The following is a 55716-nucleotide window of genomic DNA, read 5'->3' on the forward strand; positions in this document are numbered from 1 at the left end:
AGATTAAGTTCCCCGGCTGTGGCTAGGTTAAGGGCGCCCGATAAAGCACCATGCATGATGTCCGAAACGGAGAGACCTGCTTTGACAAGTTCTCCTTCGGCTTCTGCTGCTTCAAGTGCAGAGTATTTCGTTTTCGCTCCTTGAACAATGGCTAAACGTTCAAGCGAATCACTGTATTTATGCACATCAGCTGGATCCATAACAGACTTGACGTTTGACATCTCTTGCTCAAAGTCTGCAGCGCTTTTCGTAACTTTACCAACTCCTGCCGCTGCTGCCAATGTTGCAATGCCAAAGGTCATTGATACATCCATACCGGCATGTTCGATGTGCTCATATTTCATCTTCACATCATCGAGCTTGTTGTTTAGACGTCCCCACATTGTAGACTGTGCGTCAATCTTTGTATTGACATGACTTAGAGCATCCTCGGTGCTTTTCATGCTCCCCTGCGCTCTGGCGATAGCACTGGCTAGATTCTGCGTCTCTTCTGCATTTTTCCCGACAGAAGAAACTGAGTCATTATATTTCCGCTGCAATACTTGCACCGTCTCGCTCTGTATGCCCAGCACGTTATTGAGATGTTCCGCCTTTGCACGATATTGATCAGTCTTGCTACCTGCACCAAGTACGCCGGAAGAAAGGTCTTTATATCGCTTGTTTTCTTCATCCAGTTTCTTGTTTTGGGTATCAATGACATCCGAATACTTCATCGTCTGCAAGGTGGCAAGACGTTCTTCATCGGTCATTTTTGATAGACCGGTTTTCAACCCGAGTTGCTTCAGCTGTGCATCCACTGAATTTAACAGTGGTTCAAACTCTCGCAGGTTCTTCTTACTGTCATCAGTCAGCGCTCCGAGCTTCTGCTTTGCCTTCATTACAGATTCCTGCAGCTGCTTCATTGATTGCTCGCTGACTGCACCAGTTTCTTTTAACTCTTTCTGTGCTTTTTCAGCAGCATCATTGAGATCCTTAAATCCGCTCTGATTGCCGGTCTTTTTTAGTTCTGTCTGCAACTTTGTAAGAGTCGCGTTAAAAGATTGGAAAGCAGTATTTGCCTTTCTAGTTGCATCTTGGCTTTCCTGCCCAATCCCCTGCAACGCCTGCCGAATCGTACGGATACCAGCCGTCATATTCCCAAATGTCGCTGTAAAATCAGCGCGGAGCTCTTCAACTGTTGCCATGTGGTTTTCCCCCTCCCTTCTGTTTAGATTTCAATCGTTCGAGCATTTCGAAATTCCATTTCTGTTCGACCTTTGGGCGATCATCGACTTCACGCGGCATTAACGATTGCCGAAATTCTTCTCGTTTGTCAGGATCCGCATAAGGCGATGCCATACATTGCGAAATGAACGCAAAATAACGCTCGTATTCGTGCTCACGGGCGCTTACTTTGTCTTTTTTCATTTCCAGTTCAAGGTACTTAAAAAGCTCCACCATCGGCGTGATCAGGACTTCTGATCGACCGCCAAGCAATGGAGCCAAGCGATATATAATTGCTTCTTTTAAGCTTGTGTCGCTTCTGGTTCGCTTTCTGTTTCCTTCGGCGCTGGAGCCAGCTTGTTGACGAGTGACTTCAATTTGATCTTGCTCTTGGTCAGCGCCAAGGACTTTTTTGCTCGATTCATCAGCTTCTCAATGTCGTTCTCGGTAATGACCGCATCGTAAACGTCCATGATCGTCGTCATGGTCTGCTTGTTTAATGCTTCTGAATTAATTCCACTGACTACACTAAGCAAATTGATCGCCTTTTCAGGCATACGGACGGCAAGAACATCAAACGAGTTAATGATGCCAATGACAAAATCTTGATCGAGGTTCTTACCTGGTATGTCATCACCAGCACCAACATAATTCAGCAGATCAATAAGCCCTTCATTGCCTTTTAATTCTTTCAGGATGTCATTGACGACTTTCATCATGCCAATGTATTGGTCAAGTCTAATTTCCTCTATTTCATGGTTTTCTGTTTTAATATTTCCTGTTTCATCTTTAATTTTTAGTTGAATAATTGTGGCCATGAGTTTTCCTCCATGATATTAAATAATAAAAAGAAAAAGACTCCGAAGAGTCCCCAAAATCAAGGTGCAGCATTCGGATCCGTAGGTCCAATGTAGAAGTAGTTACCATCTTTCGTTGGATCAAAACCATCACGCGGCATCATGGCGAGTGTAATCTGCCGGTTTGTTTGACCTTGGTTCCACTGCTTTGTAAATTGTCCATCTGAAGCCGCCTTGTAAATAACAATGTCCAAAGACTTGTCAGTCGCATCCAAATTTCGCGGATGAATGACAATCTTCTTACCTTTTGCTCGTAAAGATGTACCGATCTTGGAATCAGTCAATCCTACCACTGTGCTTGTCGTAGTATCTGTAATTGGTTCACTTGCCGCTAAAGCAAGATCAAGAATTTTCATGTCTTCCTGTGCAGCGGTGATTTGAACTTGTCCCTGATAGCCTGTTAGCCTGCGATCCAGTGGCGATGATCCGAAATCAATCGCTGTAATATCTGACCATTGTGGTGTCAGCTGAACTTGTCCACCCTCGGCTTGCATATATTCCTGCCCATCAAAAACGATGGCATCTTCTCCTTCACCAACAGTGACTGTTGCTGGTCCAAAAGGAATTTTGGTAGTGTCTGCCATTTATTAAGCCTCCCTTAAAGTTGCCCTGAAATTAATGGACCACTGCATCAGACCGGCATCATCAACACCGACCCGCAGTGGTTCGCTCAGGGCTTGTAATAGATAAAGATAATAGTTGTTTGTGATTGTCTGTCCTTTGATCGTTTTGCTGATTGTAATCTGTCGATCTTGCATCTTGTGCAGGTGGTCGAACACTTGACGTGCCGCATACTCTGCAAATGCCCAATCAGACGACCGGATGAACACCATGTATTCCGGTTGATGGAAATTTGGGTCATAGAGATCCGGAGCACCACCGCTCTCTGAATACACGGTGCCTGTGTTGTCAGCCGCTGAATAATTATCAATCGTCCAGGTCAATCCAGTGATTAAAGGCTTGATTTCGTGCATTAAAAAACTCTGGATCATGATCCATCACCCTCCAGAGTGCGATGCAAAACACGCTCGTTCGTTTCGTGATATTCATTGTCTGTTGCGTTGATCGCGTTCTGTAAATATTTGCGCCCTGGAACTTGTCCGCGCCAGTTCTGCTTGCTTCGCGTGATCTGTCCGCGACCGTCCACATAAAAGTCTGGGAACTTCGCACCGTTGTCGTACTTCGGAAATATGCCTTTTCGGTACGGTTCCTCATGCCGTCGGAGCGCATACTTAGAATTAGAGCCAATTGCCATTTCCACGGAGTCGCCTTTAATTGATGCTTTCTCAGTTGTGATGCTTGATTCAAGATCACCGTTATCATGCGGTGCCAATGCTTTTGCACCTTCCTCGACAAGCAATCCATATTTCCCATACTCTTTTAACAGATTCTTTTTCAGATCCACTTCCATGCGGTCGAATTTAGCGATTAGCTGATCAAGTCCATCCCACTTGATATTAAAGCCATCACTCAACATAAACTGTCCTGAAATAAACTTTTTTTCCGGCAGGATTAAGTGCTTCGTCAAGCGCAATCACTTTCCCCTTTTGCAGTGCAGCACCGATTGGATGGAATTCGGTGCCGTCACCTTCTGCAATCACAACATCAGGCGGAAGGTCAATGCTCAACAGACATTTGTGCAGTTGTCCGTCACGACTTTGGATAAACTTTGTCGATCGTCTGATTCGAGCCTGTTTGATCGGCACATCCACTGTAAGCGGATTCCCGTAATCATCAGTCATTGGCTCGCCATTCTCGTCCAGTTGTGGCCGTTTCAGTGTCAGTACATCATCTGCAAGTTTTGGCATGGGTGGTCTCATATGAGCCGCCCCAATTCCGGCATGCGGCAGTGGATGATCTGTTTTACCTCCGGACTGATCGGATTATATTCCGATGTCTGCCCTTCTCGACCTTCAAACGTCACATCAAAATCTTTGGCACGCATGGCAGTCACCCCTTGCCGTCGGTATTTGCGGAAGTCTTCATCCTCACCCTCGAGCATGTAGAGCGTCTGTACTGCAACGATGCGATCGGTTAGCAAAGATTCACGGTAATGATCCTTGAGCACTTCTGTCGCTTCAAAGATGGCCGCTTCCTTGCCTGGCTGATCCAATGCATCATAGAGATCGGTATAACGTAGCTTTTTTAAATACTGATCCACGGAATTAAAATCCATGGTGATCACCTGCCTTTATCAGGCTTTTGGTTTTTCGGCGTCTACTGGCTGCTCAGGTGTTTGTTCTTCTTCATCCGGTGCTTCGGTACCGGTTAGTTTTGCAACTAACTGATCTTTGCTTAAGCCAGAATAGGCAACGCTGCCGTCCTTTGCAATCACCTGCAGGTCAGCAAGTTTAAACTTGGACAGATCCGCGACCGTAGCCGCTTTGACCTTATCCCCGAGCTTGCCCGCCTGTACTTTTTCCAGTGTAATCGTTTCATCCGGTTTAACAATCTTGCCATGATCGACAAGATAGCCTTTCGCAAAATAAAGTGGCAATTTAATCACTCCTTAATTTTTATTCAGAATCAAACGCCCATCGTAACGATTGCTTGCGGTTTCTGTAGTGCCGGGAATGCTGTTTCACCAACACGAACAGACTCCTGCGGCGGATCGTCCTCGATCTTCGGTTTCACGAACTTACCGGACTGGAAGTTCTTTTCTGCAGTCGGTCCGATCATGGTGCTGCCTAAGTTGTCACCAAGCAGGACAAACTTGTTATCTTCGAGAAGCGGAACTTCGGCGCTGCCATAAAGATTAATCACATCGTCATTGATCTCATAAGGCGGCAGTCCAAGTGAAGAGAACACATTAGCAAGATCTTGCTTGGTCAACAGTCGTTTATCCGTTGGGTTGCCGTATACTTGATACTTGATCTGATCGTTTTTGAGTAACAGCGCTTCGGTTGCGCTGGTTAGGTGCATCACGACTGGCTTTTTGCGCTGATTCTCGCTTTTGAATTGATTAACAGCAGCCGTAATGTCATCCAGCGGTGAAGCTTCCTGAACTTGACTCCATGGCGTTGTTCCAGTGAGCTTGTTTTCTGCCGGAACACCAAAATCCACGTGGATATGAACGTCGTTTTCTGTGTCGTCGTACTGCAGAACGCCATTATAAAGTGCTTGAGCACGTAGGAATTCTTCCACATCGTCTACACCAGCGATCAGATCGTCAGTGTTTTGGTAAACGTAATCCACCGCCTGACGCTTTTCTTCGTCATTGCGTGGTGCGTTGAACTTCAAAATCTGTCGTTCGTCTAAACGGAACATGTGCTGAATCTTTGCAACAGAAGCGTAAGCTTTCTGCAGTTCCTTGGTATCGCGGAGTGGCGCCGAAGCACTGAATCCCGTGATTGATGCAGCCTGTGCGTATTTTCCTGTAATAATGTTGTATGTGAAATCAATGTCACTTGTCGTTCTTTGTGGCAAGAAGCGTCTCAGTAGATAAACTCTTGCCGGTGGTACGTTTTCCACGTAACCAGTGAATTCTGCTTCTTGAAATTCATCAAGATGTAAAGGCATATTCTCTCATCCTCCTAATAATTAAATTAAATATCGAATACAATGCGGCCTTTAGTAGCCGTTTTGAACGCGTCGTTCACGCCGGTGCACTTAGATTCCAGCGGATGACCAGCTGCGAGAATACCGACAATCGGATTCTGTCCAGCGTAAATCTTTACATCGTGCATGGTCAGCCCAGCACCTTTTGCGGTGTCTGGTGTCGGTGTTGCGCCGTCTGGCACCCAACGGTGGTACAGTCCGTCATCTCCGAGAAAAACAGCGGTACCGGCTTTGACATAATCGCCTGCAGTAAAATCTGCGGCTAATAGCGTCCCACCGCCCGTCTTCACTTCCATGCCTTGGGTGTTACGCATAAATTCTTTTTGACCGTAAATAGTGTCAAAACGTGGTTGTAAGTTCATGGTTTATTCCTCCTTCTTATGCCGAGCAAGAGCGCGCGCCTTGCCGGATTCGTATGGATCGTGCTTTGGTTTTTTGTTGCCGCGTTGACGAGAGCCCGGACGATAAGCAGAACGCTTCTTCTTGCGCCTTGGTTGCTCCTCTTCGTCCTCGTCTTCATCACCGTCATCTGCAGCAAAAAGATCCGGGAACTCGTCTTCAAGCGTGTCAAACGCATCTTCGAGATCGTCCGGATCCACTTCACCGTCTTCATTCAATTCGAGCTTGTCCAGGTCAATGAGGCGAGCAACCAGCTTCGGATTCTGACCATGATCGGCAGCGTATTCCTTCACAGATAGCCGTTTTGCCTTTCGATCCAGTTTCAGCTGAAGATTAGCTGTTTTCGCATCATCCTCATCACTGCCTTCGCCCTGCTTGTCGTCCTGTTTTTGTTGCTCTATCGCAAGCAGTTCTTTGGCTTTCTTTAGGTCGACACCTTTCAAACGCTTGTCAAATTTGCTCTTGAACAGCTGGTTGAATTGCTTCTTTAGATTCGGATCATCCTTGATCATCTGCTCAAGCGTTTGTTCCTCGTCCTGGTCCTCATCATCTTCATCGTCACCGTCTTGATCATCCTGATCGTCATCATCGCCGCCTTCATCGTCGTCTCCATCCTCGCTAGCAAAGAACTGGAGATTCAGCTTGTGCGGCAGTTTCTCTGCTTTATGGGAAGCAGGCACCCTCTTTTGAAGTAGCAAAGCAACGATCAGCGAGATCCATAGTTTTAATCTTGTGAACATGTAAATCCTCCTCTGCTCTAGGTTGCAGGCACCATTCTCATGATTGTTCTTTTACGTCTGCAGTCATGGGAAAAAGACAAAATTAATAAGCCTGTTTAACGTCCGTGCTCAGAACGAGATAAGTGCAGATCACTATCCTTTCCGGGATATCCCCTGCATGATGCTGCGGTATTCACTCTGCAATTCTTGGAACTTCACAGTATTCTGCCGCTTCATTCGTCTAAATCCGCCTATTGTCTTGGGTGCGTCCTTGCCCAGCACCATCTGCCACCTAGCAAACTGCTTTTTCTCTTGATTCGCAACTCTGCGAATCTCTTGCTCTTTCTCGTATGCCTTTATCTGAGAAGCGGAGCGAACGTCTTTGTCTGGCTCGAAACCTTTCCATGCGTTCAGCTCGGATTGAATCTCGCTGTCTGAATGAAACTCAACTAAATACGGCGATACAGTATGACGGCAGCTAGTTTGGGTGATAAGGGGGCAGTATCCCAGTTCCTGAAGGGAATCCCTCTATATCACCATTCAAACTCACCACCTTCCCTGCATACGGCGCACACACATGGCATGTAGGACTGTGTTCGTCAACCTTTACCAGTTTCACATCGTTTTCAAGGTACCGATTAACCGCCCCGGTCGTGTTCGCTGTCCGCATCTTCGTCCGCACCACGGCCTGAGAATAGAAGTCTAACGGTAACCGCTTATCATCGCTCGTGATGAACGATGTCAGTCCATTCTCCGCGAACGATTTAGCGACCCGTGCTTGTATAACCTTGCGCGGATCGCCTACGATTAAGCCATTTGCAATATCTTTATTCACAGCTTTCAGAGCACCGTCAATGCTCGCTTTTGCACTCCGCTGAGCTGTTCGAATCGCCGCATTCAGGTCCATCATCGTGTCTTCGACAATGTTCTGCACGGCTTCAAGATGCATTTGTGACTGGAATTCTTTCCGCACCTTGCCGTCTTTCGTCAGTGCGGATGCTTTTTTAAGTTCCACACCGGCATCGATCAGTAGCTTCGTTCCTTGATCCACACCGCCGAAATACTCTCTGAGAATCTGCTCAGGAATCACATCAGCAACCGTAGCTTTCAGCCTGCCCAGTGTCTTCAATATCGCGTTAATGAGATCAAGAGCATTTGCGTCACTCTGCAGATCATCTGCCGAACCCACCTGACTTAAGATGTTCTGGACAACAAATGAGAAGTAATCAATCAGCTTATCAGGAGTCATTTGGCATCACCCCACTGGTTCGTAGGTTTTTTCGAAGATGTCTGGCTTGCATGGGTAATACTCACCATTCACACCTTTGATAATGTAATCTCCAACGTTTGCTTTCATATCGCCTTCTAAAGTTTCAATAACTAGAAAAGGCTTTTTCATATCAATCACATGTTCCCATATTACGGACCGTTCATCTTCGCCAATGTTCATAAAGTCTAATAATTTATCAATGTTATTGAGAGTCATTTGTACAGCTTCAACAACGATTGGCTTCTTTCGATATTTAGCCATCACTCATCATCCTCTTCCCCCTCAATCGGCTTCCCATCCTCATCTCGGTTATCCATGTAGTTACTGAGGTTCGCTCGTCCTTGTGCAAGTGATGTACTGTCATCGCTCTGTTTCTCGGCTTCGATTCGCTGTACTTCCTCTTGTATCCACTCTTCGGATGAATCCGGATTAATCGTTCGTACAAGCGTTTCAAGACTTGAACCGCCGCCTGTGTGAGCGGCCACACCTTGCGTGATCAACTCAGATTTCGTAACAGGGAACATCTCTTTAGTCGCAATCTCTGGCTGTTCTATCTGCACCGCTGAATCGTCTTGATTCGCAAGCCATAAGCAGTTCTCAAACAGCTGCTTCAAGAAGTAAACATACTCATTTCTCAGCCGCTCTGCCTTGCACAGCGAGACGAATAGATCATAATACTTGGCAATGCCTGACTGTGCTTGTGTGGTCTCAGAAAACAAGTCCAAGGCTTTCTCAGAGGTCTGCGTCTCAGCCAACATCTGCCGCTCGAGGTCTTTTACCCAAGCAACGTCGCCGATCTTCGTAATGTCGATTTGAATGACTTCTAATGCTTTCCCGTTTTCATCAAACGTGGTGACTTCAAGGTCTCGATGATCAATCTTCTTCTCGTCTCCGTAGCGGTCGAAGGCATTATTTTGCAAAGCCTGCATAATCTCTTTGCTGACTGCTATCCTCGGCTTACCGTTCCGCTCGTACACAATGGCATTTCGAGTAAGTGACCAGTTAATTTCATCCTGCTTGCCTTCCTGACCTTTGAGGCACGAGACACCGAGCGGATGCATGAACGTCTTGTCATTCGGCCAATACACAATAAATGGACGGTTGCGGCCCGGATAAAAGGTCTCCAACTCGTCCATCTCAAGAAGTTCCATTGCTGTATCATCGTCTACTGGCTCAAGCTGTCCGGCAATTGCTTGTGAGTAGTTTCCAATACCGCTCGAATCAAATCCGCCGGCTGCTTTCTTTTCATCATGTGCGCTTAGTTCGTCGATCTTGTACAGCATGTTCGTGGCTCTCAATCCATCTTCCTCAACACGTTCACGGTAGATATGAAGATAAAAGTCCTCGCCGATCTTTCGCTGATAAGCGAGGTCAGCGCCTAGCCCATCCTCGTGAGGGAAATAGACATCACGCTGCTTGGTTTCGATTCTCAGCCCGCGCTCGTCATTCCACACAACGCCGACCAGTCCACCATCAACCTGTTGCTGTACAATGTTTGACCAATGCTCCATCTGCAAGCCGCTGTTCTTTTCGATCTGCTGAATTAATTCTTGCTGCAGATCATCAATTTGACTGTTCTCAGCATCGTGTGGCGCTTCTAGTTGCTCGTCCGTCTCTTTGTTCGCCGCATCGTTTTGCTCGCTGTCAGAGTGGATTGAGGACGAGATTTTGCCAATCGACCGTGACACAAGCATAGCCGGAATCTCCGGTATCAGTTTCGAGATATTCGCAATGATATACGGTGTCTGTACGTTTTGCGCATAGTGCCGACCGCGCATGATCTGATCGGTGATCTCGCCCTTGTCGATTAGGTTCTTCGCCCTCGGAAATAGATCAGCATGTTTGCCCTCGTATAAATCGCGGTAGAACCACACATGACCATGGAACTGCTCAATGACGCCCTCTGACCACTCTGTCCAGTTGATTGCCGGCATCTGATTACCTCCTTTCGTGCAAAATAAAAACGCTTATTCAGCGTTGGTTTCTCTTTCCGTTTCAACTAAAGCGCGTGCAATCAAATCAATCGCCTGCTCTTGAGCAACGTCAATCAATTCATTTTCTGTATCTGCATTTATTGGAGCAAAATGCAGATGAAGCAATTCATGAACCAATGTTTTCTCCATGTCTTGGGGGAACGCTTTATTCGGTTCATAATCGACAGGATCTAAAATGTGAATCCAAGCGAGCTTGCTTTGAATATTCCAATGACATTCGCCTTGACACTCTTCCAGTTCAAAGTCTCGCGCCCGAACAATGGAAATAGCAATTTGCCAATCCTGCAGTCGCAACTTCTTCTGCCAATAATTCAATTTATCTTGCAACTGATCCGCTGTTAAAATACATTCGCCCATTTAATCAACTCCAAACAAAAACGGCACCACATTAGGCACCGTACTTTTCGATATATTCCTTTTTCAGCTCGTCCATACGCGTTTCGATAGCGCCAGGTACTTTGATGTTCTGCCCCACAATGTTCTTGGTGGAGCGACCGTTTAGCTTCTGGTATTCTTCCTCGAGCGCTTGAATCTTTCCCATATCAAGTGGCCGCTGCTTGTATGCCTTCTGAATCTGAAACAGCAACGACTTCCGCCGCTCCTGCAGCTTCTTAATTTCCTTATCCATCACGTAAGCAACATACTCGCGTTTGCAATGTGGGCAGCGGAAATAGCCGACAATGAACTTATCAATCTTTCTCGTTTTGTGCTTGACCTCAAAATCTTTATGGCACTCATCACAATTGGCTTTCATTCTATCACCATCCTGATCTACTGCTTATGCCTGCTTTCGGTGCAAATAGAACCGTTTGGCAGAAGTATCTGTCCGAATCAAGTGCATGGTCAAATTGCTTCACAGGCTTGTCCTCGCCACGATCAGCCGCTTTTTCATCCCAAACATAGGACGCAAACTCGGTAAAAGTATTCTTACAGCAATCATTGTATAGAATCAAGCAGTTATTGAGTGCCACCGACATATTTTCGATGCCTGGCAGCACGTCGTTCTTAGCTTTAATTACATAATAACCTGCTCGCTTCAATTCTTCTATAAAACTCGTAGCCGATGGATCAATGATCACGCCTCGGATCCGACGATCGCCAACAAACTCTTTGAAGTCTTTCAAATACTCCGCGTTTGTTTTCTGTCTGACTTCCTTGCGACCGTTATAGTAATATTCTTTCACCTTGTACCACACGCCGTTGCAGAATCCCCATAGACCAAACGTCATTGGGTTTTGCATGCCGTAGTCACAAGATACATAGAATTGCGTGTAGCGCCGCTCCTCAGCCGGAACAACGTGCTTCTCACGGTCAAACATATCATAAATGAGACCTTCAGCAAGCACCCACAAGCCGAGAATAAATCGCTTGTAGAACACTCCGGTGTACATGCGCTTATAGCGCTGTTTGACCGCTTCAGACAGCGAATAGTTATCATCCATCGTGAAATGAAGATGAACCATTCTCTTGCCCTTAAGATGATTAAGATATTCAGTCTTGAACCAGTGATAAGGCCCTTCAGGGTTGCAGTTGAACCACAGCTTCGAACCATCCACAGAACAACGTGCAGTCGCTTGATTAACGAATGATTGCGGCATCAGCGCAACTTCGTCGAAGAACATACCGGCAAGCGTAATCCCTTGGATAAGGTCTTGAGAACCTTCGTCCTTGCCGCCGAACACATAGAAATAATTCACGACTCCATGGAATCGAATCTCAAGCATATTGTCCGCTCTATGATCCTTAACCCGATAATGCCGTGATCTCAGCATCCGTTTAAGCGGTGTGATAACGTTTCGCCGGAATGAACCAATTGTCTTACCGGACATGCCTAAGTTCTCTTCTGAGAAGGTATCCATTGCCCACATGACAAAGGAAAGCGACATGACAACCGTCTTACCTGCACGGACAGAACCATCACAAATTATTCCGTCTGAATCTTTAACCGGTGAATCGTCACGCCACCAGGTTAGAACCTGCATCTGCTTTGGAGAGAATGGCTTGAACTTAAACGGCGCCGGCTTTTTCTTGTGGACAAGCATCGTGAACTTTTTAACGCGTGGCTTCGTCTCAATCATCGGAGTCACCACTGCTCTCGTCCTCGCTGTAGTCCCTCCAGACATCAGCCGTTTTGCCGTTCAGCGCTTCTAGGAATCCATCATCCTCGTAGTCATCCTGATCGTCTCCTTTGATTCGTGTGGTTTCGGCTTTTAGCTTATCAATGCCCGCTTGCATCTGTTCAAGTTTCGCGCGGCGAATATCTTGTTCATCCGCTATGGCAACAAACTGCTTAATCAATGCCCGCAGCTCGCCCATTGCTCGACTCTGAGCATTTAAAAAGTTCGCCTGTTTGTCCCAAGCGAACTGTAATTCGTACTCTCGTTCTTCAGTTGTGTCGGAGTCTTTCTTGCGTTTCAATTCTTTAGTGAGATCGTCGTGATTTTCAACAAGCATAATTTTCTGCGCCCGGATAATCGCCGTGTACTGAATCATGATCTGATCCCAAAGTAAGTCAGCCGGATCAGCCGTGTTTATTTCCTGCATGATCTCCACAGATTCAGCCGGTAGGTATTTCGAGAAGAACCCGAACTTGGTTGCGTTCTGATTGCCCACTGGTGGACCGTGACCCTTTGCATTCTGATTGCCAATTGGTGCACCTTTTGTGTGCACCCCTTCTTTTTTGTGTGCACCCTTTTCGCGAATCCACTTGTAACGCTTTTTCCACGACTTGACGGTGTTCAGAGACACGCCGTATTTCGCGGCAATGTCTTTGTACTTCATGCCGTTTTGATAATCATGGTAAGCCTTGTCTTTGTTGTCATCCACTCACGACACCTCACCTCCTGGTTGTGGTTGTTTGTTTTGAAGCAAAAGAAAAAGCACCGCGGTGGGCGCTTCATTTTATTTCTTTAAAATCAAACTTTGTAACATTGTCTAAATTGATTAGCGTCTGTTGTAAATATAAGTATTTGTTCCTCTTATGAGTTGCCGACAGAATAATAAGACGTACAGATTCATCTACTTCCAACGATTCTTTTTCACCGCTCACATAGTGAATCGTCAGAGTGATTGTTTTGGGAAGATTATTTTTATCTTTTTCAAGTTGTTCAAGCAGTGAATCAACTTTATCAAAGAATGATTTTTTGTCCATAGTCATCAACTCACTTATTCGTTTAAGATCACTTTAGCACATATAAGATATGCATTCCAAAACTGATGCGAGAAAACGATTCTGAAGGAACTATTTAAACTGTTTATTGAATTGAGCATAATACCAATCCATTCCACAAAATGGGACAATTTCCCTGAAAATTAGATAAAATTGTTAAATTATAGCAGGATTATGAATAGTACTTATCGAATAGAAAATATAAGAAAGGAGGCGATTACATGTCAAGACGCTATGGCTACCCATTCAACGGCAAGAGATTCATTGGTAACACGAACACAAACGAAGTTCACGATCTTGATAATGAACAATATAGCTGTGAAATCGACAAAATTTCTACGAATCATGTCAAAACATTCAGTCCAGACACATGGAATCAGGCCCACTCTGAAGGATTTGACAACTGTGCTTATTGTATCGGTAACTCTAAATACTGATAACATCTAAATATTCTTTGCAAGGAAGGCCGTGTCTACGATGCCATTCCTTGCATTCTTTTTTATTTTTGCAACCTGTTTTCAGGTCCATCAAATAAGTTCCGTGACAACTGCCATCCCCATAATAATACATTTTGCAATTATATCCTAAACGTTCAGCAACCTTTACACTTCTAATGCTAATTAATACATGCGAATTTCGTTTTCCGTGACCACAGCAACAGCTTAATGTGACTACACCCATATCATTTAGGAATTTAATTTCACTGGCAATGCACGCATCCACCTTTACAATGTGGTGCATTTGGTCAGTGTTAATCACTTTTACCCATTTATAAGTCCCATATAAACAGATGAGATCACCCCATTTATAAATGATATGATTACAGTATTGACTGACATTCATGTTTTCAAAATAAAAAGCAGCCTCTCGGATGCTCTTTGCCTTTAAATATATTAAGTACCGAAGGTACGTCTGCTATGCACTTATTTACGATATAAGGATAACATAAAAAATCCAACTAGAAGTGTCGTCTTGGTGTTGTACTTCGGAAGTCTCTTGATATTTTTTTGAACAGTCCGTTGCTGATTCTGGCATTCACGTGTTTGATCCAATCATAGCTGTAGCCTAACTCGTCAGCGATCTCAACCAATGAATAGCCTTGCAACCGTCGATACGCGACCTTGTATTCAATACCGTTAAATTCACTCATCTTTTTTTCAATCTCACGCTTCGTCTGCTCTTTGGCATTTATGATCTGATTCAGGGGAGTCAGTACATCATCGACCCGGTACATTTCACTCAACGCGCGATCAAGCGGCATCATGGCTTTTGTCGGATGCGTGCCCATTTGCCAATAATAGTCGCGTTCGGTCTCCAACTGGTTAATTCGCAGATATAGGCAGTCAATTTCTTTGCAGAGGTCATTATACAATTCAAGGGGCAGAAGCTTTGTTTTAGGCATCCTTACCGCCCCTTCCTTCGCAGCACACCATGATGACGCTCAAGTACCTGATCAAACTCGCCCATCATTTCGCGCAGCTCATGCTTCGATATGTCCGGTTTCCGTTTTACCCGCTTTTTCGACCGCTGTTTAGGCTTCTTGTTCATCGGATTCACCATCCATCGGAACACGAATTCGACCAGACATAAGCTCGGGAAGTAAGGAATCTCGCAGCTCTTTCAATAGTCTGCTATCTTCATCATTAAGATAATGAATATGAGAAACGAGAGCAGGAATCATTACCGAAAAAATACTTGAAATTGATCCTTTATCAATGTTCTCTATTTTTAAAACTTTATGTTTTGTCAAAGTTAGGTATTCTTCGTGTTTCAGGTTTAAGTCAATACCTAATAATTTCATATTTGCATTGTTTTGATCGATAAGCTCATTGGCTTCATTAAGCATTTCGCGTGTTGTGTCAAGATTAAAATTTCTGGCCATCGTTTCGTTAATGGTCAATTTTATTTTGTTCTTTTCCCTGTTTATCCGACGCAAGTCTTTAACAATGTCCTCAAACGGCCGATGTTCTGGTTGTTCAGCCTTGTACTCGATGTATAACGACGGCGTAAGTCTGAAATCGTTTTCCGATAATTCAGCTTTGGTGACAGGCTTCGAAAAATCCTGTTCCATCGTTTTCGTGTGCACCGCATCAACAAGTTTCTTGATATGGTCTTCCGTCAGTACATTGATTTCTTTTTTATAAATTCTCGCTCGATGGCTTTTGTCTTCGTCGTTCAATCCGCCGCGCTGTTCGCGAATTTCCTTCTCACATGTGTTTCGAGCGTCAATCAATTCAACTTTTTCATTTTTGTCTTGCGTCAGTGTCATAATACAAACAGGAATGCTTGTTGACTCAAACATCCGATCGGGCAAAGTGATTACCGATTCAAGTTTTCCCGAGTGGATAAGATATTCCCGGATCTGCTGTTCCGGACCTGAACTGAGCACACCGCATGGTAAAATCATTGCCGCTCGTCCCTTTTTGTTCAGCATACTGAGGACATGTAGAACAAAGGCATAATTAGCACTGCTTTCCGGCGGAAGCCCGCTTTCTGTGAATCGCGGATCAAGTTCACCGAGCTCTGGATGGTTCCATTTGATGTTGTATGGAGGATTTGATATGCCGGAATCTGCTTTAATCTCTGGTTTGGCAATCTCAGAAACTGACCCATACCGATTACCGGGCTGTACTTGATAAACAGCCGAAACTTCTTCAGAAAGCACATTTCCATTAACAACTACTGCGTAGATATTTCTAACGGACAAGTTAAAAAGCAGCAAAGGAACCACATTTCCATCCAATTCTTCACAGATGAATTTTAGATCGTGGTTTGTATTCCACTTTTGGATTGTGAGCGATCCGGATCCTGCGCAGCAGTCATAAACAATTTTCTCACCTTTATGCGCCGTCAGTTTGGCAAGCAGCTTCGCAAGGCTTACCGGCGTGAAGTCTTGCTTTTTCTCCTCGCGGTCTGCCAGATAGAATTGATAGATTCGCTGCATCCAATCCACAGTTAGATCAGGGCAGAGTTTCAGATATTCTTCATATGCTTTTATCTCTCCGTCCATAACTGCCCGCATGATCCGTTCTGGAAGCTCTGAGAACGTCTTGCAACCAAGTAACGTTAAAAATTTATCCGCTGTCTCTTTCAATTCCATCTTGACCACTCCTTTTTTATTGTCCGAGTCAATAACAAAAAACAAATAAAAAGAGGACACCAATCAAGCGCGTAAACGCTCAATCAGTGCCCTCCGTTCTCCCCGGCCAGGCTATTAATCTGCAATTATTTTGTACGCCGGTCGTCCCGGCTTTGAATGATTAAATCCTATCTCCATTGTACCAAATTCTGGCATAGGATACTTCACTGCTTGTCCATTACTTACAAGATATACAGCATTTTCTTTTGCATCTATTTCTGATTTCATCGTGGCTGGATCAACCTGGATAAATTCTTTGTTAATGTTCATTGGGTATCGCCCCTTATGGTAAGATATAGGCATCGGATTGTCGGGGCGACCCGGCTTTTTTATTGCGTATTTGTGTCGAACTGCGAATCAATCTTTCATAAAAACCATCCAATGCGTTTTGCTCCTACGATTCCCAAACAGTGGCTTTCTTCCAATCGCTTTTATGATTTCAGGAAGCCGTATCTGATCTTCATTCCATTTAAAAATTAGTGTTCCGTTCGTCTTCAGGACTCTCATACACTCGTCAAAGCCTTTTTTTATATCCTCGCGCCATGTATCTTCGAGTACACCGTACTTTTTGGCCAACCACGAATCCTGTCCGGCATGGATTAAATGCGGTGGATCAAAAATTACTAGATAGAAAGATTCATCGCCGAATGGCATGTCTCGGAAATCAGCGACGACATCTGGATTAACTTCCAATGTTCGACCGTCACATAAATTGTCTTTTAATTTCCGATTGTCCATGTAAACTGCTTTAGGATTGTGCTTATCAAACCAAAACATTCGGCTTCCACAGCACGCATCCAATATTGGTTTCATCCTCTTACCTTCCTTCGCTTTAGCTGTCTACTCTGCCACAGCCCACTTGTATTTCTTCACGCACAATTCCGGCATGTTCGCACGAACCAACGCTTCCACGAATTGTGGTGGAACCGCATTTCCACAACGCGCAACCTGTTTGCTTTTCGGATACGTTTTGCCCTCAAAGTCGTGATCGATAATGTAATTGTGTGGAAAACCCTGCGCGTCGAACAGCTCTCTCGGCTGCAGCATCCGCATGCCGATGTCTACGATCCGGTATGGCTGACCGTAAACCTTCACCAAGCCGAACCGGTCATGACTTGTGACCGTTCCAAGCGGTGTATTTGCCGGCTGTCCAATACCTTGCCCGTAATATTTGATCAAGAAGGCTTGAACCGCTCCGATATGCTGTGCTCTCGCTGTTATGGTTGGCATTGGCTGCCGAACATCCGAACCAATTCCCGTTTTATAAAACTTTGTGAGGAACGCACAGGTTAACGCATATCGGTTTGACGTGTCCACATCGTAACTGTGATATTGGCTGATAAACGATGCCATCACTCGATCATCTTTCACGATATAAGGGTTTGGATTATTAGCAATAAATTTCTCAATCCCTTTTGCGATCCGAATCATCGTATTCTCAACCAATGGCTTTCTGCGCTTAAAAATACTTTTGCACGGTACCGACCAATCTATGACCTCTGCCGCTGTTCTCCACGGCTTTTTCAATCCTACCTGAACAGTTAATTCTCGCGGATCTGCATGCGTAGATTCTGGCCATGTTATCGGTTTTCCGTCACGTCTAGCGACTAGGAAAAAACGTTTCCTACTTGTAGGTGCCCCATAATCACATGCTCTCAACTCTCGCCAATCCACCCGATAACCAAGCGATCTCAGCGACTTCACAAATGACTTAAATGTCATGCCCTTTTTGTTTGGATCAGGAACCCATTGATTTTTCGAGTTGAGCATCAACGGCCCCCATGTCTTAAATTCCTCGACATTCTCAAGCATGATTACACGTGGTTTTACCGATATTGCCCATTTTATTGCGATCCATGCTAAGCCACGAATGTTCTTACTTACCGGCTTGCCACCTTTTGCCTTGGAGAAGTGCTTGCAGTCCGGAGACAGCCAGCACAATCCAACTGGGCGGCCCTCGCAAGCTTTCTTGGGATCAACATCCCACACGCTCTCACAATAGTGCTTGGTTTCGGGATGGTTTGCCTTGTGCATCGCGATTGCATCTGGATCATGGTTAATTGCAATATCTACGTTCAATCCCGTTGCCAACTCAATGCCAGTACTCGCCCCGCCTCCGCCGGCGAAGTTATCGACTATAATTTCTCTGAATATATCAAGCTGTTTAACTGGCAATCTGCTAATCTCCTTTCAATCACTTCCATTCAGTAACTCTGTATTGATCTGTCTCTTCACTCTTGCTTGTTCTTTTTTCCATTTTTCCGGTATCTCTTTTGCCTTCTGGTAAAGTTCAAAATGATACGGACAGAAGTCAATTTCACGATCAATATTTTTGGCGCATTCCTCGCACATCGGCACATCACAAGTCTCATAACTCGGTTCATTTTCCTTAACGCATCTCATACGGTCCCGCAGGAATATTTGTGGATGCCAACAGTCAATCACATAATCGCAATACCTAGTAGCTGGCCGTTTATGACAGATCGCACATGGATTTTTAAACGTTTCAGGATCGTTCATTTTGCCCTCACTTCCTTCCATCCATCGCGCAAACGAGCATTTAGATCATGCCTTTGCAGCTGCTCATACAGCCAAACTTTCTGCCGCTCCTCCATCCGAAAGAGTAAGATCCATCGGCGGCGACTCATGTCGCTGCCTCTTTCGCGAGGATGTGCTCAAGATCAATGTCAAAGTCATTTTGGAGATCGTTCAATTCAACTGCTATCGTTCCTTCTGCGAGGATATACGCACGCACCCCGCCCTCGCACAGATAATCAATCCCGAGAAGGTCTGCGAATTCTTTCAGATCATACGGCTCAATCCAGAGGATCAGCTTATCTCCTCGCCAGTCAATTTCTTTATCTTGGCAAAACTTATAGAGTTCCAATTCAGTCATGCCGTCACCTTCCCCGTTCTTATTGGCAGCAGATAGTCGAGCGCAATCCCGTTCCGACTCCACACAGATTCGCAGTTTTCAATAAACCATTCATACGGAATGCTCTTCCGCCCGCCATTCGGCACCGCGTCATGCCATTTGACGAATTCCTTGATTGGCAGGATGTAGGTCTCATTGTGCTTAATAAACCGCACGAGCAGGAACGCATAGCCGCCGCAATCCTTGTATCGTTTCAGATACCTCGTCTGATGATCGTGTACGTTTGCCAGTGGCAGACTTGGACGTTTGGTCTCCTTAGCGTCAAAGGCAATCCCTCGACCGTTCAGGCAGCCAATAAAGTCCACTGTGCTCTTTTCCGCCGGGATTAACTTACTGAAGTTCCCTTGTCTGTCCCTTAGTGGTTTAAACGGTGTAGCCACTTTTTGGATAACGGCAATCCCCTTCATCATGTAGGCGCGGTTGCTCGATTCGATCTCCTGTTCCAGCTGCATGCCGAGGTTTCGGTGTGTGGTCATGGCTTCTCACTCTCCTTCTGCATGTCAATCGCTTCTTCAATCTTGTCAGGGGCGATTAAATAAAGTCTGTCGAGCAATGCCGTATTTGCACAGTTGGCTTCCTTTAGCTGATCGTTTACTGTAGCTAAATGTACCGCTCTTTTTTCATACATTTTCATGCGCTTTTCGTGGTACTCATTATCATCTCGCAGCTGAACCACCGTGCCGATAAGCCACACTGCATCGTCCCTACGCAAGGAAATTACATCACGCTCTCCTTGCTCTCGAATGATTCGTTTAATGTATCTCAGTCGATCGCTCACCCGTGCCACGCTCCCCTTAGCGCAATTGGCTGCTTATTATCGCCGTAGTCCTTGCAATGCTGTCCAGGCATGCCATATTTGCGATGCACCTCGTCCAGCTCCGCTTTCGAGAGAAAGTAATGCTTAACCGGGCTACTAGCTAGTACCTGGCGTGGTTTAAATGGTCGTGGCGCGCGCTTCTCACCTTTCTTGGTGCTGACAGCTTCCTCCAGTGTCCATTTCTGCACGCAGATCCGATTGAACACGTTGTTCTTATTTAGTCCGTTTTGCTCCATCTGCTTGAGAAGATCACCGTCAATGTGGTGACCATTGATTGTGAAGGGTTTAAGCATTGGGATCATCTTCTTTCAGCCACTCGCCAACGTCAGGATGCTCTTTGGCGATGATTCTTACTACCTCTAAAATTTCATTTTTTAGTTGAAGATATTCTCCACCTACTGAATTTGCTAGGCCACAAAGATGACCTAAACTCCGTCTAAATTCCTCTTTCGGGCTAAGCGGATTGACGATCTTCTTGCCGCTTTTCAGTGCGGCGATCCAATCTTCGACTTGTGAAATTTCAATTCTGTCAATATTTCCTGCCACATTCAATACTGCAAATATTTTTCTTGTGTTTGACTCATAAGGATTTTTGTTCAACTTTTGGAGATCAATTGAATTTAATTTTCTTTTCAGCACATACACATCTTCACTCATCGTTCTCCTCCTCGTCTTTCATGGTCTGATACAAACGGCGTATTTTGCTTTTGGCAATGATGATCGTTTTCTTTTCAAAGTGATCTTCGGGATGCGCGCCGTGAATTAGATCTTTGTCACTGACAACCCATCCGCTCGTTTTCGTTTTCCAAGGAATTAACTCCCAACCGTCAATCATAAATGAGCCTTCATCGCTCATTATGCTTCGCCTTCTTTCTGTTCGCTGTTCCAATCAGGAACTATCATCCTGTATTTAATCTTGCTGCAATAACGGTTGCAATACGTTATGGTAACCCTTATTTTGTTCTGTACTTCTTTTCGATTTGAGTAATCGGCTATAATCGATTTTTTGATCTGTTGTATTTGTTCTTTTCGACTCATTCGCTTGAGAAAAAGCTGATATTCAACCGTTGTATAAATAACACTTTTTATTACCAAGCCGCTTCACCTCTTACTTTCTTTCCGCAGCTGATCCTCTAGTTCGCAGCCCTTACAGTACGCGGCATATGTCGCTAGGCTGAGTAGAGCGATTGACGCGGTGATTAAAAGTGCTAGCGTTAGCACGTGCGACCCCCTCCTTAACCTCTTTTTCCAAGTTTCTGAACCACTCTTCATCGTCTTGCTTGAGCATTGGTCCGTTTGCAGTGACCTGAATAACACCTGGCATTACGTATTCTGCTTTAACCACAAAAGTTCACCTCTCAAAATTGCTTTTTTCGGTAATCCGGTCCGTCCATGATGATTATTTCCGTGTCATCCATCATCCGGCTAAAGTTCCGGGAATTGATTTTTTTTTCAAGCTCCGCGCTGCCTAAGTTTGTCGTGTAGATCGTGTTCCGTCCGCTCCGGCTGTCCATAATCTCGAACAGTTTACTTTGCGTCCAGTTGTCCTGATCGTTCCGTAGATTCGTGTACTCGGTCCCTACGTCATCCAGAACCAAGAGGTCTACCCGTTGTATGTAATCCATGATGTCGTTCTCAGACCACTTAGCGTCCCGATTGTAAGTGTTCTTGATCTTTGTCAGCAGCTTCGGCACTGACAAGAATAAGCATGTATATCCGCGATCCAGCAAAACTTTTACGGCAGCGACGGACAGATGGCTTTTCCCTGTTCCGTATGAGCCTTTCAGCAGCAGATTGCACGATTCATCCGGATCAAAGGTCTGCGCGAATTGATAGATTTTGAGCTTTGCTTCTCGTAATGCCGCAGTCGTTGGCTGATAGTTTTCAAACGTCGCTTTTTGCAGCGCTTTGTTGATCAGCGAATTGCTATCGAACATGTCCCGAGCTTTGCGATCAAGCATGGCTTGGTGATTACGGACCGCCTGCATAGCCAGTTCTTTATCCTCGCAACGGCAGCCAACGTTTTTGACAAAAGTCTCGCCTTTATGCGGGCCAAGCGGAATCGTGAACTCAGTTGCCTGAACCATTTCTCCGCAACCGGGGCATTTGAACTCTTTAAGCACTCGACTTCGTGGCGCTTTAAAACCCATTGCTTTCGCTGCTGTTTCCATCCGTCATCACCTCCTAAAATCCGTATTTCTTCTTGCTTGCTTCCCGTTCTGAATCGGTTATTGAGAACCCTCCGAATGTCCGCATAGGCTTTGCTTTTTTACTTTTTTCAGCTTCCATCCGATCAAACATTGGACCGACGCAATAATCTAAGCTATTGATCCGGTCTCGTGGATGCTTTGGCCGATAGTCACGGAATACTTCTTCCAGCCACCGCATAGCCTTTTCTATCGGGATCTTTGCTAGAATTTCATCAGCTGCAACTTCATCCTTTGGTGAAGTAAAGAACCCATGTCCGCGAAACTGGATAAATTTGTTTAACAGCTGCTGTTTGGAGGATTGCGGTATTTGTCCCCATCCACCCTCATCTTGGGCTGGCTGAACGATTTCGGTCGTAGGCACCCCGCCGTCTTCTCCAACACGCGCGCTATTATTAGCAGCAGTAGTAATCTCTTTCTTAAAACATTCTTGATCATTCTTGTTTATAGGTACGAGCTGTTTCCCTGCTGTTTCCTTGCTGTTTCCCTTTTCTTCTTGAGACTGGTATTTTTCCCATTGCAACAAGGATATTAGTGTGTACTGTCTGTTTCCCTTTCCATTACTTTTGGAAATCATGCCTTGTTTCTCAAGCCACTCTAAAATGTGTCGAATCGTCTTTGTACTTGGCTCATGAAAAACTGATTGATCATAATATCCAACACCCTTTGCAATGTTCCGTATCGAGGTTAAATGCTGACCTGGTTTGATCTCCAAGAAACTACCGTCTCGCATCGGAATTTTCTGAGGTGCATGATTCATCTTGTATTTCAAGTACTGCCAGGTTCGATGATAGATAGGGGGCATCAGCCATATGTCACTCTCAAGCTCTTTCCGATAATCTTTAATGTAGCCATTGATTGCCCCTCACCCCCTTACGTTAAAAACTAGCTTAGAACGGCAGATCATCATCTGAAATATCAATTTCCTTGCTGTCTCCTGCAAACGGATCATCGAAGCTTGGCCCAGATCGCTGAGATTGGCTTGTGCCGGCGCTTCTGCTCCCGCTGCTGTAATTGCCTTGGCTCGTTGATTGATCACCAGAATGCGTGCCTTTCGGCTCAAGAAACTGCACACTGTCAGCAATCACTTCCGTCACGTAAACTCTGCGACCTTCGTTGTTCTCATAGTTTCGGATTTGAATCCGACCATCAACACCGGCAAGGCTTCCCTTTCTCAGAAAGTTTGCTGCATTCTCGGCTTGTTTGCGCCAGACAACGACTGGAATGAAATCTGCCTCCTGCTCGCCGTCTTGCTTTTTAAATGGTCGATTGACAGCTAGTGTGAAGTTTGCAACCGCTACGCCATTGGGCGTATACCGGAGCTCAGGCGATTTTGTGAGACGCCCAACAAGTACGACTCGATTGATCATCTAATCCCTCCTTATGCGATGTATACCGTCTTGCCTGTGGTCTCCATAATTTCTCGCTTAAACTGCTCTGCGTTTGAATTGTTATTGGATAAATGGATCAGCCAAATCCCTTTGACGTCCGATAGATCATTGGCTGTCAAAAACTCTTTCACATGTTCCAAACTAAAATGTGATTTCAAAAGTCGATTCTTTAGAACCCCTGGTACCAGTCCGGATTCAATATTTTCATTCAGGATATCTACTGAATAATTGCATTCCAGCATGATATGAGTCAGCCTCTGAAACTTGTACTTGATGTAGTAGGTATCCGTTGCGAATAGTAGTTTTTCTCCGGATTGATCCGCGATCAAAAATCCTAAAGGTTCAGCTGCATCGTGCTCCGTATCGAAGGGCAAAATTGTAAATGTTCCGATGCTGAACGGTTCTTTTTCTCGGACAAGCTTCATATGATGTCCTGTGAGCCCCAAAGCGGAAGCTGTTCCTGCACTAGTGTAAATGTCTATTCCTGCCTTTAAAACGTCACTGGCCGCCTTGCTGTGGTCGCCATGCTCATGTGAGATCAAGCATGCATCAACATCTGTCAGATGAAAGTTCAGTGCCTGCTGGATCCGTTTGATCTGTATGCCGCACTCTAGGAGCAAGGACGTTGTTCCGTCCCTTATGCGGTAGCAGTTACCGCTGCTCCCTGATGCTATAACTTGTATCTCCATTAGAACGGTGCCTTCTTTGACGCTTGCTCAAAGTCTCCTACAGGATCGTTCTCGACCGTCTGTGTCCTAGGTTTCGATTGTTTTTCTTGCTTCGGTTCTTCTACAGGATCCGGTTGAATATCAATAATCTCTTGGTTTGCTTTATGGCGAACTTCTTGATTAACTTCCGCTGTGATGTCCTTCCGTTCCGCTTGTGACTCTTCCTCTGTGTACATACTGCCGAGATTGCCCGGGAAGGCCTCACGCATCGCGTTCACAATCGCTGTCTTACGGATCATGTTGAGTGGCATCTGTTTCCAAGTTGCTTGTCCCTTGGAAAATTCATCAAAACTGATTTGTACTTTAACTGGAACCTTGCGATCATTACGGAAGACCTTTGCCCATCCGCCGATTAATTTATCAGTAGAAAGCTTAACCGCACCCTCCAAATTGACGATCTCACCGCCCCGATCAACCATGATTCCTGCTTCTAACCCGGCATAATGCTCGTTAGCTTCCGCGCGTTTCATGAACGCTTCCTTACTTGTGATGATTTGAGCCGGCGCTCCTTTAAATTTCACTAGGTACGCCTCATTCAGAAATGGATTCAACTTTTGGTATTTGCATAAGTTGATGAACATTACAACCTCTTGCTTAGTAACCTGTTCATTACCACGGACTAGATATTGCACGACTGTTGCCGAGTCTAATTTAACTTTTTCGCCGTTCGCTTCAAACTCAGTATTTATCAGATCATTTCTCTGTTCGTTTGCCATCAGATAACCGCCTCCTCAACTGGTTTTTCTTCTTGCTCAACTCTCAGCTGCTTGTCCGCTTCTGAAACAATCAGACTGATGATCTGTGCATCGATATCGATCAGCTTTGTAACCGCTTCACGGTTATCGATAAAGATTGGAGCTGACAGACCTTTAAACTCCGAAAGAGTATTAATGATATCAAGCCCGACATTGATCTTGGCTGCGTTATTCAGAGCGTTATAGGGCACGCCTTGATAAGTGGTTTCGCAGACTTCATTCAACCCGCCGTTGATCTGTTCTGCGAATAATTTGAACCGCGCCATTTTGAACTTTGAATTGATACGATCCTCGAGTAAATTCACTTTGGTTTTAATGAACTCTTCCGTCAGATTCAATTCGTACTCAGTACGTTCAAATTCTTTAGCCAAACGTTTTTCGTGTTCTTCAAGCTCAGCAATCCGCTTGTCGATCCGGCGCGCGGAATCAAACTTGAGTAATGCTGTTTCAGTTGAAGCAAGTTGCCCTTTCAGATCTCGTTTCTTTTCGTTCTCAGCCATGATTGCATCATCTGTTGATGCCTGCAGGCCCTTAATTTCAAGTTCAAGCGTCTTAATTTGTTTCTGCGTTTGTTGATATTCCGGATCATCCATGATGCTCTTCGTTCCAGCATTCAGCTTATCGATTTGCTCCTGCAGGTTGTCCATGACTTTTTTTGTAACATCAGCTGATTCTCCGAACTGAGCAACATCAACACCATTCTCTTCATTTGCTCTGTTCAGCCGCTTAATTTCTTCAACGAGTTCCTTACCTTGGCGCTGAATTTCTTCTAGCTTCTTAGCCTTAATCCTGTTGAATTCAGCTTCTGCATGCGTCTTCGCATCTTCTACACGATCCACAGGAAGCTCTTGCCCACAAGCTGCACATACAGTTTCACCTGTAAATTCAAATTGCTTTGCGTCTTCGCTCGCCCAGTTTAATCGAAGTTCTTCAGCTTTTTCCCCGTTCTGCTTTATGCGCCGTTCATTCGATTTTATTTCTTCTTTTCGATCCGCAATCGTTCGAAGATATTGGTCGTGATCGCTCTTTTCCGCAAAGTATTTAGAACGTTTTTCATCGATTTCTTCATGAATACCTTTTTGAAAATTGTTTCGGAGATCAAGCTGAATACCTTCGATCTTCCGAATCTCATTCCGCTTTTTGTCAACTTCACCGCCTGACCGGATCGCGCTGATCTTGTCGTCAATAGAATTAATCTGTTCCTGTAGGTCAGCCGCTTTAGCCGTTAGGCCCGCTTCACTCTGTCCATCCAATTCCGGTTTTGACTTCGTTGCTTCGTCAATTCGAATCGGGATTCGTTCAAGCTCCTGATTGATCTCTTTCCGCTTCGCCGCAATGATCTTTCTTAGGTCCTCAATGTCGTGACCATCAAGAATGTTAGGTAGATCAGCGAGCTCTTTGTTACTTGCAATCACATCTTCATCTGTCAGATTACCGCAGACACCGAGCAAAACTTTCCGCCTTTGCTTCCAGTTCAGTTGCTCATTAAAGTAGGTGGGCGAAGTAATGAGTTTGAACAGGTTCTCATTGCTCGACACAAGATCGGAAACCGTTTCATCAAATTCTTTCTTTTTCGCCGGCACGCCATTTACGAAATAGTCATTGGTGTGACCGCTGAATTCGCTCGTTGCGCTACCGCGCTTCTTCGTCCACTTTTCTTTGAAAACCTTCTGCAGTTCAAGTGGTCGTCCATCTACCAAGAATGAGACAGCAACCGAATGATCAAGATGGTGTTGCTCCTTGCCGGCGACATCCACTGTTTTAAGTTGAAAGTCTTTCTTATCAGCTGAATCCTTATCAAAAAGCACCCAAGTGAAAGCATCGAAGATTGTCGTCTTGCCTGTGGCATTGTCGCCAAACACATTCACGTTTGCGCTATTGGCATTCAGTTCAAATCTCTTGATACCCTTGAAATTTTCTATCAAAAGACTGTCTAGCGAAATTCGCTTTGTCATTTCCACACCTCCATTTGATTTATCACCGTGACCCCTGTTAAAATAAAGGGGATGAAACATTTACAAGTAGTTTTCAATTAAGAGCGCCCTGGCCGGCGTTCTTTTCGTTTGCTGTACAAACTTCATAAAGTCGATCAAGCCGATTAATTTCGCTCTGATTCGCTTGAAGCATTCCAGCGAAGAAACCTTTTTCCGCATCAGTAACACTTCTTAAAGACAGGTTTTTTGTTACTTTCAAATCATGTTCAGCAAGTTCTTTTTGGAAGAGAACCAGTTCAGTAAAATGGTTTCGTTCCATTTCATCACCCCCTCTCAGTGGTTCAAATAAACGTTCCTTGCTTGTTCAAAGGAGTTATCATCCATCACGCGTAACAAAGCGGCTTTCAACTTCGATTCCTGTTCTTCTGTGTAACCGAGACGATCAGCAGCAAGCGTTATATAACCGAAAAATGCTTGGTTGTAATAAGCAGAATCTTTTTCAGGCATTCAGTTCACCACGCTTTGCAATCGCCTTGAATTCGACCAGCTGCCGATAGAAAAAGCATTCTGCAACCGCCATGCCCTTGCGCTTCGCTTTCTCGTGCAGGTCTTCCAGTTCTGTGATTCGATTCAGGACTTCGTTCATCTTTTTCTCACCACGATTCGCATTATTTTCAGATGCTCTATTGTAGAAAGAAACGGTTGTTCCGGCTTATTGACCAGTGCGATCAGCTCGTCCATGCAGTTGCAAATTTCATCAATATTTGTGTCGGCGTCCTCCAATTCGCCAAGAGCGATTCTTAATTGCCATGCATGAAACATGCGCTCAATGCATTCGATACGTTCTTTAACCGCCGGTAAATCCTTATCTGAAAAATGTTCTTTCAGTTCGTCCGTGAAGAGGTTCATTACATCATCGCCGCCTTTTTCGGCTTATAGGTCATTGCCACGCCCTGAGTTAATGCCTTTGTTGACCAACGGCTTGTCAGGTCGTCAACATCTAAGTCAAATTCTCTCATTCCTGCGTAAAGGAATGTTTGCAATGCTCGATAAACGTCATAAACTTGCTGCCAATCATCTGTTTTCAGTACCGAAATCCGAGTTGGACGTAGGTTGCTGATCCAATGTCGAATCGTTCCGAGCTTGTCCTCTGCTTCGTCGATTTGCTCCTGCAAGTTGATCAGCGCCTCGGCTGCGTTGTCGTTTAATTCCGGCGTAATCGGCACCGCAGCCAGTGGATGTAGACTGTAAATGTACTGGACAAGGTCAATATGTTCGTAAGCTTTTAAAACCGTGAACCAGCGAATCATAAACTCTGGTGTTGCATTGATGTAGCCATTTTCAAAATCGCTGATTTGACGTTGAGTTTTGCCTAGACATTTGCCAATTGCTTCTTGACTTATTCCTGCCTCAATGCGATCGTCATGCATTATATTTTTCAAAATGTAGCGTGGATACGCTTTGTTCGTCATATGTTCGCCTCCAAATCTACTATTATTTTCCAGTTAAGATAGAATCATAAGTTGTTACTTTCATACCGCCGTCTTTCGGTATTCATCCAATCGCCGATAAAGCACTGGCGCATTCAGTTTCACCCATTCGGTGTTCTGCTCAATCCATAAGATAAGGAGATGCTTCGCAACTTTCGGACGACCAAGCTCACGTGTAACTGGGAAGTGCCGCGGATCATTTAACAGCTCAGATGCTTTGTTGTTCTTGATACCGCAATAGGATTCCAAATCAGCCTTTGAGAGTATCGGCGGCCAGTCACTGTAAACGCTCAATCGATCGGTGAGTTTCTCATAGGCACGATCAGCGATCTTGTCAGCCAACAAATTAATAAAATCGTCGTCAAATTCAGCTTTGAACACTTGTGTCGCCTCCTTTCAGTTGTGCTTGAGCGTGGCGATGGCTTGGACGATTTCTTTAACGTCCTCACTAAAGCCGTTACTCGCGATGATTTGGTTTGCTTCTTCAGCAAGGTTTTCAATCAGTTCTTTTTCGGCTTCAGTCATTTTTGATCCGCCTCCTTTTTGCTTTGTAATCAGGCATTGGGTAGATTGTTCATGCCGGAACACCGTTTTTCAAAAATTTATTTATGAAATATGGTTGTCCTTTGCCAGTAACTTTTGGCGTTTTAGATAGCGTTACAAATCCATTACTGTGCGTGATCGCTGTTTCTTTAATCCTAAAAAGACCCATTTCCATACTCTTTTGCGTTGGCATGTTGTAATCTGTTCCTTTACGCTTGATCAGATAGCCATTTTCACGCATCCAGCGAAACAATCGAGTAGCACCAATGTCGATTCCATTCTGCTTCAACATCTTTGCAAGATCGCCAATCAAGATGCACCCGTTACTGTCGGCTACGGAATCGGCAAACAGGACTTTTGGCTTCTGGATGTCAATCGTATTATTAAGTTCATTTATTTTGGCATTTGCGAATTCAAGCGCACGCTTCATGATCATTTCAGGACTGTTCCAAAGCATCTCAAGTTTTAAAAAATACTGTCGCGCTTCTTTGCCGCGTTGCGTTCTCTGAAGCATTGAAATTTCTTTAGCCATGTTGATTGTCATTTTGTGATCCTCGATCATTTGAAGATTTTGGGGGTGTACCATTTGGTACGGGCTATAATCAACCCCTTCTGTGAAGCCATATCCGGTCATTCGCTCGAACCATTTTGAATATCTTTCTTTGATTAGAAGAAATTCGTAAAGTTCATGACCATGAACTTTCAATTCACCATTTTCTGTTTGATGAGTAGGGATAAGCTGGTTCATTAGATCACTTCCTTTTCTTTATCTTTCGTAGCGTTTTTCGCTACATCCTGATCAAAAAAATATTCTGATGGAACTTTGAAAAAAATCGCTAGTGCATGTAACTCATCTGCCGAAAACTTAACGTGTCCAAGTTCTTTTCTGTTATAGGAATAAACGCTTTTAAACCTTAACAGTTCAGCAAGTTCTTCTTGAGATAACTTTTTTTCTTTTCTCAAATCCTTTATTTTCTCAAGGTTTAGAACTGCCATTCCTTATCACCTCCGTAGCGTTTTTTGCAACTCCATATTCATATTATATATTGCATTATTCGCTACGTCAATACTAAATTAGCGTTTTTCGCTATTTATTTTTGCATTAAACGCAAAGATGATAAAATTAAGGGGATGATTTTTTATGGGGGTAATTTTATTGAAAAAAGCCCTTGGTGATCGATTAAAAGAGTTGAGAGAATCAAAAAGACTAAGCCAAAAAGAGGCTGCTTCGCGATTCGGTATAACGAATTTTCAACTTTCTCGATACGAGACGGGGAAAGCAAATCCAGATCCTGATTTAATAGCAAAATTTGCCGAGTATTACGAGGTGACATCGGATTATTTATTAGGCTTATCGGACATAAAAAATCCCGAAAAACGGTCGGAAAGCCGCTTCTTCTTCGACTTAGATGATGCTACCGAGGAAGACTTAGAAGACCTTGAACAAGTGTACAAAATGCTTCAGCGTAGAAAACAAAAAAGACAAAATAAAGACAGCGATTGAAACCCACACCATGAAAAAAGACGCTCAAAGAGCGCCCGTTTAGGTGTGGGATTTTTATTATTATTGAGGTAGTACATATTTAATAGATAGATATTCATAGGGGGGATTTTATGAAGATAAAAGCACTTATTCTATTGACAGTTATTTCCACTTTAATTCTTTCGTCTTGTGGTCAGAGTGTAAACGGCATTCCAAAAGATCAATTTTCAACAGCAGAACAAGTCGCTTACGACTTCACAAAAGCAATGTACAGTGGTAAAGAATCGAACCAATATCGAGCAATGAATGATTTAATGTCAAAAGATAATAGCCTTATAGCTATGATGTCTTCTATGAAAGATGATGGCGTTTTTAGTGAACATTATTCTGACATTAAAGTCATGAAACTTATTAAAGAAAAAGAGAAAGGTGAAACGATCCGATATATCTTACTGAAGCTAACTAATGGCGAAGGTTCGCGAGAGAACATAGTCAGTGTTTATAAAACTAAGGTCCAGTTAATATTTGCGCCGAACGACAAAATCGGCAAAGAAGGCTTTGAACGATTACGTAAGAAGTTTTAAACGCTTAATCTATATAAATATTCATAGGGGGATATCGATGATTGCTTCCATTTCAATTATTACCGCCTTATCAATCGTATCTTTTTTTGTGGGAGCCGTTTTGATGATTCCTAAGAAAATGAGAAAAAAGGGTGTGAAATTATTTGCGGCAAGTATAGTTATTTTTGCTGTGTGTGTCGTTACATCGCTTTTCTTCAATGAAGATGATAAGCCGTCTAGTGATAACTCTAATTCGAAAGCATCAGATAGTATTTATTTAACGAAAGATGATGAAGAAGCTCTAGCATCCGCTCAATCTTCCGCTAATCAGGAAACATTAAAAACAAAAATAAAATCTTCAGCTAAGCCTCAAATAGGCAAAGTTGAAGAAGTCGATATTAATGACGATACTGGAAAAAATGATGGTGGAAAAATCGTCCTCATTCATATCAAATCAAACGAAGCTACCAAACGAGTAGCACTTTACCAAACATCCTTAATTATGAGCAAAGAATTCAAAATCAAGAAAGTCAATGAAGTCGTAGTCTTTTGGGATGCTGATGTAGTGGATAAATACGGTAAAAAATCAGTCGGAACGTTGGCCAAGGTTGGGCTGACAAAAAGCGTCGCTAAGAAGATCCAATGGGATTCATTTGACTACACCCAATATCCTAATATTACTGATAACTACTACATGAGCAAACTATTAAAATAACGTTTTTCAACCACACAGAGAAAGGAATACCCCTTTGATCTACACATCGTTCCGCTTCCCCTACTTAGGTATTTTGCCGCAAGGCATTTACATAAATAAGACGAAATTATGGAGGAAATCATGAAAAGAATTACCGCACTACTACTGTCCATTTTAATCTCAATATCGCTTGTAGCTTGCAGTTCCACTAGCGCTACCGACAACAGCGATAGTTCGAGCACAGTAAAAACTGAATCAGTTGCTAAAGATTCAAGCTCTGCATCATCCAATTCATCATCGAGCGCTGATAGTTTATCGGATAGTTCTTCTTATTCTTCCCAAACGACATCAGTTGATAGCTCGTCGTCTCAAGCATCAAAACCAAAGACTGCAGCAGATGCAGTTAAAGAACTTGTCACCGCAACCGTAACAAAAGAAGTTGACGGCGATACGCTCCACGTTAACTTTAAAGGCAAAGACGAAACGATCCGCATGTTGCTGATCGATACACCGGAAACACATAAACCAGGTACACCGGTGCAGCCTTTTGGGATTAAGGCGTCTGCATTCGCTGTCGGTCAAATGCCGGTCGGAACCAAGATTAAGTTGGAGATCGGTAAGAAAGGATACGAACGTGACAAATATGGACGCCTGCTCGCCTTCATCTACCTTCCGAATGGTCAACTTTACAATGAAAAGATTGTACGCAAAGGACTTGCCCGCGTTGCTTACATCTATCCACCAAACACACAGCACTTGGACAAACTGAATGCAGCTCAAAACTATGCTAAAAATAATAAACTAGGCATTTGGTCAATTAATGGATATGTGACAGATTCAGGCTTCAATACGCCAAAGGCTGCAGGTACAGTGAAGAAAAAAGATACAACAACATCATCAAACAACAATTCAAGTAACAGCAGTTCTCAAAAATCAGTTGCGGTAACTCCAAAAAAAGAGCGCGCCATCAAATAATAACAACGCTAATAAACCCGCTGCTTCCAATTCCACCAGTTCAACCAAGCCCTTTGAAAACAATCCGGCTGATGACCAGGAGCAGAGCACGCAGTACAGAGGAAAAATAAAAGGTAATGCAAATACAAAGATTTATCACGTTCCTGGAGGTGCGTATTACGACCGAACGCAGGACAATATCGTGTGGTTTAATACTGAGCAAGATGCGATCAATGCCGGGTATCGAAGATCGAAGAGATAACACATAAACATAAATTGCCCTTTACGGGCTTTTCTTTTTGCTCTATAATCGAACATATGTTCTTGAAATATTGAGGTGATTAATTTGAACAAACCATACACTCCTCCACTTGTGGAAAAATGGGTATCTGACACCCTTATAAAAGCCGGTATCCTCTATCCTAGTGATATATGCTCGAGTAAAATTTGCAAAGCTTTCGATATTGAGTACACTAATCATTTTGGTATTGCCGGATCCAAAACTAATGAGCTAGGTTCTTTTATCGTAACCGATGAGCGGCTACAGCTTCCTGAACAACATGAACAGTTTTTGCACGAACTCGGTCATGTGCTACGCCATTATGGCGATCAAACCAACATGCCCCAATCTCTTCGGGAATACCAAGAGTGGGACGCCAATTTATTTGCGATGTATGCCGCTATCCCCTTCCATATGATCGATTTTAGCAAGCCATACACTATGAACAGCATCATGGAGGAATTTAACGTCACAAAGGCGCTAGCGCATAAACGGATCGAAGATATCCGTCAGAAAACCTACTGGGAGCAGCGCCGTCAGCGAGAACGGTACGTTCCAGTATTCAAACCCTTCGCTCTTCAAAACTGCTCAGACGAAACAAAAAGGATTATGAAGCAGCTTTCAAAACAAACAGGAGCAAAACTTGTATGAACACATTGATTTATGATATTGGTTCTGATGATGTAAAGCGGCCTATTTGGCTAAAAGTGCCATTACGCGAGGCGACACAAGTTGAAAACAAGCTATACATCGATGCGCTGAACTACGACTCAATATTTATTGGAGAATATATTGATGACTCAATCGGGTGTAGTATTTCCCTTGCCGAACTCACCACTGGAAGAAGATACGAGGAGATTGGCATTGACTTATTAATGGTTAAACAGCGTATTGGTTCAGTAATTGAAGAAATCGACCACTTTATCATACTTGTTGCCGACGTCATCCAAATCCAGTCAAACAGTTGCTATTTATTTGATGATATACCTAAATTAATTATCTGATAACCATATTCCAGCATATTTATGCTCTTTTATTAGTGTTCGCTGATTAATATGCTTGTCATAATCTTTTTTCTTACAGGAGGTTTTAGTCGTGGCGTACTTTAGAAAAATACCTGCCAAAAATTCAAAAGGATATACTTGGGGATTTACGATTAACCTTCCCAATGATCCAATGACTGGTAAACGCCGACAACTCAGTCGAAGAGGATTTGAAACGAAAAAAGAAGCCGAGCGCAAAGTAGCGGATTTGCTCGATAAAGCTAATCAGGGTATCAATGTTCAGGCGGGGAATATCAAGATTGAAGATTACGCTAAAAAATACTTGAAATCGAAAAAAGGACGTATTGCCGAAACCACTTTTATTCAATATAGAGGAAAAATAAATAATTATATTGTTCCTTTTCTTGGCAGCATAACACTAGAAAAACTGAATGCTAGGCATGCTGAGGAGTTTCTAGACTATCTAATCGAAGAGACGGATTTAAATAATGTATCCATTAATAAAGCGCTGAATATAGTTCGATCTATGATTAAAAAAGCTGTAACGGAACGGATCATCTTCTTTAATCCATTTTCATTAATTAAAAATCTGAAAGAAGATAAGCACATGAAGACCTGGACATTTGAGGAGTCAGAAAAGCTTTTGAAATATATTAATCGTCATCATACTTCTATGTACTCAAATTTTATTGGTGTTGCACTAAATACAGGGATGCGCAAAGGCGAAGTTCTTGGTTTGAGAAAAAGAGATATTGATTTTAAATCCAAACAAATTCATGTTAATCAAAGTGTTTACGAAATGCAAGGCGGAGCGTTTGTTTGTTCGCCAAAGACCTCGTACTCAAAGCGTACAATCCTATTTGACGAAACGATTGAAAAATATTTAAAGGATCAAATAAGTAAACAAGGTGCATTAAAATTGCTTTATGGAAAAAAATACAATGACAATGACTTACTTTTTTGTTATGACGATGGTCGCCCGATGCGGCCAACAAACATCAATAAATTTTTTAATCGTATAATTAAAGCTGCAGGCGTGCCCAAGATTAGAATACATGATATGCGACACACGCACGCTACCCAGCTTCTTGAACTTGGAGTAAATCCTAAAATTGTAAGTGAACGTTTGGGTCATGCAAGCGTAAAAATCACTCTTGATCTTTATTCCCATGTTAAACCGGAAATGCAGGTTCAAGGTGTTGCTCTTCTCTCCGAACGACTGAATATGAACAAAAATAAAATGAATGTGGTCAAATAGTGGTCGGTTTCAATGTAATGCATCCGATAAACATTGATATAACAATGTTTCTTGCTTCTAATCATAATCATATCCGGGTCATGGCGAAGCAATGCGCGAAAGCCCTCCGCATAGGTAAAATGTGCTTTTTCATTAACTTCCATTTGGACGAAGGCATCGTTCTTTTTTTCAATTGGATCTTCAATTGTAATGACACGTGCACGATAACGGCGCTGCAAGGTTGAAAGGATGGAGTAGAGCGTGGTTGTTTTCCCGGATCCTGTCGGCCCTGAAATTAAAATCAACCCGCTGTCATAAGAAAGGAGCGAGCATAAAGCTTTCTTGGCTTCTTCAAATACAGTTAAATCATCAATGGGCAGCTCAGTTTGTTGAGGAAGCAGCCGAATCACTAGGCTTTCTTCATTTGCAGTGGGAAGGATCGATGCGCGCAAATATACAAGATCGTGATTAATCACAACCCGCATACCTCCGCTTTGCGGGAGACGGCGTTCACCAATGTCCATCCCGCAACAAAATTTGAAATGATTGATGATTTGTTCTGCAGAACTGGGCTTAAGGACGCTGAGTTCATAAAGATACCCATTAATTCTTAACTCAACCAGTGTGTCTTTCTCGCGCGGCGTAAAGTGAAGGTCAGAAGCACCGGATTCATGGGCACGCTTTAATAAATCTCGACTTTTCTCAAGGGTACTGCTGTCGATTTCCGACACAAGTTCACCTGCTTTCCTTTTGTTTGTGCAGGCCGACTTGATCTCGAAATACAGGGGTTTACTATATATTAATTCACCGCGTAAGGTTTCATTTCCTTTTTGAAAAGCTAACTTTTAAAAAAAGAGAGGAAAAAATTGCGTATCCTTTAAATTGATAATGGCAGGCAAAAAACGCTCATTTCGAATGAGCGATTGATCCAACCTATTAGCTTATTCAAGGAATCCTATGAGGCGTCTGCTTCTTTTCAAGGACAAAGGGCTGATCCGCTCGTCCGGTTATTCGTGTATTTGGTTTTACGTACGTACCTTGTCCGACAATCACATGTTTTAAGTACACATTTTCGCCAATGATGCAATCCTCCAAGATGATGGAGTCTTCAAGATTCGTTCCTTCATAAACTGAAACATTTCGATTCACTATCGAATGACGGATACAGCCATTCACCCGACACCCCTCACCGATTAACGCATGATATGGTGCAGCCTTAGGTCCATAATAGGCGGGGACTTCGTTTTTCATCTTTGTCCCTATCTGATGGCTGCCTCCCAAAAGGGCAATCCGGTTCGCATCCTTGAGCATATCCATATTTGCATCATAATACGCTTTTATTGACTGGATTTTTTTCATATAACCTGTATATTCAAATCCATAAGTGGAAAATTCTGCAACCGCCTGGTGCAGCGCTTCACGCAAATAGTACACTTCATTTCTTGCAACTGAACAGCGTACAACTTTTATAAAAAGCGATGCTTTCATGCAATAAATTTCCATGTTTATCGGCACCCGTTTTTTGTCCAACGTTTCTTCTGAGACCATCCCCTTGATTCTTCCATTTTTGCTCATGTCCAGTTCTACAATCGGAAGGCTTTCACCCTCACTTCGCCGCGCCGTTTTATAGACAACGGTAATGGCTGCTTTTTGTTCGAGATGATTTTGCAATAAGGCGCGCAAGTCGATATTACACAGAACCTGTGCCCCCAAGACGACGACATAGTCTGAATCTGATTTTTCAACAAATTCAAGGTTGTCATAATAATTAACAAGATCTTCATGATTCTGTCCGTACCGTGATTGATCAATTCCCGGTGCAAAAAAGAAAAGGTCTCCGCTGATTCCATCGAGATCCCAATCGCTGCCGCTGCGAACATGATTATAAATGGAACGGTATTGTTCGTTCATAAAAATACCGATCGACTCGGATCCGGCTGCAGTAAGATTCGACAATGGAAAATCAATCAGTCGGTAACTGCCGCAAAACGGAAGTGCTGCCAAAGGTTTGCTGACCGTTAAAAGCCTTGACGTTTCCATTGAGTCCGATAAATTAATTATGCCGCAAATCTTTTGATTCCTCAGTTTGATCAGCTCCTCATCCCGCTACAAATGCAAAACAAAAAAGTATACCATAACTTTATGCGTCGAACAGGGAATCAGAATAAAAAAAGAAGAACAGCTGCTTAAGCTAGCTCTTCTTCAAGAAAACCTCTTTAATTGATATAATTGAGCGGATTCACCGCACCATTGTGCGGCGGCGGTGTCCAACGTCCATTATAGACTTCAAAATGCAAATGTGATCCGAACGACTCACCGGTACTCCCCATTGCACCAATCGTCTGTCCTTGCGAGACGCTTTGTCCCTCTGATACATTGATCGCTGACAAATGGGCATATACGGTTGTCATGAGCTGTCCATTGATCACATGAGAAATCATAATACAATTTCCATAACTGGACGATTGATAAGCTCTGAAGACAATCCCGTCGGCTGCCGCATGAATTGGCGTACCTGTACTGTTCGCAATGTCAATTCCCGGATGAAATCCATGATCAAATGAACGGTAGCCGAAACCTGACGAGATATAACCCGCGGCGGGTCTGATGAATTGAGCACTCGTATTTGCCGAAGAAACCGTTTCAGCAGATGTTTGCTGAGCATTCTCAACCGTGCCGCTGCTCTGATTCGAATCTGAGTCGGCTGCTGCAGATGTACTGCTATCTGCAGCATTCTTCGCAATTGCTGTATTCGTCCGCTCTGCTTTTGCTTTTGCCGCTTCTCTTTCCGTTTTTGCCTTCGCCTCTGCTTCTGCCTTCGCCTTTGCTTCAGCTTCTGCTTTTGCTTTTGCCGCTGCCAAATCGTCAAGCTGCTTTTTAACTACAGATTCTTGGGCACTCAATATGTCATGTTGTTCGCTTGTCGAAAAAACAGTTTTTTCAATGTCATCCGCTTGGTTTTGAAGATCTTTAAGTAAGCCTTGTTTATGATTATTCTCCTTATCTAAACTGGTTTTCATCGTGGTTAAGTTATGTAACGCGTTCGTTGTTTGCGCGAGAACATTCTGCAGCTTTTCTTTGCTGTTTTGTTGAACTTGTTTATCCTTTTTTTGATCGTTAATGATTCGATTATCCTGATCTGTAATCATTTTAAGGGCCAGCAAGCGGTCAAGAAAATTGCCAAAGCTCTTCGCGCCCATGAGGACATCGAGATAGTTTACCGCCCCGCCGCTAATATACATCGTTCGAATCCGCCCGCGAAGAATCTCGCCCCTTGCGTCAATACGCTGATTAATCTTATTAATCGTCTTTTTCAATTGCTCCATTTTCAGTTTATTTTGATCGATAACCGTTTGTGTGCTGCTGATTCTTCCGTTTAAGGTACTGATCTTCTTATCGGTAGCTTTGATCGCTTCAACCACCGTGTCTTGCTTGTTCTGATTTTTCGAGAGTTTTTGCTTTGATTTTGAAAGATTTTCCTTATTCTTTTGTTTTTGATCTTGAATCGTGTTCAATTTATCTTTTAATTGAGATTGGGTCGTTGCCGCGAAAACCGGTCCGCTGCTGACACTTAACACAAGCGAACATGAGAGGCATACTGATGCGACAATTTTTAACTTCGGTACATTCATTTATTCAAACCCCTTACGCAAACTCAGTTTATCAACTGATTCATTCGCCAACTGCGAAACAATGAAACAATGATTCTATCAATTTCAACATACTTCTTATTATAACAACAGATTCGCCGATCGTCCGACACAATTCGATTACAACTTTGTTTCAGTTGACGAATATTTAGTAAGAATTGTTAATTATGTGTATCAACGATTGAAATTTTCTGTCCACTCCAGGATCTTCCTTGTTTCTTTTTCTTGCAAAGAAAAATCTCACAGCCATGACTGACTGTGAGACACCTGGTACCTATAAAAAAACGATGCTCGTTTTTAGGCGATGATTTAATAGCCAAGTTCCCGATTCACTTGGTTTCTCAATGGTTTACCCGTGATGAAGTTTGTTACATTCTTCGCAACTAAATCATTTCTTTTTTTATATTTTCCCGGTCCAACACCTAAGGAATGGGAAGTAATAAGAATGTTCGGCAAATCCCACAAAGGATGATTTTCAGGCAGCGGTTCCTCAGCCGTTACATCGAGGGCTGCCCCACCGACTTTTCCGGAATGGACTGCGTCAATCAAGGCGCGCTCATCAACAGTCCCGCCTCTTCCGACATTGATAAATTGTACGCCGTCCTTCATCGCAGCAAATCGTTTCGCATCAAACAGATTCTTGGTTTCAGGAGTTAAAGGCAGCACATTGACCACGAAATCCGATTCATTGAGGACGGGATCCAAATCATCCAACGTATAAACAGCATCTGCATCCTCAGAAAGTCCGCTCAAGTTGCGCTTTACCGCAAGCACGCGCGCGCCAAATGCCTTCAAGCGATGTGCGATTTCCGAACCAATGTCTCCAAAGCCGATAATACCAAAGGTCGAACCGTCAATTTGCAAGCAACGATCCCCTTCGTGCCAAAGATGACGCTCCGTTTGCTTGACGTACAAGGGAATTTCTCGAATTAAAGCTAAAATTAAGGCAAGCGTATGCTCAGCACCGATCACACCGAATACGCCGCTTGAATTGGTGAGGGTAACTTCTTTAGCAAGATTGGGATGATGCGCAAAATGATTGGCTCCAGCACTTGGCAGCTGCAACCAACGTAAGTTCGGCATCTTCTTTAGCAATTCTGCTGACGGCGCACCGATGAACGCAACCGCATCCTCCAAAGAAACCGAATCGGGAACCGTATTTGCATCGAGTTGGACAAATTCATAGTGATCTTTAAACCGTTGTACAAGCTGCTCATACTCTGCTGCCGGCAATGAGAATTCTTGATCGAAGCCGAACACTATTTTATTCACTACCCGTCACCTGTCTTTCCTTTATTGTCAATTTTCCGAGATTACTTAATAGTATAGAGAAAAATAATCGATCCAGCTATCATCATGCTTGAAAACAAGTGTATTAATTTAATGCTAAAATTGCATTGAAAACTTCGCCAAACCAGGAACGTAAGCGCTATCTACCAATTGACAAGTCGATCTGAAAACGGCTACTATATAGTTCCAAACACCTGATGTTTCCAACACAAATAGAAAAAATCAGATCGTTATGTTTATTAAGGAGAGAAAGAAAATGGCCTTGCAGCTTATTTCACGAATTGCCCCTCAAGAATATGTATTAGAAAAAGGTGCCTATGATCGGCTTGCACCTGAACTTAAATCGCGTTTCATTCACCGTGTGATCTTGCTTCACGGAACCAAATCAATGCAAAAAGCAGCACCATATCTTCCCGATCTATCCCAGCAAGGGATCGAGGTCATTGATGTCTCCTTTAACGGTGAATGCTCGAAAAGTGAAATTCAACGCATGATCGACCTCATTCACAGCAAACAGGCCGATGCAATTATTGGTCTAGGCGGCGGTAAAGTTATGGATACCGCAAAGGCCGCAGCATATAAAGCCGGCGCAGTACCCGTTATTTTGCTGCCAACGATGGCAAGCAACTGTGCGGCATGGTCTTGTCTTTCCGTACTGTATAAAGATAACGGAGAATGTATTGGCCATGAAATTTATCAAAATCAAACTTTTCTTCTTTTGGTCGAGCCTCGTGTTATCTTTGATTCACCGATCGATTATTTTATCGCCGGAGTCGCAGATACCATTGCCAAGTGGTATGAAGCAGACCTTCTATTAAAAAATGCCGACCGTAACAGTCTTGCACTTCGTTTTTCTCGTGAAGCAGCTCGTCAATGCTTAGAAATTCCGCTAAATCATGCGGAACAAGCCATTGAGGATATGAAACAGGGAAAGCTCTCCGATGAATGGATTGAAGTCATGGAGACCAATATCATGGCAAGTGGGTTAGTTGGCGGATTTGGCGATGAATACGCCCGCGCGACTGCAGCTCATGCCGTTCATGATGCGTTGACCATTCGCAAAGAAACACACCATCTGCTTCATGGTATTAAAGTTGCATATGGTATTATGGTTGAACTCGTTATTGAAAAGAAATACGATGAAATGACTCGTCTTCTCCCATTTTATCGGGCACTTAAGCTTCCGTTTTGCCTAGAAGATCTATCGCTGGGTGCGCTAACCGACCAAGAAATTCATGACATCGCTGATTCATCGGTTCATAAACCTTTTTCCCTTATGGATATGCACCCGCTGAGTCCTTCAGTTGAAACGGTCTATCAAGCAATGATTGAATTGGAAAAATGGGCGGAACAAAATAAAGTGAAATAACCAGCGCATGATGAAGCAGCACCGGAGGCAAAACATCCCCCGGTGCTTTATTATTGTTCTCATCAAACGATGACCCTTTGAAATCGTGCTCAATGTCCGGCAAGCAAAAAGACCGACGATTCTCAGCTCTCTGTCACAATCGATCCTCTGTTTTTCCTAAATTCATCCTTTCAAATCCAGATCCAGTTCAACCGGACAATGATCCGATCCATATATATCTGTTAAAATTCTTGCGTCGCGAATACTGCTGCTCAAGCGTTTGGACAAAACAAAATAATCAATGCGCCATCCGATATTCCGTTCCCTCGCATTAAATAGAAATGACCACCACGAATAGGCATCTGTGCGCTCCGGATATAAATGGCGAAAACTATCAACAAAACCGTTATTAAGTAAAGCGGTAAAGTCCTCACGTTCCTCGATCGTGAATCCTGAATTTCCTTTGTTGTTCTTGGGATAGGTCAAATCAATCGCTTGATGGGCGACATTCAAATCACCACAAAAAATAACCGGCTTATTCTCGTCCAGCCGCTTTATATATTCGGTAAAGGCTGCGCCCCATTCCAAGCGATAAGCAAGCCGCGTCAAGTCTCTTTTTGCATTCGGTGTATAGACTGTGACCAAATAATAATCTTCATACTCCAAAGTAATCAATCGTCCCTCTTGATCATGTACCTCAATCCCCATTCCATAGGTGACACGAAGGGGTTTATTTTTTGTAAAAATAGCAGTACCCGAATAGCCTTTGCGAACGGCATCATTCCAAAATTGATGATATCCTGGTGTATCGATCTGTACTTGATCCTGGTGGAGCTTCGTTTCTTGAATACACAGTGCATCAGCTCCTGTTTCTTTAAGCCATGAAAAAACATCCATTTTGCGCTGAAGCGCGCGAAAACCGTTGACATTCCATGAAATGAACTTCATTCGTTTCTCCTAATTGATTAATTTTTCTGCCGATGAACTGGGTTTAATCCATAGTTTACTAAAGTCCGCCCAACCGAACGCATTCAATCGGATTCCTGATAATGCTGCATTGAAGGTGATTTCTTTGCGGCTGTGGTATAAATAGATCAACAGCTGTTCGCTATTGAGATACCTTTCCAATTGTTCAAAAGCTTCTTGTCTCATTTTTGCCGTGCCTGCCTGGATAAACAAATCCATGAATTGATCAACACGGGCTAATCGCTTTGGATCAAGCATTCTGCGAATTAAGCCGCTTTGATCCTTAAATAGATGAATCAATCCCAGCTCTACATTTTCCTCAAGCACTTCTCCGCCAAGAATGATATCGGCATTTTCAACAAACTGATCATTATAAAATTGATCCATCGGCCAAGGGATAGGTTCCAGACACACCCCAAATCGTGCTAGAGCATTTTTAATCCACGCGGCATCAACAGCAACAGGCTGATGATTAAAATAATAGAGTTTTAATCGTTCGCCTTGATAAACACTTCGCCCAAGACATTCCTCTATTCGTTTTGCATCTCCAACCGCTTTCAACCTGCGTTCCGAATTGTTTGGAATAAAACTGTTTGACGGGCTGTATCTGTCGCCGCAGAGTTCGCGAAGCATTTTGTTGCGGTCAATCGCCGTGTTCATCGCTAGCCGCAACCACTTATCCTGAAGAGGACCCGATCTATTAAGATTATAAATCATGTAGCTGCTGCCCTTTTCTTCAAAGCGCTTTGCATGTGTAGCGTGATCCGCCTGAATTTGCGCTACGTCATACATTTTTTTCGCGCCGACAAGTTTGGGTGCAACGTACAATTCAATCCGATCAAGCAGCGCGCGTTCACGGAAATAATCGGCAAACCGTGCCAATATGAGCAGCTGATTGCTATAGTGTACAATTTTAAACGGTCCGGTACCAATCATTTGTTTTGGGTGATACCCCGCATCAATACAACGGACCTTAGTGCGGATCAAGCAGCCGAGCTCATCAAAACCACCTTTTATCTGGCATAAGAAAAACCCGAAGCTGCGTGAATTGTATGCTTCGGGTTTTTCTGTTGGATCATTATTTTCCACTGAACTCGTCTGAGTAGCGGTTCAATAGGTTATGTTTCTCATTCCAAACCTTCCAAGACAAGTCAACGAAGTAGTTATGCGGATTTTCAAAGCGGAGCACTTCTGCCCACTGGCGCTGCACTTGTTCCTGAGCAAATTGGCGAATGTCCATGACGGATGGGCTCTTGTAACACAACTTGCCGTCTTTGAAAATCTGTTTTCGTAAAAGTTCCGCTTTATACCGCTTTAATTTTTTCTTTTTCCAAGTAAATACAGGATCAAATAAGGTGAGCATCTTGCTTTCATCAATCGTTTCCGATTCATCACAAATCAGATCGGCGATTGCCTTATCCGCATCCTTATCATAGATCCGGTAAATCTTTTTAAATCCTGGATTGGTGATTTTCTCTTCATTTTCACTGATCTTGATGCGCGGAATGATTTTGCCGTCTTTCTCAACGGCTACGAGTTTGTACACGCCACCAAAAACCGGTTCGGAACGTGCGGTGATCAATCGCTCACCGACACCAAATGAATTGATTTTTGCGCCTTCAACCAAGACATCTTTAATGATATGTTCATCAAGAGAGTTGGAGATGACAATCATTGTATCCGGGAAACCCGCCTCATCCAGCGCTTTCCTCACCTTGCGCGTCAAATAGGTTATATCCCCTGAATCAATCCGAATCCCCATCGGCTCATGACCTTGTTCGCGAAGTTCTTTAAACACTTGAATCGCATTGGGAAGCCCTGATTTCAAGACATTATACGTATCGATCAAGACCAGACATTGATCTGGATACGCTCTTGCCCACGCGCGAAACGCTTCGAGTTCACTGTCAAATAATTGTACCCAGCTGTGGGCCATCGTGCCTGAGACCGGGATATCGAACATCATGCCCGCTAATGTATTGGCCGTTGCAGAACATCCACCGATGACTGCGGCGCGCGCGCCATAGATGGCGCCATCATACCCTTGAGCCCGCCGAGATCCGAACTCCATCACCGGTCGATTCCCGGCAACGCGGCAAATGCGGTTTGCTTTTGTTGCAATCAACGTCTGGTGATTAATCGTTACAAGGATCATTGTTTCAAGCAGCTGTGCCTGAATCGCGGGACCACGTACAGTGACGAGCGGTTCGTTTGGAAAAACAGGATAGCCTTCAGGAATTGCCCAAACATCACAAGAAAACCTAAATGTGGAAAGATAATCGAGAAATTTTTCTGAAAAGGACTTAGTGGAGCGGAGATAATTAATATCTTCCTCTGTAAAACGGAGATTCTCAAGGTATTCAATCAGCTGGTCCACTCCGGCCATAATGCAATAGCCGCCCCCGTCAGGCACTCTGCGGAAATACATATCAAAATAGACGATTTGATCGCCTACTCCTTCCGAAAGATAGCTGTTCCCCATGGTCAGCTCGTAAAAGTCAACCAGCATCGTGAGATCTCGATCATTTCTCACGTCAAACCTGGATTTCATGATCTAGTTTCCTCCAATGTTTTCCTATATGTATTTATTAGTGACATTTGAATCGAGTATACTATTGACGCTCAATCTTGTAAACTGTGCCTCAATTCCAATGGGGTGTGTTTTTTTGTTAAAATGAAATTAATTTTATGAATGGGACATTAGATGTCAAAAAATAATAAACATACATTCACAATAAATCAATATTTTGCTTAACAATGATCACGTACACTATAATAAAAGCATCGCACAGATCAAAAAGACAGTTTCACTGCGAATCATTTATCGCCTTTCGATGCTTCGAATCTGTTTATAGGGAGGTTAGACGATTGCTGTCCATTCATGCACTGTATGAAATGGAATGCCGCTTATTCCGACGAATCAATCAGCATTTTGAACGCAGAATGTTAAATGCTTATTTTCGCATGATCACCAATATTGGCGGGGCCGTACTTGAAATTGCACTCGTTCTCTTTTTGTTGATTTTTGCACACGGTCCATTGCATTTAACCGCTATTGCTTGTGCTGTATCACTAATAACGAGTCATATTATTGTTCAGATTTTCAAAAGATGCTTTCCGAGAAAACGTCCTTATCTCATCCTTGACGGAACAAATCATCCAGTAAATCCAATACAAGACAACTCATTCCCGTCGGGTCATAGTACTGCTATTTTTTCTGTTATTACTCCATTAATATTATTTCACCCGTCGTTAAGCCTTATACTGCTTCCTATTGGATTGAGCGTTGCTGTATCTCGAATTTTTCTTGGCTTGCATTATCCATCTGATGTACTCTCCGGCATTTTGTTAGGCTCCGTGACTGGTTATCTTTGTTTTATAAAAATTGTTGTACCCTTTTAAAGGACATCCTAGGCAGTTGGTGATTGATCGACTGCCTTCATTTCGCACACTTTTAAAAGCGTTTTCATTCTTTATTTACAAAAATTGCTGTATACTAAAGAGCGTTAAAGGAGTTTGGAGGGAATTCACGTGATTCAATTAATTGCGATCGATCTTGACGGCACTTTACTGAATGATCGGAAACAGATCACAAAACAGACACAAGCCGTACTCAAAGCAGCACGAACAAGCGGCGTTCGAATCGTGCTCTGTTCCGGCCGCCCGCTTCGCGGAATCGACAGGTATCTGCGCATACTTGGACTTACCAATCCTGGTGATTTTGCAATCACGTACAACGGAGGGCTTGTGCAAAAAAGCGATTCCGGTGAAGTCATCTCTGAAAAGACCTTAACTCGCGACCAGCTGCTTTCCCTATACGCATTGAGCCAAGAACGTGACCTTCCAATGAATTTTATTGATCGCGAAAAAGTATACTGTCCCCCTTATCCTAAGCAAAAGCCTTCTTTATACGGAACAGTCATGAAAACAATGCCCTTTGTAAAAGCAGATATGGAGCACCTTCCTGCCGACATCCAAGTCAATAAAGCCGTCTTCTGCATCAGCGAGAAAATTCTAACACCGGCAATTGCCGGCATTCCGCAAACGTACATGAAAAACTATACCATGGTTAAATCTCATCCTTACCTGCTTGAAATTTTAAATAAGGATGCAGATAAGGGTAAGGCACTGCAAACGCTCACTCATTTTCTTGGTTTGTCTTCAGCTGAGGTGATGGCAATCGGTGACGAAGAAAACGATTTGGCAATGATTCGGTTTGCCGGATTAGGCATTGCAATGGGCAACGCGATTGATGCATTAAAAGCTGAAGCTCAATTCGTGACCAAGACGAATGAGCAGGAAGGCGTTGCCTACGCCATTGAAAACTATGTATTGAACCAATAATTGATCCTACAGTGGTCTTCCTAAGCACCCACTGCAGAAATAGAGCACCACAAAAGAAGAACGGATCGCGGCATCATCGCGGTCCGTTCTTCAATGAATCGTCCTCTTGGTCACGGTCTGCGACAGGAAATCCTTCTGCTCAGTGAGTGACGTTCCAGAGCATCGCTCCAGATGCTTAAAACTGCCGCAGCGAGAACCATCAGCGCGCCGATCCAGGTTGTATCAATTAAGTTGAGATAACGAACAACTTGACCGCCAATGAATGATCCTAAAGCGACTCCCCCGTTAAATGCTGCGATATTTACAGCAGAGGCAACAGCCACAGCTTCCGGGACAAAACGTTCCGCGAGCATCACAGCGTAAAGCTGCAAACCAGGAACATTCATAAACGCAAATAAACCCATGAAAACAACAGTGGTCACACCAAGTAATTTGTTCGATGCGGTGAAGGACAAGAGAAAGAGTGCAGCAGCCTGGAAAATAAACATATAGATCAATGCGTGCATCGGATTATTATTCGCAACCTTCCCGCCGAATGCATTTCCGACAGCAATAGCAACGCCATACACAAACAAGATCAGAGCAACAGCATTTGGCGAGAATCCAGTGATTTTTTCCAATAATGGAGACAGATAGGTGAAGACAACAAACGTCCCACCATAGCCAAGTGCAGTGATTACGAAAACAAGAAGCAGCGGTCCAGTCTTGATGAGTTTAAACTGATCAGCAAATCTCATTTTTGGTGCTTTTTTCAACTGAGAAGGAATTAAAAAACCGTTGGCAACTAATGCAATGAATCCAATGATTACAATAACGACAAAGGCGGCTCTCCATCCCATTATTTGACCAATGAACGTACCGATTGGCACACCAGTCACTGTTGCGAGCGTAACTCCGGTAAACATAATCGCTATCGCACTCGCACGTTTATTCGGTGCTACAAGATCAGCGGCAATTGTCGCGCCGATCGACATAAACACACCGTGAGAAAAAGAAGACAGTATTCGTGCTGCCAGCAACAGATCGATCGTTGGCGCAACAGCAGCCAGTGTATTGGCGACGAGAAAAACAATCATGATTAAGATCAGCAGCCGTTTCTTTGGTATTTTTACCGTCAACGAGGTTAGTACTGGAGCGCCGATGGTTACACCCAATGCATAGAGCGTGACGGTTAGTCCCGCCATTGAATAAGAAACATGAAATTCCTGCATCATTAACGGGAGCAAACCAACACTGATGAATTCTGTTGTACCAATAGCGAATGCACTTGTTGCTAGAGCGATTAAGGAAAAAACACTACGTTTAGACGACATGAAGCGACCCCTTCCAGAATGGTGTTCAAAACAATTTGCACATGCTATTATGGTAGGTGCATAATCTTTAGCCAAGTACGCACTTTTTTGTAGGGTAAGCACTTTTTTGTAACAATTGTGGAGGTTACAACGTTGACTAAGAAATATAATATTTCAGTTGAAGCGACACTCGAGGTCATTGGTGGGAAATGGAAACCCGTCATTCTCTGCCATTTAATGAACGGTAAGAAAAGAACCGGAGAGCTCAAACGATTGATCCCGAAAATCACGCAAAAAATGCTGACCCAGCAGCTGCGTGAGCTTGAACACGACGGTATTATCAATCGTATTGTATACAACCAGGTACCGCCAAAAGTCGAATATGAATTGAGTACGTACGGAAATTCTTTACGAGAAATTCTCCATTCGCTCTGCATTTGGGGTGAGCATCATATCGAACGTACTTACGGTGATGCTAAGAATTATCTTGAGGACAGCATTCTTAATCAATAGCGCAAAACGACCGTTGGCCAATGTGGTCAACGGTCGTTTTGCTTTCGACGATTCGATTAATAAGCATCTCGCGGCTGCTGTGGTTTTCTTACCAAAGCCATAATTCCAGCGATCAGCAACAGAATGCCGGGAACAAACAGTTCCGGTAGACTCAAGATTCCTGCAATCAGCAATACTATTCCAGACGTTTTCGTCATCTTTAATTTCAAAAGAAGGAACAGGCCAATTGCTGTAAGCAAAAAGATAATTATGCTGTACACTAAAATAAAATTGCCTGCCGCCTGTGCAATATGAATATAATCATTAATTTGCTGCGGGGTTAAGTTCTGCTGCTCGCCTGCAGCTTGCAGCTGGCTGCGTATCACAGAGTAATCCGCAGTGACCAATCGAATACCGATGAGCAATACGAGCAGATTAATGCAACCACCAATAACCGTCAATGCAATTTCTCCAGTTCTTTTCAACTAAATTCCTCCTTCAATCTGTTGATTTCCTCAACACGTTGTACAGATCCAGGAATTATTTTATCATCTGCTGACCCTTGTTCCGTTCTTCAACGCTCTTCATTAGCCAATGATTGCCACCATCAAGTTAATAGAAGGTAATAATAGGCAATCGGCCGTAACTGCACTCACTGTAAACCCCTGCCTCGATCAATCAATCCGTATTCGTAAATCTCAACTGTTGATTCAAGGGAAGTTGCGTTCCATTTTCATCAATCATCGTTGAATGATTACGCTGCACGCTTCGTGAAAAGAACCATGACGCAACGAAATACGGTATGTAACCGGATGAAAAAACAACTTCTTGATAAATGGAAAACAATGTGAGAAAGCAGTGGAAAAAACGATGAGAAAGAACGCATGCAAGAGTGAATAAGTGGTTTAATGTTCAAAGGCATTCAGATTAAACGCCTACACTCTACTTTAGTCAGCTGATTGTGAAACTCCATGGAAAATGTATCTTATAAAAACTATACACTATTTTTCATCATTGATCATGGGAAAAATTGTCAATAAAAAAACGGTATAAGACTCATCTATCCTAAAAATTACATATAATTATATATTTTCCATTTTATGGATTTGCATTGCAAAAAAATAAGCTGAGAATCGAAACGGCGCATGTCGCCTGACTTCTGATTCTCAACTGAAACCACCACATTTACCCTGAAGTTAGAATTCCACTCTCTTATAGGATATAAGTATGGCTGACTGAAACCAGTCAAAATTGAAAAGCTATCATTATGGGGAGCCTCAACAATAGCTAAAACGCCTTCACTCACCGACTTGGCCGAATCGCCCAAATAATATCAGGACTGAACATGGCCGTCACCTCCTTTTGATGTAATTATAGTAGCATGATTCGACAATTTTATTTTAAAATGTATAATATACTCACACATTACAGGGAGGAACGATGTCATGGGCTATCAATTAGGGGAAGTTCTGAAGAAAGTACGCCAGTCGAAAAGATACACACAAAAATATGTTGCAGATGAAGAAATGTCACGCGCAACTTATGCAAAAATAGAAGCGTGTAGCATGCAGCCTACAGTTGGAAAATTCATGCATATATTAAAAAAACTTGATATAACGTATGATGAATTGACCTATATTCAACATTCTTACCGATTAAGCGGAAAAGAAGAAATAATACATGATTTATTTCAATTATCTTTTAGTACTGAGATTAATAAACTCCACTCACTTAATTTTAAGTGTGAGTCCTATTTGAAAGATAATTACGATAATGTTGTGCAAGACATCAGCTATGTTTGTAAAGCTAATATCTCTATTCACAACAGCAAGAACTTTGAATCCGCTTTACCTTATGCAAAGAAAGTATGGGAACGTCTATCAAAACTTGATAATTGGTACTCAATAGAATTGAAGTTAATTAATAATATATTTTACTTTTTCCCACTTGATACAGCCATATTTATTGCAAAAAAAGCATTAGAGAATATTAATCGTTTTTCTTACATTATTCGAAATATAGAACTAAAATCTTCTTATCTGTTAAATATATCGATTCTTTTAATTAAAGATCATAAATACCAAGAAGCACTTGACTATGCTGAAAAAACAATTGACGAGTGTATTCGTATCAAAAGATATGAAGGTTTAGCAGTTGCATATAGTCGAAAAGGTATGTCCTTGATAAACCTTGAAAATAAAGACAAAGGATTCAGTTTCATACGGAAAGCTCTTTCAATATGTGATGTTTTAAACTTAGATGTAATGAGAAAAGCTATCATTCAAGAAATCGCTGAACTTACATCATTGGATATCGATCATTTTATAGCTGGCGACACCGATTAATCCTTAAAAAGTTCATGGATGCCGTCGATTAATAGTTCTTTAAGTGGGCCGAACGCAAAATCGACATCCAGTCGTTCCGTCCATTGATGTGGGTCGCGGCCTACCGGACCAAGATTCAGTACAGGTACCGATAACGCTTCGATTTCCGTGAACGGAATTGAGTAGCCATGATTCCAAAGTGGCATGTTGCCGCGAAGCTGATCCATTGACGACCGATTTGCCGGGACCCCGATATAGCTCAAATCGGATATCCCGCTGAAATAGTGCTGTTCAATCAGTTTCGTACGATAAACGTTCTGTGCGTGATCTTGAATTTTTTTAACCGTTGCTTGGATCCGTTGATGATGATGGGATTGAACCGCCGGATAAAAAGGTGGTGCATAAAAGAGAATGATCATGGGTGCTAACGTATTGCAATAAGCAGCAAGCTGGTCAACAATCAAAATCGACAGACCTCGGTCATCCATTGATCGGTACTGATTTATCCAGGCAGCGATCATTTGCGCCACTTTCTCTTTACCTAGCGATCGCTCTGCTTCATGGATTAGCTGATCAAACGTTTGTACACGCACAGTCTGATGTGAAGCCGATGAACCGGTTCGTTTTGCATATTTTTCTGCTTCGTCATGATAGCGCGCCTCAATTTTGCGAGCAGCAGAAGTCGCTTTTCGAAGCAGTAATTCGCTCAGCTCTGCAATGGACCTCTCCAGCAGAAACAGGTTGAACAGCGTTACGGAATGATGGGGCGTTTGTACCGAATAGCCGCTCTTCAATCCCTTTTGAATTAAGTTTGTCGGCGGTGGGGCCGGCTTCCCTTCATCTTGATCACACAAATCCGTATTCAATTCAATCTCAGCCGTCACCAGAGACGCCATAAGATTGCTGTTTAATCCTGAAAACGGCTCACCAACATGCGTTTCTTTTCCACAGCAGAGAAAGCCAGGCATTATTTTTCCGATTGAGCCGGTATAGATGTAATGATGGTCGTCGCCCGGGTATAGTGAGAACATCGGTTCAGAATTCAGAGCAACCCGGTAGTCTAAGTTATATTTATTCTTTAGCTGTAGTAAATGAGGAACAGCCGCACGCATGCCCACGGAATTCGCTTCTTCATCGGGAACAGAAATAAACAGCAGATTGCCAGAAAACGCACCCTGACTTGCCATCTCCAGCAGAGATAAGTGAACGGCAAGACCACTTTTCATATCCATCGATCCTCTTCCGAACAGCCAGTGACCTGATGCGAGATCCTCGCGCACGCTTTGCGGCAGGCGATCCATTTCGCGATAGAATTGTTGGGTTAATGCTTTCACTTCAAATGCGGAGTCCTGCCACTTCCCGAAATCTTTAATATCAACGACATCAAAATGGCTGAACAAAATAACGGTTTTCGCAGTCGGTTCCGGTGCCCGAACAAAAGCTGAAACAAGAGAACGTCCATCTTCTGCAAATAGTTGCTGCAAATCATCCGGGTGTTGCAAAAAATAATCCATCTCAGATAGTTTTTTGATTATTAATTCAGGAAAATCTTTCTCTGCTTGTGATCCGGAGATGCTAGGAATACGCACCATCTCACAAAGAAGATCAGTCATTGCCTCTTTCGTTTGCCACATAGCCACTGCTCGAACACCCGCCTTCTTCTAGAATCCATTTAGTTTCATTATACAAGCATCAGGCAGTATAAATAGCGTTTTCCGTTGAAAGTAAACGATTTAAGAAAAATCGGGCAAAATACGCCCGGTCCTTAATTTCCAACCATGTATGATGGTCTCCTGTCTTTTCGGTGCTGAATCGCCGCTTCGGTTACTCGCTTGCCGCGGGCGCACCGCGAGCCTCCTCAGACAAACAGAAATCTGCGGGGTCTCGCTGGCACGCGGTTCCCGCAGGCGTCTCGTACCTCCGCTTTGATTCTTGGCCAAGACACTGAGCTATTGATTTGAAGACAGGGCAAATTCTATACTTTCTTTTCCTATAAGAAAAACAGAGTCGTTTATTAAGTTCCGCAAAACGGAAATACTGATCAAGCATTCCACTCAATGACCTGTCCGCAGTGGCAGAGTCCGCCGCCAAATCCGTACAATAAAAGGCGATCGTTTTTCTTAATCTTTCCTTCTTTAACGGCATCAGACAATGCAAGACCAATTGAGGCTGATGACGTGTTTCCATAATACTCCAAGCTGTACAATACTTTGTCCATCGGTACGTTCAATCGATCAAACACAGCTTCAATCAAACGTAAATTTGCACTGTGTGGAATGAACCAATCAATGTCCTCGATGGAAAGTCCGCTGTTTTTGAGCAGCTCGGGAATGCCCGTTGTCACGGTTTTTACCGCCCACTTGTAGACTTCACGTCCATTTTGAATCATCTTTCCAGTATCCACCAATTTTGCACCATCCATGACGGTTGACAACCCGGTACGGTACAGTGCTTTTCCTAGGCTGCCGTCAGCACCCATATAAGCACCAAGGAACGCCCCATTTTCTTCGCTTCGTTCGACGAGTGCTGCGCTGGCGCCGTCGCCGAGCAAAACGCAAGTCGTGCGGTCGCTGTAATCCGTTACTTTTGACATCGTTTCAGCGGCAATCACAAGAATTTTTTTATGCAATCCGCTCGTTACTAAACCGTTAGCTACATGGAGGGCATATTCAAATCCGGAGCAAGCGGCACTCAGATCAATGGCACCGGCTTGTTTTAACTGAAAAGCTGCTTGGACACGTGCAGAAACGCTTGGGAATCCATAATCAGGAGTCGTGGTTGAGACGATCACGAGATCCGTATCGTGTAGATCACTCTGATAGCGTGCGACAAGATCCTTGACTGCCGCACAAGCCAAATCGCTGGAAAACTGTTCCGGACCAGCGATGCGCCGTTCCTTCATTCCTGTTCTCCGAACAATCCATTCATCAGAAGTGTCTACGAGCTTTTCTAAATCTTGGTTCGTCAAACGTTGCTCCGGTACATAGGCACCGATCGCCGACAATTTTGCTGTTGATTTCAATGGCTATACCGTCCCTTCACTGCTGTTATTGATCATATTATACCAGATATTAATACCACATCCTACATTCTTATTTTTTCAGCGCTAAACGTCTAAACCCATTGCATAAAAAAACGAGCTGGGAGACCCAACTCGCGTGCTGCTTCACTAAATCAATTATTTTTTTGTGGTACCGGGTCTTTGCCCAGAAAAGCCGTGTAAAACCAAATCGTCTTATCCAGCTTATTCTTAATTGCAATCAGTGTATCATTCGTGACTGCATCACCTTCACGGTCAGAGATCACAATCCCTTCTACCAGCTCATTGCGAAGCAATACGAGATCGTCAACCGCTGTCTGAACCATTTCCTTCTCACTTAGCGGATTGACATACGGCTGTTCCTTAAGGCTTGCATGTTCCAGAAACTCACGTAATGTCGAATAGGGCCGCCCGTTAATCTGAAGCAGACGTTCTGCCAATTCATCGAGAATTTCCGTTGTTTGATTATATAGTTCTTCAAATTTCGCATGCAAGGTGAAAAAATTTGCACCTTTCACATACCAATGCAGTTGATGCAATTTTGTATAAAACAATCCATAATTTGCAACTTGCTTATTCAAAAAAGTTTTCGTCGTTGTTTCTTGTTGAATAGACATTAAAACAGCTCCTTATTAATAATGTTTTTCTTTATGTAATCATTATAATTTAAATTGTATTTTTTGTCTACCTTATTGTTCCAGAAATAATTTCAGCTAAACCTATCGCCTCTATTTGCGCTATCTATTTTCATTTACAGCGTCAGTTTTATCATCTTTATTGCAAAATCCTTGAGCCGCCGCTTCCCTTAATAAGATGTCCATCGATGAGGCAAAAAATAAATTTAATGTAAAATGAAATTTCATTCATTTTAGTTGACTGTGTTAACCTTTATCGGTACCATATAAAACAGTTAACACAGTTATCTATTTTATGGAGGTTTAATAAATGGAGCTTGACTCGATCAAATCCCTGATTAATGCCTATGAGGAGGTTTCGATTTATACATCCAATAAGGTACATGAAGCCGTTGAGAGCGTGCTTCGATCCCATGGCATTACGTATGAACAGATGTGCTTGCTGCGCATGATTTATCGTCATCATGGAATTAGTTCAATCCAGATTTCAGAAGCATTGGATATTAACAAAAGCGGCGTCAGTATTCGCGTCAATCGGTTAGTAGGGAAAGGCTACGTTGAAAAACAAAAGATTGATAATCGCAGTTTTGGGCTGTATATCACTGCCAATGGTCGTGCCGTCTTACAAGAAGGAGAGCGAAAGATCCACGACCTTGTCGGGAAATGGATTGAAGAAGTCGGTGAAGAAGACAGCAAGGCATTCATCCGAATTTATACGAGAATTAATGAAACGATTCGGAAACAGAAGGTGGAACAATGAAGAAAGTAATCAAGCTTCGATGGGTTTTCCTAGCCATTTGGATTGTTGGTCTGGCGGCATTGATCCTAACCCAACCGAATATGAACCAGCTCGTCCGTGATAAAGGCGGCTATGCACTTCCAAATGATTATTCAAGCAGTGTCGCCAGCAGAATTGAAAAGCAATTTAGTGGCGATCAGAACACGACATCATACATTGCGGTATTCCATTCAGATCAAGGATTATCAACGAAGCAAATGGATCGCATCAAAG

General features: G+C 43.3%; 77 protein-coding genes (2 of these 77 running past the window's edge). 15 read left to right on the top strand and 62 right to left on the bottom strand.

Annotation, left to right across the window (positions count from 1 at the left end):
- The 50 genes from K7399_RS06415 to K7399_RS06650 form a co-directional block, all read right to left on the bottom strand.
- Positions 1-1184 carry the 5' portion of a phage tail tape measure protein gene (locus K7399_RS06415; RefSeq protein WP_223362515.1) on the bottom strand. 3466 nt of this gene lie to the left of the window's left edge, so the window shows 1184 of its 4650 coding nt (coding positions 1-1184); its start codon is at positions 1182-1184; its stop codon lies beyond the left edge, outside the window.
- Positions 1171-1485, bottom strand: a complete 315-nt coding sequence (locus tag K7399_RS06420) for a hypothetical protein (protein ID WP_223362516.1) — start codon at positions 1483-1485, stop codon at positions 1171-1173. The genes K7399_RS06415 and K7399_RS06420 overlap by 14 nt, the downstream gene beginning before the upstream one ends.
- Before the next feature lie 20 nt (positions 1486-1505).
- Positions 1506-2021 carry a hypothetical protein gene (locus tag K7399_RS06425; RefSeq protein ID WP_223362517.1) on the bottom strand — a complete coding sequence of 172 codons (516 nt, stop codon included), beginning with the start codon at positions 2019-2021 and terminating at the stop codon, positions 1506-1508.
- 59 nt (positions 2022-2080) lie between these two features.
- Complete coding sequence (locus tag K7399_RS06430; RefSeq protein WP_223362518.1) at positions 2081-2644, bottom strand: hypothetical protein; 564 nt, start codon at positions 2642-2644, stop codon at positions 2081-2083.
- Between the two features lie 3 nt (positions 2645-2647).
- On the bottom strand, positions 2648-3052 hold the full coding sequence (locus K7399_RS06435) for a minor capsid protein (protein ID WP_223362519.1): 405 nt from the start codon (positions 3050-3052) through the stop codon (positions 2648-2650).
- Entirely contained in the window at positions 3049-3594 is a 546-nt protein-coding gene (locus K7399_RS06440; protein ID WP_223362520.1) for an HK97 gp10 family phage protein, read from the bottom strand. The genes K7399_RS06435 and K7399_RS06440 overlap by 4 nt, the downstream gene beginning before the upstream one ends.
- Positions 3527-3868 carry a hypothetical protein gene (locus K7399_RS06445; protein WP_223362521.1) on the bottom strand — a complete coding sequence of 114 codons (342 nt, stop codon included), beginning with the start codon at positions 3866-3868 and terminating at the stop codon, positions 3527-3529. Before K7399_RS06445 ends, K7399_RS06440 begins: the two co-directional genes overlap by 68 nt.
- A gap of 8 nt (positions 3869-3876) precedes the next feature.
- Positions 3877-4236, bottom strand: coding sequence for a hypothetical protein (locus tag K7399_RS06450; protein WP_223362522.1), 360 nt, complete (start codon positions 4234-4236; stop codon positions 3877-3879).
- An 18-nt stretch (positions 4237-4254) separates the two neighbouring features.
- Positions 4255-4557, bottom strand: coding sequence for a hypothetical protein (locus K7399_RS06455; RefSeq protein WP_223362523.1), 303 nt, complete (start codon positions 4555-4557; stop codon positions 4255-4257).
- Positions 4558-4586: 29 nt separating this feature from the next.
- On the bottom strand, positions 4587-5579 hold the full coding sequence (locus K7399_RS06460; RefSeq protein WP_223362524.1) for a major capsid protein: 993 nt from the start codon (positions 5577-5579) through the stop codon (positions 4587-4589).
- A gap of 26 nt (positions 5580-5605) precedes the next feature.
- Positions 5606-5980 (bottom strand): hypothetical protein, encoded by a 375-nt coding sequence (locus tag K7399_RS06465; RefSeq protein WP_223362525.1) that lies wholly within the window; start codon positions 5978-5980, stop codon positions 5606-5608.
- Between the two features lie 3 nt (positions 5981-5983).
- Entirely contained in the window at positions 5984-6757 is a 774-nt protein-coding gene (locus K7399_RS06470; protein ID WP_223362526.1) for a hypothetical protein, read from the bottom strand.
- Positions 6758-7214: 457 nt separating this feature from the next.
- Positions 7215-7985: a phage minor capsid protein gene (locus K7399_RS06475; RefSeq protein ID WP_223362527.1), complete on the bottom strand. Its 771-nt coding sequence runs from the start codon at positions 7983-7985 to the stop codon at positions 7215-7217.
- A gap of 6 nt (positions 7986-7991) precedes the next feature.
- On the bottom strand, positions 7992-8267 hold the full coding sequence (locus K7399_RS06480) for a PGDYG domain-containing protein (RefSeq protein ID WP_223362528.1): 276 nt from the start codon (positions 8265-8267) through the stop codon (positions 7992-7994).
- Entirely contained in the window at positions 8267-9940 is a 1674-nt protein-coding gene (locus K7399_RS06485) for a hypothetical protein (RefSeq protein ID WP_223362529.1), read from the bottom strand. The genes K7399_RS06480 and K7399_RS06485 overlap by 1 nt, the downstream gene beginning before the upstream one ends.
- Before the next feature lie 33 nt (positions 9941-9973).
- Positions 9974-10357, bottom strand: a complete 384-nt coding sequence (locus tag K7399_RS06490) for a hypothetical protein (protein ID WP_223362530.1) — start codon at positions 10355-10357, stop codon at positions 9974-9976.
- 31 nt (positions 10358-10388) lie between these two features.
- A complete protein-coding gene (locus K7399_RS06495; RefSeq protein WP_223362531.1) occupies positions 10389-10754 on the bottom strand; it encodes a hypothetical protein in 366 nt (121 codons plus the stop codon).
- Between the two features lie 4 nt (positions 10755-10758).
- Positions 10759-12078: a PBSX family phage terminase large subunit gene (locus tag K7399_RS06500; RefSeq protein ID WP_328286229.1), complete on the bottom strand. Its 1320-nt coding sequence runs from the start codon at positions 12076-12078 to the stop codon at positions 10759-10761.
- Positions 12071-12826, bottom strand: a complete 756-nt coding sequence (gene terS / locus K7399_RS06505) for a phage terminase small subunit (RefSeq protein WP_223362532.1) — start codon at positions 12824-12826, stop codon at positions 12071-12073. Before terS ends, K7399_RS06500 begins: the two co-directional genes overlap by 8 nt.
- A gap of 70 nt (positions 12827-12896) precedes the next feature.
- Positions 12897-13151 (bottom strand): hypothetical protein, encoded by a 255-nt coding sequence (locus K7399_RS06510; protein WP_223362533.1) that lies wholly within the window; start codon positions 13149-13151, stop codon positions 12897-12899.
- Positions 13152-14127: 976 nt separating this feature from the next.
- Positions 14128-14571 carry a hypothetical protein gene (locus K7399_RS06515; protein ID WP_223362534.1) on the bottom strand — a complete coding sequence of 148 codons (444 nt, stop codon included), beginning with the start codon at positions 14569-14571 and terminating at the stop codon, positions 14128-14130.
- 2 nt (positions 14572-14573) lie between these two features.
- A complete protein-coding gene (locus tag K7399_RS06520) occupies positions 14574-14717 on the bottom strand; it encodes a hypothetical protein (protein WP_223362535.1) in 144 nt (47 codons plus the stop codon).
- Entirely contained in the window at positions 14701-16269 is a 1569-nt protein-coding gene (locus K7399_RS06525; protein WP_223362536.1) for an N-6 DNA methylase, read from the bottom strand. The genes K7399_RS06520 and K7399_RS06525 overlap by 17 nt, the downstream gene beginning before the upstream one ends.
- A 114-nt stretch (positions 16270-16383) precedes the next feature.
- Positions 16384-16578 (bottom strand): hypothetical protein, encoded by a 195-nt coding sequence (locus K7399_RS06530; RefSeq protein ID WP_223362537.1) that lies wholly within the window; start codon positions 16576-16578, stop codon positions 16384-16386.
- Positions 16579-16665: 87 nt separating this feature from the next.
- Positions 16666-17121 (bottom strand): TRM11 family methyltransferase, encoded by a 456-nt coding sequence (locus tag K7399_RS06535; RefSeq protein ID WP_223362538.1) that lies wholly within the window; start codon positions 17119-17121, stop codon positions 16666-16668.
- 27 nt (positions 17122-17148) lie between these two features.
- Positions 17149-18483, bottom strand: a complete 1335-nt coding sequence (locus K7399_RS06540) for a DNA cytosine methyltransferase (RefSeq protein ID WP_223362539.1) — start codon at positions 18481-18483, stop codon at positions 17149-17151.
- A gap of 15 nt (positions 18484-18498) precedes the next feature.
- Entirely contained in the window at positions 18499-18828 is a 330-nt protein-coding gene (locus tag K7399_RS06545; RefSeq protein ID WP_223362540.1) for a hypothetical protein, read from the bottom strand.
- Positions 18825-18956, bottom strand: coding sequence for a hypothetical protein (locus K7399_RS16140; protein WP_263282759.1), 132 nt, complete (start codon positions 18954-18956; stop codon positions 18825-18827). The genes K7399_RS06545 and K7399_RS16140 overlap by 4 nt, the downstream gene beginning before the upstream one ends.
- A complete protein-coding gene (locus K7399_RS06550) occupies positions 18953-19204 on the bottom strand; it encodes a hypothetical protein (protein ID WP_223362541.1) in 252 nt (83 codons plus the stop codon). The genes K7399_RS16140 and K7399_RS06550 overlap by 4 nt, the downstream gene beginning before the upstream one ends.
- Positions 19201-19719 carry a Holliday junction resolvase RecU gene (locus K7399_RS06555; RefSeq protein ID WP_223362542.1) on the bottom strand — a complete coding sequence of 173 codons (519 nt, stop codon included), beginning with the start codon at positions 19717-19719 and terminating at the stop codon, positions 19201-19203. Before K7399_RS06555 ends, K7399_RS06550 begins: the two co-directional genes overlap by 4 nt.
- Positions 19716-20021 carry a hypothetical protein gene (locus K7399_RS06560; RefSeq protein WP_223362543.1) on the bottom strand — a complete coding sequence of 102 codons (306 nt, stop codon included), beginning with the start codon at positions 20019-20021 and terminating at the stop codon, positions 19716-19718. Before K7399_RS06560 ends, K7399_RS06555 begins: the two co-directional genes overlap by 4 nt.
- Complete coding sequence (locus tag K7399_RS06565; RefSeq protein ID WP_223362544.1) at positions 20018-20353, bottom strand: hypothetical protein; 336 nt, start codon at positions 20351-20353, stop codon at positions 20018-20020. Before K7399_RS06565 ends, K7399_RS06560 begins: the two co-directional genes overlap by 4 nt.
- Entirely contained in the window at positions 20346-20717 is a 372-nt protein-coding gene (locus K7399_RS06570; protein WP_223362545.1) for a hypothetical protein, read from the bottom strand. Before K7399_RS06570 ends, K7399_RS06565 begins: the two co-directional genes overlap by 8 nt.
- Positions 20710-20916: a hypothetical protein gene (locus tag K7399_RS06575; RefSeq protein WP_223362546.1), complete on the bottom strand. Its 207-nt coding sequence runs from the start codon at positions 20914-20916 to the stop codon at positions 20710-20712. The genes K7399_RS06570 and K7399_RS06575 overlap by 8 nt, the downstream gene beginning before the upstream one ends.
- Positions 20916-21155 (bottom strand): hypothetical protein, encoded by a 240-nt coding sequence (locus tag K7399_RS06580; RefSeq protein ID WP_223362547.1) that lies wholly within the window; start codon positions 21153-21155, stop codon positions 20916-20918. Before K7399_RS06580 ends, K7399_RS06575 begins: the two co-directional genes overlap by 1 nt.
- Before the next feature lie 263 nt (positions 21156-21418).
- A complete protein-coding gene (locus K7399_RS06585) occupies positions 21419-22231 on the bottom strand; it encodes an ATP-binding protein (protein WP_223362548.1) in 813 nt (270 codons plus the stop codon).
- 13 nt (positions 22232-22244) lie between these two features.
- Complete coding sequence (locus K7399_RS06590) at positions 22245-22982, bottom strand: helix-turn-helix domain-containing protein (RefSeq protein ID WP_223362549.1); 738 nt, start codon at positions 22980-22982, stop codon at positions 22245-22247.
- A 175-nt stretch (positions 22983-23157) separates the two neighbouring features.
- Positions 23158-23637, bottom strand: a complete 480-nt coding sequence (ssb, locus tag K7399_RS06595; protein WP_223362550.1) for a single-stranded DNA-binding protein — start codon at positions 23635-23637, stop codon at positions 23158-23160.
- A gap of 11 nt (positions 23638-23648) precedes the next feature.
- Positions 23649-24347: an MBL fold metallo-hydrolase gene (locus K7399_RS06600; protein ID WP_223362551.1), complete on the bottom strand. Its 699-nt coding sequence runs from the start codon at positions 24345-24347 to the stop codon at positions 23649-23651.
- Positions 24347-25102, bottom strand: a complete 756-nt coding sequence (gene bet / locus K7399_RS06605; RefSeq protein WP_223362552.1) for a phage recombination protein Bet — start codon at positions 25100-25102, stop codon at positions 24347-24349. The genes K7399_RS06600 and bet overlap by 1 nt, the downstream gene beginning before the upstream one ends.
- Positions 25102-27096 carry an ATP-binding protein gene (locus K7399_RS06610; RefSeq protein WP_223362553.1) on the bottom strand — a complete coding sequence of 665 codons (1995 nt, stop codon included), beginning with the start codon at positions 27094-27096 and terminating at the stop codon, positions 25102-25104. The genes bet and K7399_RS06610 overlap by 1 nt, the downstream gene beginning before the upstream one ends.
- Before the next feature lie 73 nt (positions 27097-27169).
- Positions 27170-27394, bottom strand: a complete 225-nt coding sequence (locus K7399_RS06615) for a hypothetical protein (protein ID WP_223362554.1) — start codon at positions 27392-27394, stop codon at positions 27170-27172.
- A 14-nt stretch (positions 27395-27408) separates the two neighbouring features.
- Complete coding sequence (locus K7399_RS06620) at positions 27409-27582, bottom strand: hypothetical protein (protein ID WP_223362555.1); 174 nt, start codon at positions 27580-27582, stop codon at positions 27409-27411.
- The gene (locus K7399_RS06625) at positions 27575-27721 is read right to left on the bottom strand and encodes a hypothetical protein (protein WP_223362556.1); all 147 of its coding nucleotides are present in this window, start codon (positions 27719-27721) and stop codon (positions 27575-27577) included. Before K7399_RS06625 ends, K7399_RS06620 begins: the two co-directional genes overlap by 8 nt.
- The gene (locus tag K7399_RS06630) at positions 27718-27984 is read right to left on the bottom strand and encodes a hypothetical protein (RefSeq protein WP_223362557.1); all 267 of its coding nucleotides are present in this window, start codon (positions 27982-27984) and stop codon (positions 27718-27720) included. Before K7399_RS06630 ends, K7399_RS06625 begins: the two co-directional genes overlap by 4 nt.
- A complete protein-coding gene (locus K7399_RS06635) occupies positions 27984-28547 on the bottom strand; it encodes a helix-turn-helix domain-containing protein (RefSeq protein WP_028976465.1) in 564 nt (187 codons plus the stop codon). The genes K7399_RS06630 and K7399_RS06635 overlap by 1 nt, the downstream gene beginning before the upstream one ends.
- Positions 28548-28607: 60 nt before the next feature.
- Positions 28608-28946 (bottom strand): hypothetical protein, encoded by a 339-nt coding sequence (locus K7399_RS06640; protein WP_051577830.1) that lies wholly within the window; start codon positions 28944-28946, stop codon positions 28608-28610.
- A gap of 15 nt (positions 28947-28961) precedes the next feature.
- Entirely contained in the window at positions 28962-29090 is a 129-nt protein-coding gene (locus tag K7399_RS16145) for a hypothetical protein (RefSeq protein WP_263282760.1), read from the bottom strand.
- A 49-nt stretch (positions 29091-29139) separates the two neighbouring features.
- Complete coding sequence (locus K7399_RS06645; protein ID WP_223362558.1) at positions 29140-29856, bottom strand: phage antirepressor KilAC domain-containing protein; 717 nt, start codon at positions 29854-29856, stop codon at positions 29140-29142.
- The gene (locus K7399_RS06650; RefSeq protein ID WP_028976467.1) at positions 29856-30104 is read right to left on the bottom strand and encodes a helix-turn-helix domain-containing protein; all 249 of its coding nucleotides are present in this window, start codon (positions 30102-30104) and stop codon (positions 29856-29858) included. Before K7399_RS06650 ends, K7399_RS06645 begins: the two co-directional genes overlap by 1 nt.
- A 160-nt stretch (positions 30105-30264) precedes the next feature.
- Between K7399_RS06650 and K7399_RS06655 the strand changes: the two genes are divergently transcribed.
- The 8 genes from K7399_RS06655 to K7399_RS06690 all read left to right on the top strand — a co-directional run bounded on the left by K7399_RS06655 (position 30265) and on the right by K7399_RS06690 (position 35344).
- Positions 30265-30612, top strand: a complete 348-nt coding sequence (locus K7399_RS06655) for a helix-turn-helix domain-containing protein (protein ID WP_223362559.1) — start codon at positions 30265-30267, stop codon at positions 30610-30612.
- Between the two features lie 110 nt (positions 30613-30722).
- Positions 30723-31175 (top strand): hypothetical protein, encoded by a 453-nt coding sequence (locus tag K7399_RS06660; protein ID WP_028976469.1) that lies wholly within the window; start codon positions 30723-30725, stop codon positions 31173-31175.
- Between the two features lie 37 nt (positions 31176-31212).
- The gene (locus K7399_RS06665) at positions 31213-31869 is read left to right on the top strand and encodes a hypothetical protein (protein ID WP_028976470.1); all 657 of its coding nucleotides are present in this window, start codon (positions 31213-31215) and stop codon (positions 31867-31869) included.
- 120 nt (positions 31870-31989) lie between these two features.
- Positions 31990-32823 carry a thermonuclease family protein gene (locus tag K7399_RS06670; RefSeq protein WP_223362560.1) on the top strand — a complete coding sequence of 278 codons (834 nt, stop codon included), beginning with the start codon at positions 31990-31992 and terminating at the stop codon, positions 32821-32823.
- A 106-nt stretch (positions 32824-32929) separates the two neighbouring features.
- Positions 32930-33064, top strand: coding sequence for a sunset domain-containing protein (locus K7399_RS16350; protein WP_223362589.1), 135 nt, complete (start codon positions 32930-32932; stop codon positions 33062-33064).
- Positions 33065-33148: 84 nt separating this feature from the next.
- A complete protein-coding gene (locus K7399_RS06680; protein WP_051577832.1) occupies positions 33149-33733 on the top strand; it encodes an ImmA/IrrE family metallo-endopeptidase in 585 nt (194 codons plus the stop codon).
- A complete protein-coding gene (locus K7399_RS06685; RefSeq protein ID WP_028976471.1) occupies positions 33730-34086 on the top strand; it encodes a hypothetical protein in 357 nt (118 codons plus the stop codon). The genes K7399_RS06680 and K7399_RS06685 overlap by 4 nt, the downstream gene beginning before the upstream one ends.
- 91 nt (positions 34087-34177) lie before the next feature.
- Positions 34178-35344 (top strand): site-specific integrase, encoded by a 1167-nt coding sequence (locus K7399_RS06690; RefSeq protein WP_223362561.1) that lies wholly within the window; start codon positions 34178-34180, stop codon positions 35342-35344.
- Here the strand turns inward: K7399_RS06690 and K7399_RS06695 are convergent.
- The 4 genes from K7399_RS06695 to K7399_RS06710 all read right to left on the bottom strand — a co-directional run bounded on the left by K7399_RS06695 (position 35278) and on the right by K7399_RS06710 (position 40245).
- A complete protein-coding gene (locus tag K7399_RS06695) occupies positions 35278-36054 on the bottom strand; it encodes an ATPase, T2SS/T4P/T4SS family (RefSeq protein ID WP_223362562.1) in 777 nt (258 codons plus the stop codon). The genes K7399_RS06690 and K7399_RS06695 overlap by 67 nt on opposite strands.
- A gap of 214 nt (positions 36055-36268) precedes the next feature.
- Positions 36269-37417, bottom strand: coding sequence for a glucose-1-phosphate adenylyltransferase subunit GlgD (glgD, locus tag K7399_RS06700; protein ID WP_328286231.1), 1149 nt, complete (start codon positions 37415-37417; stop codon positions 36269-36271).
- A 122-nt stretch (positions 37418-37539) separates the two neighbouring features.
- The gene (locus K7399_RS06705; protein ID WP_028976472.1) at positions 37540-38955 is read right to left on the bottom strand and encodes a murein hydrolase activator EnvC family protein; all 1416 of its coding nucleotides are present in this window, start codon (positions 38953-38955) and stop codon (positions 37540-37542) included.
- Positions 38956-39282: 327 nt separating this feature from the next.
- Positions 39283-40245, bottom strand: coding sequence for a D-2-hydroxyacid dehydrogenase (locus K7399_RS06710; protein ID WP_028976473.1), 963 nt, complete (start codon positions 40243-40245; stop codon positions 39283-39285).
- Between the two features lie 274 nt (positions 40246-40519).
- Here K7399_RS06710 and K7399_RS06715 point away from each other — a divergent pair, with 274 nt between their 5' ends.
- On the top strand, positions 40520-41632 hold the full coding sequence (locus K7399_RS06715) for an iron-containing alcohol dehydrogenase family protein (RefSeq protein WP_028976474.1): 1113 nt from the start codon (positions 40520-40522) through the stop codon (positions 41630-41632).
- A 162-nt stretch (positions 41633-41794) separates the two neighbouring features.
- On the opposite strand, the gene K7399_RS06720 is transcribed toward K7399_RS06715, so the two are convergent.
- The 3 genes from K7399_RS06720 to K7399_RS06730 all read right to left on the bottom strand — a co-directional run bounded on the left by K7399_RS06720 (position 41795) and on the right by K7399_RS06730 (position 45128).
- Positions 41795-42559 (bottom strand): exodeoxyribonuclease III, encoded by a 765-nt coding sequence (locus tag K7399_RS06720; protein WP_028976475.1) that lies wholly within the window; start codon positions 42557-42559, stop codon positions 41795-41797.
- A 9-nt stretch (positions 42560-42568) separates the two neighbouring features.
- Entirely contained in the window at positions 42569-43564 is a 996-nt protein-coding gene (locus tag K7399_RS06725) for an ABC transporter substrate-binding protein (protein WP_160168703.1), read from the bottom strand.
- Between the two features lie 91 nt (positions 43565-43655).
- Positions 43656-45128, bottom strand: coding sequence for a nicotinate phosphoribosyltransferase (locus tag K7399_RS06730; RefSeq protein WP_028976477.1), 1473 nt, complete (start codon positions 45126-45128; stop codon positions 43656-43658).
- Positions 45129-45448: 320 nt separating this feature from the next.
- Between K7399_RS06730 and K7399_RS06735 the strand changes: the two genes are divergently transcribed.
- Both K7399_RS06735 and yidA read left to right on the top strand, forming a co-directional pair.
- The gene (locus K7399_RS06735) at positions 45449-45979 is read left to right on the top strand and encodes a phosphatase PAP2 family protein (RefSeq protein WP_028976478.1); all 531 of its coding nucleotides are present in this window, start codon (positions 45449-45451) and stop codon (positions 45977-45979) included.
- 129 nt (positions 45980-46108) lie between these two features.
- Positions 46109-46921 carry a sugar-phosphatase gene (gene yidA / locus K7399_RS06740; RefSeq protein WP_028976479.1) on the top strand — a complete coding sequence of 271 codons (813 nt, stop codon included), beginning with the start codon at positions 46109-46111 and terminating at the stop codon, positions 46919-46921.
- A 110-nt stretch (positions 46922-47031) separates the two neighbouring features.
- On the opposite strand, the gene K7399_RS06745 is transcribed toward yidA, so the two are convergent.
- On the bottom strand, positions 47032-48234 hold the full coding sequence (locus K7399_RS06745) for an MFS transporter (protein ID WP_028976480.1): 1203 nt from the start codon (positions 48232-48234) through the stop codon (positions 47032-47034).
- 132 nt (positions 48235-48366) lie between these two features.
- Between K7399_RS06745 and K7399_RS06750 the strand changes: the two genes are divergently transcribed.
- Positions 48367-48726, top strand: coding sequence for a winged helix-turn-helix transcriptional regulator (locus tag K7399_RS06750; protein ID WP_028976481.1), 360 nt, complete (start codon positions 48367-48369; stop codon positions 48724-48726).
- Positions 48727-48782: 56 nt separating this feature from the next.
- On the opposite strand, the gene K7399_RS06755 is transcribed toward K7399_RS06750, so the two are convergent.
- The gene (locus K7399_RS06755) at positions 48783-49190 is read right to left on the bottom strand and encodes a DUF4064 domain-containing protein (protein WP_028976482.1); all 408 of its coding nucleotides are present in this window, start codon (positions 49188-49190) and stop codon (positions 48783-48785) included.
- Between the two features lie 960 nt (positions 49191-50150).
- On the opposite strand from K7399_RS06755, the gene K7399_RS06760 reads away from it, so the two are divergent.
- Positions 50151-51050: a helix-turn-helix domain-containing protein gene (locus K7399_RS06760; RefSeq protein ID WP_028976484.1), complete on the top strand. Its 900-nt coding sequence runs from the start codon at positions 50151-50153 to the stop codon at positions 51048-51050.
- On the opposite strand, the gene K7399_RS06765 is transcribed toward K7399_RS06760, so the two are convergent.
- The 3 genes from K7399_RS06765 to K7399_RS06775 form a co-directional block, all read right to left on the bottom strand.
- Positions 51047-52669: a M20/M25/M40 family metallo-hydrolase gene (locus tag K7399_RS06765; protein ID WP_028976485.1), complete on the bottom strand. Its 1623-nt coding sequence runs from the start codon at positions 52667-52669 to the stop codon at positions 51047-51049. The genes K7399_RS06760 and K7399_RS06765 overlap by 4 nt on opposite strands.
- A gap of 401 nt (positions 52670-53070) precedes the next feature.
- Positions 53071-54051, bottom strand: a complete 981-nt coding sequence (locus K7399_RS06770) for a ketoacyl-ACP synthase III (protein ID WP_028976486.1) — start codon at positions 54049-54051, stop codon at positions 53071-53073.
- Positions 54052-54203: 152 nt separating this feature from the next.
- Positions 54204-54686, bottom strand: a complete 483-nt coding sequence (locus tag K7399_RS06775; protein ID WP_037563099.1) for a Dps family protein — start codon at positions 54684-54686, stop codon at positions 54204-54206.
- Positions 54687-55014: 328 nt separating this feature from the next.
- On the opposite strand from K7399_RS06775, the gene K7399_RS06780 reads away from it, so the two are divergent.
- Positions 55015-55464 (top strand): MarR family winged helix-turn-helix transcriptional regulator, encoded by a 450-nt coding sequence (locus K7399_RS06780; protein ID WP_028976488.1) that lies wholly within the window; start codon positions 55015-55017, stop codon positions 55462-55464.
- Positions 55461-55716: the beginning of an MMPL family transporter gene (locus tag K7399_RS06785; protein WP_037563100.1), read on the top strand. It continues 2969 nt past the right edge of the window; the window shows 256 of its 3225 coding nt (coding positions 1-256); the start codon lies at positions 55461-55463; the stop codon falls past the right edge of the window. Before K7399_RS06780 ends, K7399_RS06785 begins: the two co-directional genes overlap by 4 nt.

Origin of the sequence: Sporolactobacillus terrae (genome assembly GCF_019930545.1) — a bacterium.
In the GTDB taxonomy this organism is placed as follows: Bacteria; Bacillota; Bacilli; order Bacillales; family Sporolactobacillaceae; genus Sporolactobacillus; species Sporolactobacillus terrae.

Excerpts from the sequence above, each read along its gene's own strand:
- K7399_RS06425 (WP_223362517.1), bottom strand. The coding sequence starts at position 2,021 with ATGGCCACAATTATTCAACTAAAAATTAAAGATGAAACAGGAAATATT.
- K7399_RS06430 (WP_223362518.1), bottom strand. The coding sequence starts at position 2,644 with ATGGCAGACACTACCAAAATTCCTTTTGGACCAGCAACAGTCACTGTT.
- K7399_RS06435 (WP_223362519.1), bottom strand. The coding sequence starts at position 3,052 with ATGATCCAGAGTTTTTTAATGCACGAAATCAAGCCTTTAATCACTGGA.
- K7399_RS06445 (WP_223362521.1), bottom strand. The coding sequence starts at position 3,868 with ATGCCAAAACTTGCAGATGATGTACTGACACTGAAACGGCCACAACTG.
- K7399_RS06450 (WP_223362522.1), bottom strand. The coding sequence starts at position 4,236 with ATGGATTTTAATTCCGTGGATCAGTATTTAAAAAAGCTACGTTATACC.
- K7399_RS06460 (WP_223362524.1), bottom strand. The coding sequence starts at position 5,579 with ATGCCTTTACATCTTGATGAATTTCAAGAAGCAGAATTCACTGGTTAC.
- K7399_RS06465 (WP_223362525.1), bottom strand. The coding sequence starts at position 5,980 with ATGAACTTACAACCACGTTTTGACACTATTTACGGTCAAAAAGAATTT.
- K7399_RS06470 (WP_223362526.1), bottom strand. The coding sequence starts at position 6,757 with ATGTTCACAAGATTAAAACTATGGATCTCGCTGATCGTTGCTTTGCTA.
- K7399_RS06475 (WP_223362527.1), bottom strand. The coding sequence starts at position 7,985 with ATGACTCCTGATAAGCTGATTGATTACTTCTCATTTGTTGTCCAGAAC.
- K7399_RS06480 (WP_223362528.1), bottom strand. The coding sequence starts at position 8,267 with ATGGCTAAATATCGAAAGAAGCCAATCGTTGTTGAAGCTGTACAAATG.
- K7399_RS06485 (WP_223362529.1), bottom strand. The coding sequence starts at position 9,940 with ATGCCGGCAATCAACTGGACAGAGTGGTCAGAGGGCGTCATTGAGCAG.
- K7399_RS06490 (WP_223362530.1), bottom strand. The coding sequence starts at position 10,357 with ATGGGCGAATGTATTTTAACAGCGGATCAGTTGCAAGATAAATTGAAT.
- K7399_RS06495 (WP_223362531.1), bottom strand. The coding sequence starts at position 10,754 with ATGAAAGCCAATTGTGATGAGTGCCATAAAGATTTTGAGGTCAAGCAC.
- K7399_RS06500 (WP_328286229.1), bottom strand. The coding sequence starts at position 12,078 with ATGATTGAGACGAAGCCACGCGTTAAAAAGTTCACGATGCTTGTCCAC.
- K7399_RS06510 (WP_223362533.1), bottom strand. The coding sequence starts at position 13,151 with ATGGACAAAAAATCATTCTTTGATAAAGTTGATTCACTGCTTGAACAA.
- K7399_RS06515 (WP_223362534.1), bottom strand. The coding sequence starts at position 14,571 with ATGCCTAAAACAAAGCTTCTGCCCCTTGAATTGTATAATGACCTCTGC.
- K7399_RS06520 (WP_223362535.1), bottom strand. The coding sequence starts at position 14,717 with ATGAACAAGAAGCCTAAACAGCGGTCGAAAAAGCGGGTAAAACGGAAA.
- K7399_RS06525 (WP_223362536.1), bottom strand. The coding sequence starts at position 16,269 with ATGGAATTGAAAGAGACAGCGGATAAATTTTTAACGTTACTTGGTTGC.
- K7399_RS06530 (WP_223362537.1), bottom strand. The coding sequence starts at position 16,578 with ATGAACATTAACAAAGAATTTATCCAGGTTGATCCAGCCACGATGAAA.
- K7399_RS06535 (WP_223362538.1), bottom strand. The coding sequence starts at position 17,121 with ATGAAACCAATATTGGATGCGTGCTGTGGAAGCCGAATGTTTTGGTTT.
- K7399_RS06545 (WP_223362540.1), bottom strand. The coding sequence starts at position 18,828 with ATGAACGATCCTGAAACGTTTAAAAATCCATGTGCGATCTGTCATAAA.
- K7399_RS16140 (WP_263282759.1), bottom strand. The coding sequence starts at position 18,956 with ATGAGTCGCCGCCGATGGATCTTACTCTTTCGGATGGAGGAGCGGCAG.
- K7399_RS06550 (WP_223362541.1), bottom strand. The coding sequence starts at position 19,204 with ATGACTGAATTGGAACTCTATAAGTTTTGCCAAGATAAAGAAATTGAC.
- K7399_RS06555 (WP_223362542.1), bottom strand. The coding sequence starts at position 19,719 with ATGACCACACACCGAAACCTCGGCATGCAGCTGGAACAGGAGATCGAA.
- K7399_RS06565 (WP_223362544.1), bottom strand. The coding sequence starts at position 20,353 with ATGCTTAAACCCTTCACAATCAATGGTCACCACATTGACGGTGATCTT.
- K7399_RS06570 (WP_223362545.1), bottom strand. The coding sequence starts at position 20,717 with ATGAGTGAAGATGTGTATGTGCTGAAAAGAAAATTAAATTCAATTGAT.
- K7399_RS06575 (WP_223362546.1), bottom strand. The coding sequence starts at position 20,916 with ATGAGCGATGAAGGCTCATTTATGATTGACGGTTGGGAGTTAATTCCT.
- K7399_RS06585 (WP_223362548.1), bottom strand. The coding sequence starts at position 22,231 with ATGGAAACAGCAGCGAAAGCAATGGGTTTTAAAGCGCCACGAAGTCGA.
- ssb (WP_223362550.1), bottom strand. The coding sequence starts at position 23,637 with ATGATCAATCGAGTCGTACTTGTTGGGCGTCTCACAAAATCGCCTGAG.
- K7399_RS06600 (WP_223362551.1), bottom strand. The coding sequence starts at position 24,347 with ATGGAGATACAAGTTATAGCATCAGGGAGCAGCGGTAACTGCTACCGC.
- bet (WP_223362552.1), bottom strand. The coding sequence starts at position 25,102 with ATGGCAAACGAACAGAGAAATGATCTGATAAATACTGAGTTTGAAGCG.
- K7399_RS06610 (WP_223362553.1), bottom strand. The coding sequence starts at position 27,096 with ATGACAAAGCGAATTTCGCTAGACAGTCTTTTGATAGAAAATTTCAAG.
- K7399_RS06615 (WP_223362554.1), bottom strand. The coding sequence starts at position 27,394 with ATGGAACGAAACCATTTTACTGAACTGGTTCTCTTCCAAAAAGAACTT.
- K7399_RS06620 (WP_223362555.1), bottom strand. The coding sequence starts at position 27,582 with ATGCCTGAAAAAGATTCTGCTTATTACAACCAAGCATTTTTCGGTTAT.
- K7399_RS06625 (WP_223362556.1), bottom strand. The coding sequence starts at position 27,721 with ATGAACGAAGTCCTGAATCGAATCACAGAACTGGAAGACCTGCACGAG.
- K7399_RS06630 (WP_223362557.1), bottom strand. The coding sequence starts at position 27,984 with ATGAACCTCTTCACGGACGAACTGAAAGAACATTTTTCAGATAAGGAT.
- K7399_RS06635 (WP_028976465.1), bottom strand. The coding sequence starts at position 28,547 with ATGACGAACAAAGCGTATCCACGCTACATTTTGAAAAATATAATGCAT.
- K7399_RS16145 (WP_263282760.1), bottom strand. The coding sequence starts at position 29,090 with ATGACTGAAGCCGAAAAAGAACTGATTGAAAACCTTGCTGAAGAAGCA.
- K7399_RS06645 (WP_223362558.1), bottom strand. The coding sequence starts at position 29,856 with ATGAACCAGCTTATCCCTACTCATCAAACAGAAAATGGTGAATTGAAA.
- K7399_RS06650 (WP_028976467.1), bottom strand. The coding sequence starts at position 30,104 with ATGGCAGTTCTAAACCTTGAGAAAATAAAGGATTTGAGAAAAGAAAAA.
- K7399_RS06660 (WP_028976469.1), top strand. The coding sequence starts at position 30,723 with ATGAAGATAAAAGCACTTATTCTATTGACAGTTATTTCCACTTTAATT.
- K7399_RS06665 (WP_028976470.1), top strand. The coding sequence starts at position 31,213 with ATGATTGCTTCCATTTCAATTATTACCGCCTTATCAATCGTATCTTTT.
- K7399_RS06670 (WP_223362560.1), top strand. The coding sequence starts at position 31,990 with ATGAAAAGAATTACCGCACTACTACTGTCCATTTTAATCTCAATATCG.
- K7399_RS06685 (WP_028976471.1), top strand. The coding sequence starts at position 33,730 with ATGAACACATTGATTTATGATATTGGTTCTGATGATGTAAAGCGGCCT.
- K7399_RS06705 (WP_028976472.1), bottom strand. The coding sequence starts at position 38,955 with ATGAATGTACCGAAGTTAAAAATTGTCGCATCAGTATGCCTCTCATGT.
- K7399_RS06715 (WP_028976474.1), top strand. The coding sequence starts at position 40,520 with ATGGCCTTGCAGCTTATTTCACGAATTGCCCCTCAAGAATATGTATTA.
- K7399_RS06720 (WP_028976475.1), bottom strand. The coding sequence starts at position 42,559 with ATGAAGTTCATTTCATGGAATGTCAACGGTTTTCGCGCGCTTCAGCGC.
- K7399_RS06730 (WP_028976477.1), bottom strand. The coding sequence starts at position 45,128 with ATGAAATCCAGGTTTGACGTGAGAAATGATCGAGATCTCACGATGCTG.
- K7399_RS06745 (WP_028976480.1), bottom strand. The coding sequence starts at position 48,234 with ATGTCGTCTAAACGTAGTGTTTTTTCCTTAATCGCTCTAGCAACAAGT.
- K7399_RS06760 (WP_028976484.1), top strand. The coding sequence starts at position 50,151 with ATGGGCTATCAATTAGGGGAAGTTCTGAAGAAAGTACGCCAGTCGAAA.
- K7399_RS06775 (WP_037563099.1), bottom strand. The coding sequence starts at position 54,686 with ATGTCTATTCAACAAGAAACAACGACGAAAACTTTTTTGAATAAGCAA.
- K7399_RS06780 (WP_028976488.1), top strand. The coding sequence starts at position 55,015 with ATGGAGCTTGACTCGATCAAATCCCTGATTAATGCCTATGAGGAGGTT.